Source organism: Larkinella fluvii, assembly GCF_051857545.1.
GTDB lineage: Bacteria > Bacteroidota > Bacteroidia > Cytophagales > Spirosomataceae > Larkinella.
The window spans coordinates 459,209-516,879 of the sequence record NZ_JBPZHB010000002.1; the positions used below are offsets into that span (position 1 = coordinate 459,209).

Sequence of the window (57,671 nt, forward strand, 5' to 3'; positions counted from 1 at the left end):
CCGCTGGGGTACGTTCCCCTCCGCTTCGGTGGGCTGGCGCGTATCGGAAGAGTCTTTCCTGAAAAACAACCGCGTCATTTCGGAACTGAAACTCAAAGCCAGCTACGGGATTTCGGGAAACAATGCCTTTACCAGCAACTACCCGTCACTGGGGCTGTTGGGCCCGGACAATTACGTGTTGGGCAACGCACTGGCCAACGGTCTGGCGGTCAGCTCCATCGGGAACGACAACCTGACGTGGGAGAAAAGCCGGCAAACCGACATCGGGCTTGAACTGGGCGTGCTCAGTAACCGCATTTTCCTGACGGTGGATTACTACAAACGCATCACGACCGATTTGTTGCTGGCCGTGCAGGTTCCGACCCTGACCGGTTTTTCATCGGCCGTCAGAAACATTGGTAAAGTCGAGAACAAAGGGCTTGAAGTGGCCTTGAACACCCGGAACCTGACGGGCGCCTTTAGCTGGACGACGGATCTGAATTTCTCGTTTAACCGCAATACCGTGTTGGCACTGGGACCCACCGGCGACCCCATCCGCAGCGGTACGGGGGTTGGTGAGTCGAACATCACCATGATTGGCCAACCGCTGGGCAGCTTCTTCGGCTATCGGCAAATCGGCGTATTCCGCGACCGGGCCGACCTGGATTCGTATCCCCACTTTGCCGATTCGCAGCCGGGCGATGTCAAATTCGAAGACGTGAACGGCGACGGAAAAGTGGATGCCAACGACCGGACGCTGATTGGCAATAACCAGCCGGATTTCATTTACGGCATGACCAATACATTCAGTTTCAAAGGGTTCGATCTGGGCATCGTGGTTCAGGGCGTTCAGGGCTCGACCATTTTGAACCTGTCACGCCGGTTTTATGAAAACCTCGAAGGAAATGCCAACTCACTGACCACGGCACTCAACCGCTGGCGGTCACCCGAGCAACCCGGCGATGGCACCACGCCCCGCGCCAACACGCGTACGACGGGAAACAACAACGCCATTTCGTCGCGCTGGGTTGAAGATGCCAGTTATTTCCGCATCCGGAACATTACGCTGGGCTACAACATTCCGAAAACGCTGATTCAGCGTGTGAAGGTGCAAAGTCTGCGGTTGTATGGCGGGGTGCAGAACGCCCTGACGATCTCGAAATACCTGGGCTACAATCCGGAGGTAAGCGGGTATGAAGGTCCGCTGACCGGTGGAGTCGACTACGGCAGTTACCCGCTGGCCCGTACCTACACAATTGGCGTAAATATTGGTCTTTAATCTCACTCTTCCATGAAACGGAACTATTTGTATATCACCTTTTTGAGCCTTGTGTTGACAAGCTGTAAGGATGAATTCCTAGCCTTGTCGCCCATTTCACAGGCCAGCACGGCGACGTTCTACCGAACCGGTTCCGACCTGCTGAATGCCTTGAACGGAGCCTACGGGGCTTTGCAGTCCGGCGGTCAGTATGGTCAGTATTACGTGGTGGCGGAAATACCGTCCGACGATACCCGTCCCGTATTATCCGGTTCGGTAACGGATCAGGACGAGTTTGATAAATTTTACATGCGAACCACCAATCCCTTCGTGGCCACCCGCTGGAGCGACGGCTACCGGGGCATCTACCGCTGCAACGCCATCATCGACCGGAGCGCGGGGGTGACCATGAACGAAGACCAGAAAAAACGCATCGTGGGCGAAGCGAAATTTTTGCGGGCGTTGATGTATTTCAACCTCGTCCGGGTTTTTGGCGATGTTCCGCTGGTGGTTCAGGAAGTGGTCGACCCGCAGGAAGGCTATAATTACGGACGCACACCGGTTGCGGACGTGTATGCGCAGATCATTCAGGATTTAACGGATGCGGAAGGGGTTCTGGACGTTAGTTATACCGGAGCCAATGTGGGCCGGGCCACGCGCGGAGCGGCCAAATCGTTGTTGGGAAAAGTATATCTGACCCAACGGCGGTATGCCGAAGCCGCGGCCAAACTGAAAGAAGTGATCGACGCCGGAACCTACGATTTGCTGCCCAGTTACGCCAGTGTTTTCCAGGCATCCGCCAAGAATCATAAAGAATCAATTTTTGATGTCCAGTACAAAAAAGGCAGCATCGGCGAGGGAAGCGGTTTTGCCAATACCTATGCGCCCGAAAACTCGGGCAACGCGGTGATTCAGTTTGGGGGTGGGGGCAACAACCAGCCCACGGCCGACATGATCGCGGCTTATGAACCCGGTGATTTGCGGAAAGATGTATCGCTGGCGACCAGTTACACCAATGCCAGTGGGGTGCGGGTAGACTATAATTTTGTTCGCAAATACCGTGATGCGCCCGTTATTTCCGGCGATTCGGAAGACAACTGGCCGGTTTTGCGCTATGCCGATGTCTTGCTGATGTATGCCGAAGCGCTGAATGAAACCGGCAATACGGCCCAGGCGTTGCCCTTCCTGAACCGCATCCGGCAACGCGCCGGACTGGCCGCCAAAACCGCCACCGATGCCGGAACACAAGCCGCCATGCGGTTGGCCCTGGAGCAGGAACGGCGGATTGAGCTGGCATTCGAAGGCCACCGCTGGTTCGACCTGGTGCGCACGGGCCGGGCGTTGCCGGTGCTGCGAGCCAAGGCGGCCGCCATCGGCATCCAGACCAATCTGACTGAAAATAACCTGGTGTTTGCCATTCCGCAGAGCCAGATCGACATCAACCCGACAAAAATTACCCAGAATCCGGGGTATTGAATCGGGTAGGAAGGGACCGGTAAAAGCAAACGGAATCAGGTTCGGTGACAGCGTGTTCGACTGGAAGACGCGTTGTCACCGAACCTGATTCCGTTTACATTTTGGTTCGTTTAACCGCGTATTTTCCGACTTCTTCGCCATCATCCCGAATCATGCGCAGGGTAAGCTCTTTCGAATTGGCGTGTAGTTTCATCAACGTTCGGTTGCCTTCCAGTGGCCCTCCGCCGATAATGATGGGATAAGGGTGGTTTGCATCAGGCTGATGAACGCCATACCGGTGCGTATGACCCGAAATCACCAGATCGGCTTTGCCCTTTGCAAACAGGGGAGCAAACAGTTCGCGGTTGTGGAGCGGCCCATGCCAGTCGCCGGAATGAAACGGCGGAATGTGGATCAGGATTACCCGAAACGGGGCTTTTTTAAACGCTTCCGTTTCGATTTCTTTTTCCAGCCAAAGGCGTTCCTTCACCCGATACGCGTCATAAGCCGCCAAACCGCTGTATTCCCAGTTGTCATCAGTTTTGTCTTCGCCCGAATCCATCACCACAAACCGCACCGGCCCCTGCGTAAAGGCGTAGTAATAGTTCTCGGTCGGATAGGCAAAATAATCGGGAATATTTCGGGAAAAAGCCCCCCGGGTTTCGTGGTTTCCCTGCGTGAGAATGAACGGAATTTCGCGCGCAAAAAGATCGACACACGGATTCAGCAGATGATCGAATACCTGCTTTTCAGTGTTGACATTATCGAAACAATCGCCGTTGAAAACGATGAAATCAAAATCCTTTCGGTTGCCGGTGTAACCGTGTCGGTACAGCAGTTGCGGGATGGTCTGCGGACGGTCGTGGATATCGTTAAAAATAACCAGCTTTACTTCCTCGTCGTTCAGTCCCGGCGTTTTGAAGCTATAAACCGGGCTTTTGATGGGTTCGGCGTAGGTGACTTTGGCCGGCTGAAAATCCAGAATTTCGGACGACACGATCCGGTATTTATACAGTGTGCCGGGTTTCAGCCCATTGAGCGTAATCTTGTTGATTTTGTTGTTCGCTTCAACGTGGCCGTTGCGATACCGGTATTCTTTTAGACTCAGGCTGTTGCCCGCGCCATATTCGACCCAGCTCAGGCTGTTGTTTTGGGTTACCCACATCACGGTTGCCTCCGAAGGGCCGACATTTTGTAGATAAGGACCGGTTACAAAAGCGTTTTTTTTACTGTCAGCCGGTGAAACCGCCCCGCGTGCCGTGGGCGAAAGCGCACCCAGTGCACCCATTTTTGAGGCTTTTTCGAGAAACGATCGTCGGTTAATGGACATACTTCAGGGGTTGGTTTTGACCGGCTTCCGGACAACAGGATTCATTCAGCCCGTTCCGCAAGCCGGTTCGATCGATCAATACAGCGGATTCTGGACTAGTTTAGCATTTTTGCGGATTTCGGCCACCGGAATGGGAGAGAAATAGGCTTTCGGGTTAAACGCCCGCGTGGCCACCTGTACCACTTTATACTGGTAGGTGAGCGTGGTTCGGTCGGGGTTCAGTTTGCCCAGAATCTCGATACCGGTTGCGTGTTTGTTGAACGTCTGCTCGGCAATCACCCAGCGTCTGACGTCGAAAAACCGGTGTCCCTCGAAGGCCAGTTCGTACTTGCGTTCATACCGGTACAGATCCAGCAGTGCTGCACCCGCAAGGGAAGCGCCAACGGCGGGCATACCGGCGCGTTTGCGCACCATCGTCAGGTAAGTCCGCGCTTCGGCTTCCTCACCCAGCCGCAGACAGGCTTCGGCGTAATTCAGCAGTATTTCGGCATATCGGAACATAATCCAGGGTTGATCTCCCCGAAAAAACTGGCCATCGACATTCTTGTCCAGAAACTTCCGGGTATAATACCCGGTCGTGGTGGCATTCCAGTTTTCAACCGGGCTGTTGCGCGTATCAACCCCCGGCACCACCTCCACCTTGCCCGTTGCGCTGTTCCAGCGTTCCACATTGGCCGTCTGAATAACGCCATTCGGGTCGGACGCGGCAGCGTCGGCGGGCCGTTTTCGCCAGATGGCGCCGTTGTAGAGAATGGATGCGTAAAAACGCGGATCGCGGTTGGCATACGGCTGAGCCGCCTGCGCCGGATTGGCCCAGCTAAATGCGCTGCCGTCTTTCAGTTGATAACCGCTGACAAATTCCTCCAGTGGCACGTTTCCACCCCAGTTGTGGTAGCCGTTGGGGCCGTTCCAGAGATCGACGGAGGTGCCGCTCAACTGTTTGTTGTGCAATTTGGCAAACAGAATTTCCGGATTGTGATTATCCAGAAACACCCGCGAATAGTTTTCGGCGGACGAATCGGTTGGCGTATACAGCCGGTGTGGACCCGGTTTGTCGATCAGCGCTTTGGCTGCGGCTTTGGCCGCCTGCCACCGTTGGGTTTGATTGGCGTCGGTGTAACCGATCAGGGCGTTGGTATTCCCCGGTTTGTTGTACAGATCGCTGGCGGCATAAAGCAGCAATCGTGATTTCAGAGCCATAGCGGCAAACTTCGTGGCCCGGCCCGTGTTCTCGCTGTTGTAGGTTTCGGGCAGTTGCGCGATGGCCTGGTCGCAATCGGCAACAATTGCCGCCACGCAGTCGGCAAAAGAACTGCGCGCAATCAGCATTCCTTCCTTGTCATTGAGATCAAAATTTTCTTTGAACAGCGGCACACCGCCCCAGTAGCTAACCAGATTGAAATAATAATAGGCCCGCAGAAAGAACACTTCGCCCGTTAGCCGTTTGCGCAGGGTTTCGTCTTTGAACGGAACGCCGGCAATCTGTTCCATAAAAATATTGCAGTTGCGGATGTTCTTGTAATAATCGTTCCAGCGGCCAAATTGCGTCAGCGAACCCATGTTTTCGGGAGTCAAGGTGCCTTTGACAATCACGTCGGTGCCTTTATCCCGGATGTACATGCCCTCGTCCGTAACGGCGGTATGCATCACCTTCCAGTCGTCGCGGAACGGGTCCCAGATGCGGGCGTAGAAGTCGTTGACGAGGGCTTCAACCAGGGCGGGATCTTTCCATACGTCGGCATCGCTGATGGCGTCGAGCGGTTTTCGTTCCAGGAAATCCTCCTGACACGACATCGTTCCTGACAGCATCAGGATCAAAAAAGAAGCGGTTATGGTTCTGGTTAGTTTTTTCATGGCAGAGTTCATTAAAAGCTCAGGCTAACGCCGGCGTTCAGGATTTTGATTTGCGGGTAATACTGCCCCGATCCATTGGGCACTTCCGGATCGAACAGCTTGACTTTATCGATCGTCAGCAGGTTTTGCCCGCTCACGTAGAACCGCAGATTCTGCACCTTTAGCTTTTGGGTAAAGGTTGCCGGAATGGTGTAGCCAATTTGCAGCGTTTTCAGCCGGAGGTAGTTCGTGTTGTAGAGCCAGTAGGTATTTTGCTGCGTGATCCAGTACTCCCGGTTGTCGAACACCCGCGGAACCGTAGCACTCGGATTCTCTTTCGTCCAGCGGTTTTCGACGTATTCGCGCGGGAAGTTTCCAATCAATCCCGATTCCGTCCGGACATACTGGTTCGCATCGCCGGCGCCCTGCCAGAGCATGTTCAGATCGAAACCGCCATACTGAACACCCAGGTTCAGGCCGTAGGTCAGGTTGGGGAACTCCGACTGGTTGACCCGGATCTGATCCAGAGCGTCGATTTTTCCATCGCTGTTGACATCCCGAAAAATTACATCGCCCGGCCGCGCTCCCGAAACCCGTGGGGTGCTGTTAACCTGATCGATGTCTTTGAAGACGCCAATGGCATCGTAATATAGTTTCGATCCGATGGTGGAGCCGGTATAGCGTTGGTAGTCTGGTACATTGGGAGATTCGTCCCAGAAAAGGATTTTGTTGCGGGAATACGAAACCGTTCCGGCCAAGTCGAATTTTACTTTCCCGAAGGTTTTCCGGTAGCTGATCTGCGCATCGAAGCCCCGGTTTCGCACCTTTCCCAGGTTTTCGTCGGGCAACACCATACCGGTATAATCCGGAACGGAGGCCGTGCGGGGAATCAGGATGTTCGACCGTTTGGTATTGAAATAATCCGCTTCAACTGTGAGCGCACCGTTCAGAAAATGACTTTCCAGGCCGAAATTAAAGGTGTTGGCCACTTCCCAGGTGATGTTCGGGTTGGGAATCCGAACCGGATAAATGGCCGAATTCAAGCTCAGGTTGTTGCCGAAAATGGCCCCGGGAATGGTGCCGGAGTCGAAACCGTAGATGCTGAGGTACTGGTAACTGGACACTTTGTCGTTCCCCATCTGCCCCCACGAACCCCGCATTTTCAGGAAACTGACGGTGTTGACGTTATTTTTCCAGAATCCTTCATTGGAAATGACCCAACCCGCCGAAAAACCCGGGAAAAACCCGAATCGCCGGTCGCTCGGAAAGTTTTGCGAGCCGTCATACCGCCAGTTGAAATCAAACAGGTATTTGTCGTTGTACTGGTACGAAACCCGGCCGAAGTAATTCCGGCGGGCAGCTTCAAAGGCTTTTCCACTCACTTCCCGCTCGTCCTGTCCACCGGCAAACAGTTGATCGACAATCGGTGAAATGAAGAATTTCCGAAGACCGTAAAAATCGTTGCCTTTCTGTTCGTTCTGCTCATAGGCCACGAACGTGCTCAGGTTGTGCAGTCCGAAAGCGCGGTTGTAATTGATTTTGGCGTTGAATGTCACCTGCTGTTCGTGTACGAAGGTCTCCGTCAACTGCGGTTTGACCACACCCCGCTCGGCGCCGTTCAAAATCGGATTGTTCTGGCTGTCGAAACCGCCAAAGGTGTAAAGCGTCCACGGTTTTATGAAGTTTTTCTTGTGGGTCAGTTCTTTGCTGGCGGCCAGGTTTCCATCCACCGACAAGCCATCCACACCCGGTATTTTGATGTTGAAACCGAAGATGATATTTCCGAGGTTGATGTCGTGCCTGTTGTAACCGCTGGTGTTGGTCGAGGTCACCACCGGGTTGTTCCCCTGTTCAATATCGGGACCGGGCAAACCGTTGGGCCAGACAGCGGTTTCGGTGGGCCGTCCGCGCAGCAAAAACCGGAAAATCGAACTGGCACTAACGGGCGGATAATTCTTGTTGCTGTGCCGTCCCTGCACATCGAACGTCAGACGGACATACTCGTTCACATCCGCGTCGAGGTTGATCCGCAGGTTCTGCTGTTTGTAATTGGTGGCGCTGTTGCGGTAGACCGCATCTTCGAAAAGCGTTCCCAACGACACAAAATAGCGCACCTTGTCGCTTCCTCCGCGGAGGGAAAGGTTCTGGCGGTTTTGCAGCGACGTAGGTTTAATCACTGCATCGACCCAGTTGGTGTTGGGGTGTGTCCACGGAGAGGAACCGTCGCGAAATTTGGTGATGTCGTCCGCTGTAAACCGGGGTTGTCCACCGGCGTATTCCTGGATTTCATTGACCAACTGGGCGTATAAAGCCGCATCGGCCATTTCGGGCAGGCGGGTGGGCGACACAAAACCCTGGTTGAAACTGTAATCGATGGTGGGTTTGCCGGTTTTACCCCGTTTGGTTTTCACCAGAATAACTCCGTTGGCCGCCCGCGACCCGTAGATGGAAGCCGAGGCATCTTTCAGCACCGACACGCTTTCAATGTCGTTGGGATCGAGTTTGTCCAGACCGCCCAGCAAACTCGGAATGCCGTCGACGACAATCAGCGGGGAGTTATCACCCAGTGTGCTGCGGCCCCGGATAAACAGATCGGACCCTTCTGAACCCGGTTCTCCCGACCGGTTAACGGCAATTACACCGGCCACCCGACCCGCCAGCGTGTTGGTGACGTGGGTTGTGGGGGCCTGCTTCAGGTTTTTACCGTCTACCATTGAAATGGCACCGGTAACGTTCACTTTCTTCTGCGTGCCGTAGCCCACTACCACAATCTCATTCAGCGATTTGGTGTCGGGTTGCAACGTCACGTGAATGATCGACTGGTTCCCGATGGTGATTTCCTGGCTGGTGAAACCCACAAAGGAAAAAACCAGTACGGCTTTGCGATCCGGAACCGTCAGGCGGTATTGACCCTCCGCATCGGTGGTGGTTCCCCGGGTGGTGCCTTTCAGCACGACGCTGACGCCGGGCAGCACCTCATTGTTTTCGCCGGTTACTTTACCGGAAATGGTTTCTTCAACGGGTACGGAAATTTTCTGCGAAATTTGGGCATACTCATTTCCTTCCGGCGAAGCGGATGGGTTGTTCAACCCGGCCGGGTCGGTTTCCCGGTTCAGGATGATATACCCACCGGCCACCGAATACTGAATTCGGAGTGGCCGCAACAACTTCTCCAATACCTCGCTGAGTCGCTGGTTATGAGCGGCTACGCTCACTTTGTGATCCCGAATCAGGGCCGGCACGTACGAAAACCGCACCCGGGCCGATTTTTCCAACTGATTCAGAACAACTCGTAATTCCCGCCGGTCCGCTTCGACCGTGACGGGGCGGTTCAGCATCTCCTGCGCCAGTCCGGTACGGCCATACGCCATGCCGGCAAGCAGCAGAACCAACAGAGTAGGGACACCGGTAACTTTCATAATCAGCGCAAAAAAGTTGCGTGTTGTCGTCGTTTTTTTCATAATTTACCATCGCTTTTGAATGAGAAAAAAGCAAAACTCTCCCTGGCCCCTCAGTGAGGGGCAATCATTACGCTACTAATGAGGGAGTTACTGAAGTCGGTAATGCTGGACACATTACCGGCTTTTTTTGTGAAGAACGTCTACGTTTTTTGCATAGATTCAGGGTTAAGATGGGAAGAGGCTAGTCACATCCTGGTCCGGTAATGACAATCTGGGTGTCGTAGACCTGGTAGGTGGCCCCGATGGTGCGGCAGACGATGTCGAGCTTCGTAAAAAACGGCTCATTACTCATCGGCACCGTCAGATAGCAGTTGTGCAGGGCGGTTTTGTCGTAGACAATCGGCAAACCGTAGGTTCTCTCCAGCAGGGCGAAAACGCTTGAAATCGGAGTATTATCAAACTGAAATTCGTTGATCGGGAGATCCTTTTGCAGGGGCGCCGGATTCTCGACTACCGACCGGGTCAGGCGGTTTTCTTTCTCCAGAAAAGTGGCCTGCTGGTTGGGTGTGAGCAGGATCTGTTCTTCACTGCGGGCTTTTTTATCAGCCTCCCGCATCCGGTAAACCGCCACCTGCCCGGATCGGACCCGCACTGACACTTTGGCGTCGGCCGAACGAACCGTAAAGCTCGTCCCCACGACGCGGGTCACCAGGCCGTCGGTGTAAACCAGAAACGGGCGTTTCGGATTTTTGGTGACTTCAAAAAAAGCTTCGCCCGTCAGAAAAACCTCGCGGGCCGTTTCCCGGTCAAACCGGGTCGAGTAGCTGATGCGGCTGTTTTCGGACAACGTGACGCGGCTACCGTCGGGTAAAGTCACCACAAACGGCGTCACTTTCGGATTCACGACTTCCCGAAGTGGCTGTTCCGATGCGCGGGTCAATTGTTCGTAGGAGTAGGTTGCCGGGGCCAACACCTGCCGCCAGACACCCCACCCCAGCCCCGCCAGCAACACGACTGCGGCTGCGGCTTTCCACCAGCCAAGCCGGTAGAACGGGCGATGGGCGGGTTCATCGACAACCACCTCGGTGCTTTTCATCACCCGGTGAATTTCCTGATTCAGCTCCTGTTCCGACAGGGAAGGCGGCTGGTTCTGCCAACTCAGGATCACCTCGCGGGCCTGTTCCAACTCGGCTTTTTTATCGGGATAAGCCGCCGTGAGTTTCCGCCAGAAGCTCACCTGATCCGGTGAACCCGAGCGAACCCATTGCTGGAACTTTTCATCAAACAGAAAATCTTCGAGGTTATAGTCCTTGTACTCCTTCATGGCAAAGCACTGATTTGGCGGCTTTCTATGAGGATAGTCTAAAAAGACCTTCGAGATAATCAAAAAAGTTGAAAAAAAATTAAGGAAACTGGAAGACGCCTGAGGATGAGGGAGAAGCGAGGGAATGTGTTCAAAAAACCGCCCAGAAAATAAACAGCAGATGCCAGTTTTCCCGGAACTGTTTGAGGGTTTGATAGAGCAAGTTGGCCACCGCCGGTCGGGAAATGCTGAGCAGATCCGCAACTTGTTCGTTGGAAAGGTTTTCGTAGAATTTCAAATGCAGGATTTCGCGCTGCCGTTTCGACAACCGCCCAATCAGGTGCTGTACCCGGAATTGTTTTTCGCGGGTGGTTTCGTCCTGAATGATCAGGTTTTCGGCGTAATCGTCGGCTTCCGGTTCGCCTTCCTCCCAATCGGGTAGACTGGCCAATTGTCCGGCTTTATGTTTTTCCTTAAAGATCTGATTGCGAAGGGCCTTGAAGAGGTACAGTTTCAGATTTTCGGTTTCGTTCAAAAACGTTCGCCGTTCCCATAAATTCACCAGCAGATCGTGCAGACAGTCTTTGAGCTGATCCCGGTCTTTCAGAAATTTGGTGCCGTATTCGTACAGGGGCTGATAGTAGGTACGCAACAAAGCCTCAAAGGCGCTCCGGTCTCCTTCACGAAAAGCTTGCCATAAGTGAGTCTCCTGATCGGTCACGAGCTTGAAAGATGATGGGTCGGCAAATCTACCCTCAGCCCAAATAAAGAAAAAGTTTTCGGGTTATTGTAACAATTTCTTCACATTTCCTGTGCCTTCGTGATTATTTCTTAACACTTCCCGGCTTTCATTTCCCGGAGGAATCCGTAGAAATAGGGCCCTGGCGTGGTGGAGAATCCTGAAAAACCATTGAAAAATAAAAAGCGCTCAACTAGATATGAACCGTCGCTATTTTCTGAAGACAACCGCCGTGGCCGGTTTGGGCGGACTGACATTTAGTCAGGCGATAAGAAAACCGCTGGAGGTTCCGGTTCGGGCTTTGACGAGAGGCCCCGGTTTTCACTGGTTCGGCTATTACGACAAACGGCAATTCGATCCGTCAAACCGCTATGTGCTGGGCATGAAAGTCGGTTTCGAAGGGCGTTCGCCGGTGGGCGATGATGTCATCAAAATTGGCCTGATCGATTTGCAGAAAAACGATTCCTGGACGGAACTGGGCGAAAGCCGGGCGTGGGGCTGGCAGCAGGGCTGCATGTTGCAGTGGGTGCCGGGTTCGGCGTCGGAAGTGATCTGGAACGACCGTGTGGGCAATCAGTATGTCAGCCACATTGTCGATGTATTCACCCGCAAAAAACGGACGTTGCCGGTGGCGGTGTATGCCCTGAGTCCGGATGGGAATTGGGCCATTGGCACGGAGTTTAGCCGGATTCAGGATCTGCGACCCGGTTACGGTTATGCCGGAATTCGCGATCCGTATTACGATGTCAAGGCACCCAGAGAAATCGGTCTGTATCGGATGGATTTAAAAACCGGGGCAACCCAACTGCTTCTGTCGCTGGCCGACGCGGCTTCTATTCCGCACAACGGTGCATCGGTGGAGGATAATTTTCACTGGTTCAATCACTTACTGGTCAATACGGACGGAACCCGGCTGACTTTCCTGCACCGCTGGCGGGCCAAACGCGAAGACCGGCAGGTGATGGCCCGGACCAACTTCGTCACCCGGATGTTTACGATGAATCCCGACGGCACCGACCGCTTCATCATCGATCCCTCCGGTTTTACCTCGCATTTCATCTGGCGCGATCCGACCACCATCTGTGCCTTTACGAAACCGGAAGGCCAGCCGCAGTCGTTCTATTTGCTGGGTGATAAAACCGGAAAAATAGAGCCGATCAAATCCGACAAAATGCCCGTCAACGGCCATCAGACGTATGTGCCGGGGCGGAATAACGAATGGCTGTTGAACGACAACTACGCCAATGCCAAAAGCCGGAATCAGACGCCCTACCTCTATCACCTGCCCACCGACCGGCGGATCGACCTCGGGCATTTTCCGGCGGGAGAGAGCTATGTGGCCGAGTGGCGTTGCGATCTGCACCCCCGCACGAGCAACGACGGCAATTTCGTCTGCATCGACTCCACCCACGGCGGCAATGGACGGCAATTGTATCTGCTGGATTTGCGGGCGGTTTGGAAGGGATAGAAAGGAATGTAAAATGACAAATGATGAACGCCAAATGTAAAAGTGGTGTGCGTTAGCTCCTAACTTTTACATTTGGCGTTCATCATTTGTCATTTTACATTCCCTTTTTTTACACGGTAAACGAAAGCCCCCGGCATGTCTATCGTAGCGATCGTCCAGATTAGCGGATAATGGCCTTGATCACAACCGGCTGGTGGTCGGACGGATATCGTTGGTCTTTGGCGTCGGTTAAAACGCCGTATTTCAGCACATCGATGCCTTTTTTGACGAAAATATAGTCGATGCGGTTTTTCATCGGCGCGTCGAACTTGAAACTGTTGAAGGTTCCGACGGGGCCGTAGGGCGGCTGGGCTGTGGCCTTGTACGAATCGCTCAGGATCGTTTCAATGGCTTTCACCTGCTCGGTTTCGGGCGTCGAGTTCAGATCCCCCACCAGCACGACGGGTTCGTCTTTCGCGATTTCCTTTATTTTCTGCACCATCAGTTTGCCGGATTCCTGCCGGGCTTTCACGCCCTGGTGGTCGAAGTGAACGCTGAAAAAGTAGAACTTCTTTTTCGTGGTTTTATCCCGAAACTGCGCCCACGAACAAATGCGGTTGCAGCAGGTGGCATCCCAGCCTTTGCCGGGTTTGTCGGGCGTTTCGCTCAGCCAGAAATTGCCGGATTTCAGGATTTCGAAGCGGTCCTTTTTGTAGAAAATGGCCGAATGTTCCCCCGCCTGTTGCCCATCGTCACGACCAGCCCCAAAAAAGGCAAATTCGGGGAGTTCAGCAATCCCGTCCAATTGATCCCGCAGGGCTTCTTGGGTGCCAAAAATATCAAATTCGTGGAAACGGATCAGGGCTTTGACCTCTTCCTTCCGGTTGGGCCAGGCGTTGATGCCGTCATTTTTGGTGTTGTAGCGGATGTTGTACGTAGCAATGGTAATCGGCGTGTCTTTCTGGGAAAAACCGTCTTGAATGATTAAAAAGGTGCAAAGCAGGAGTAGGATTGTTGGTTTCATGTTTTGAAGTTAGATATGAAATTGTTTCGCAGAGTTTAGCGGAGTAAATCAGAGTTTATCAGAGAAAAAAAGCAATTTCTTCCTCTGATAAACTCTGATTTACTCCGCTAAACTCTGCGAAATAACTCTTTTTTCTCTATTACCACCCCGGATTCTGCCCGATTTCCGGGTTCAGCAGCCGGTCGTTTTCCGGGATGGGGTAGAGGTAATATTTATCGTTCCACTTCCGTGGAATGTTGCTCAGCCACGTCAGTTCGCCCGAGGTGTCGTTCGACAACCGCTGCGGATTCGGCACGCCATTGACGGTTTCGGCGACGTTGATGTAGGTGATGCCCGCCAGTTGCGTCGCCGGTTTCACTTTGTAGAACACCACGTCGTTCTTGCCGTCTTCGTTCAAATCCATCGGTTTGTCGAGGGCCGGGACATAAAAACCGTTCCAGACCTGTTCCATCAACTCCCCGCGTTTCCAGCGAATCAGATCCGGGAAACGGAAACCTTCCAGCGCCAGTTCGATGCCCCGTTCGCGCCGGATTTCCAGCAGCGAGGGGTCCGAAATGCCGGGAAAATAGTTGGCTTGCAGATAGGGATCGGCCGCGGTTGGTTTGGCCGTTAAACCGCCCGTAATACCGGCCCGCTTCCGCAACGCACCCATCGTTTTGGTCCAGTCAGCATCCGTAAAGGTACCGAGTTCCGCTTTGGCTTCGGCATAATTGAGCAAAATTTCGGCATACCGCATGATCGAAATCGAATTATCGTTTCGGGTTCCGCCGTCGGCATAGGTGTCGTCGAGCGTCCATTTGATCGGCATGTACCCGGTGTAGGTGTACGAGAAAACCGGTGGCGCGGGTTCCACCGCTCCGCCATTGACGCGGGTGTAGTTGCCCGACCGGATGGTTTGCGGCAATCGTTTGTCACGCCCTTTCACTTCCTCCATAAACGTCAGGGTTTTATACCCCGCTTTGCTGGTAAACGGCGTTCCGTCGAGGTTCAGATACGTATTGACAAAGGTCCGGGTCAGGCTGACGCGCGCGCCGTAGGTCGCACTGGTCCACCACCAGTTGGCATCGTTGAAAACGCTTAACGCCGGATCGACGACGGCTGATAACATGATTTCATTCGTTACGGGCGTCTTGTTGATGAACAATTGCCGGTACGATTTGTCAGTGCCACCGGCTTCGTTCAGCGAAAAACCGCCGTCTTTCATCACCGCTTCGGAAGCCGCAACGGATTCCGTCAGCCACTTTTCGGCGGTGCTTTCGAGTTTATACGACGTCTGGTATTTCCGGAACGTGCCTTCGAACAGACAGATTCGGGATTTATAGCCGTTGGCGACGGATTTGGTAATAAGCGTCCGCGAGTTATCGGAAGTCGTGCGGATGTTTTGCGTCGCGTAATTCAAATCGGCCAGCACGGAATCCATCACCATCACGCGCGAATCCCGGCCTTTGTACAAATCCTGATCCGTCACACCCATCGCCTTGTTAATCCAGGGCACATCCCCAAACCGCTTCACTTTATCGAAATAAAACAAGGCCCGGAAAAACCGCGCTAGCCCGATGTAATGCCGCCGGACGTCGGCTGGAATGGCGGGATTGGTCGCGTTTTCGATGAAGTAATTGATGTTCCGCAGAGCCGTCCACGACCAGCCGGAACTCTGGCGAGGACCGTAAGCCCCGTCGCGAATCAAGTCCGGCACCTGCGTCCGGGCCGCAAAATCGGCCATTTCGTCGCTCCGAATGATGTCGTTGGCTGTTGGCAGGTTATCGTAAAACGAATTGGCGTATAACTCCAGTCCTCGTTCACTGCTGAAAACGGAGTTTTTAGAGGCCGTGGATTCCGGAATCTGCTCCAGTTCGCTGCATCCGGCAAAAAGCAGACCGGCCAGAAGAAGTCCTATATGTTGTAATTTCATGGTGTTGCTGGTTGTAAGATTAAAAAGTAACGGACAGGCCCATCGTGAAACTCTTCAGAATCGGGTAATTGTGGCCGTTTCCACTTGTTCCGCTGGTCAACACGCGATCCGATTCCGTCGCACTTTCCACGTCCAGATCTTTCGTGCGTTTGTAGAGCGCGGCCCACGTCAGGACATTTTCGGCCGACACAAACACCCGGGCGCTACTCATCCCGGCTTTGCTGATGAGCAGTTTCGGCAGGCTGTAGCCCAGTTGAACGTTTTTCAGCCGCAGGTAAGCCAGGCTCTGGAGGTATTTGGTTTGCTCCTGGCGCAGTTCTCCCGCGCCGTTCTGGGCTACGTAACCCCGGGGCCGGGGCAAGTAGGCATTCGGGTTAGCTTCCGACCACATGTTGTCGAGGTGCCAGGTCGGAATCCGGTTGTAGGGGCGGTTGTAGGCTCCCCAGAACGTGCCGGCTTCTGCGCCCGGCCACCAGTCCTGTTTGCCAACGCCCTGAAAGAAAGCCGAGAAGAAGAAATTGTTCCAGTCGGCATTCAGCATAATCCCGTAGGTGTAGCGGGGCGTCGAGTTACCGATGATGGTTTTATCACCCGGTTTGTCCACGGTATTGTCGCCCGGATCGATCACGCCGTCGCCGTTGATGTCCCGGAATTTGATGTCGCCCGGCAGCAACTGGTTGGTGTTGGAAGCTTTGAACAGCGTCTGCTTGGCGGAGTTTTTGATGTCGTCGGCGGAGGTGAAAAATCCTTCGGTCGTATAACCCCAGATTTCGCCCACGGTCTGCCCGGCGTAGTAATCCGTCAGCCGTCTGTTGGGGTTGTTATACTTGTCGATCTTCGCCGTATAATCGGCCATCGTCAGCCGGACTTCGTAGCCGAACGGTTTGCCACCCACGTTGGCTTTATCCCGCCAGGCCAGAACCGCTTCCCAGCCTTTGGTGGTCAGGTCGGCGTAGTTTCCTTTCGGCACGTCGGTTCCAAAAACGGCGGGCAGCGTCATGCCAACCGTAAACATATCCGTCGTTTTCCGGACGTAAGCATCCGCCGTTAGCGTCAGGCGGTTGTTCAACATGCCCAGATCCAGACCCAGATCGGCGGTGGTGGACGTTTCCCAGGTCAGCCCGTCGGGGATCACGCTCGGCTGACCGGTTTTCTGGGGCCGCACGCCGTTCAGAATCCGCCCCGACTGCGAAATGGAGAATTTTTCCTGAAAAGCATAAGAAGCGATCGTCCCATTGCCCAATGAACCGTATGACCCTCTGATTTTCAAGTCAGAAATCAGTTTCGGCGACACTTTCCAGAAAGGCTCGTTGGCCACGCGCCAGCCCGCCGAAACCGAGGGGAAGAAGGCATACCGCTGCCCCGACGGAAACTTGGACGATCCGTCGTATCGGCCATTCACCTCCAGCAGATAGCGGTCTTTGTAGGAATAATTCAGCCGGTAAAAACCGCCGACAATCGCCCATTTTTCCATGCCCCCGGCAGTGGTGATGGCCTGCCCCAGGGCCAGGTTGATGTCCTGGGCATCTTCATAAATCAACCCGTTCCGAACGGCTTCCAGCCGGCGGAAGTTCGAGGTTTCGTAGTTGTAACCCACCAGTGCTTTTACGTAGTGGTTCGCGTTGATTTTGGGTTCGTATTCGGCGTAGAGGTTGGTCGCGGTATAGAGCGTTTCCCGGAAAATATTCTGGAGGTCGTTGGTATTCACGCCAACGTACTCGATCACACCCGGTTTGCGGCTATACGGCACCGGAACACGGGTGCGGTATTCGTTATCATCGGTGTTCTGAAATGTGAAGTTCCCATTCACCCGAAATTGGTTGTCGAAGAAGTTGGTGGCAAAGTCGGCGGTGTTCCGAAACACGCGCTTGTCCATGTCGATGCCGTTTTTGCCGTACCAGAAATCGCCGACCGTATAAGCCGCTGAATACGAAAGCGTTCCGTCCGGGTTGAACATCGGTGACATGTTGTGGCCTTCGTCCGAAATGTTCCGCCAGATGCTGCCGCCTTCACCGACGTTCAGCGGGTTGTGGTATTTCATAGACGAAAAATCGGCGTTGTTCGACACTTTCAGCCACGGAAACACCTGAATCGATCCTTTGGCGCGTAAGCTAATGATTTTGTAATCATCGGAATTGTAGCGGAACAAACCCTCCTGGTTGTAATACCGCCCGGTTACGTAGAAGTCGGCCTTGCCGCTGCTTCCCGATACCGACAGGTTGTGCTCCGTGGCGCTGTTCTGCTTCTTATACAGCTCTTTATACCAGTCGGTGCTGTGGTAATAGACGTACTCGCCCGTGGCCGGATCGACTTCGGTTCGGGGCAGACTCGGATCGTTGTTGCGCCGTTCGAGTTCTGCCAGATAGGCCTGCGAAAACCGTACGGTTTTGTTGACGTTCTGGGGTGTTTGCGAGTAGTCGTTCCAGGCCGACCAGCTCTCGTTGAACATTTTGGCAAACGTGTAACCGTTCGTTACGAAATCCGGCACGCTCGTCGGGCTTTTGATCGAGTGGTTCAGCGAGTAGGTCACGCTGGTGCGGTCTTTGGTCGGGCTTTTGGTCGTAATCAGCACCACACCAAACGCACCCCGGGCACCGTAGATGGCCGCCGAAGCCGCGTCTTTCAGCACCGAAACCGTGGCAACGTCGTTCGGATTCAGCCGGCTCGGGTCGCCTTCTACCCCGTCGATCAGCACCAGCGCATTGCCGCCCTGTCCAATGGAGGTGGTTCCCCGGATGTTATAGGACGGCGATTGGGTTGGTTTGCCATCGCCCATCTTCAGGTTCAGGTTCGGAATGGTGCCCTGCAAACCCTGCGTCAGGTTGGGCAGCGACCGGTTTTCGAGCACTTCGCTCGTCACTTGATCGACGGCACCGGTGAGGTTCACTTTTTTCTGTGTTCCGTAGCCCACCACCACGATTTCGTTCAGCGTTTTGGTGTCCGGTTTCAGCGAAACGTTCAGGCTGGTACGGTTGCCCACTGCTACTTCCTGCGACTCGTAGCCCACAAAACTGAACACGAGCACCGCGTCGGTATTCGGAACGACCAGGCGGTAGGAACCGTCGGCACCGGTCGTAGTTCCTTTGGTCGTTCCTTTCAGCACGACGCTGACACCCGGTATTCCCTCGCCTTTTTCGCCTTCCGTTACGCGTCCTTCGATATTGACATCAGCGGGAGCCGGTTTTTCCACCGTTTTCCGGTCCGACACCGGTCGGTTTTGCCCGCCATAGGCGAGTGTCGTCTGGCTATAACCCGAAGCCAGACAACCGGTCAGCAGCAGGGTCAGAAGACCGGTTTTTCGTATGCGTTTTTTCATAAAATGGATAGATAAAAAATTGGTTAGTTTGTTTTTGCAACGGTTGGGTGTTAGGATGAAATCAAAGGAACAGAGCCCGGTACCTCATCGGCGATCGGGATTACTGCACTGATAATCAGACACCGAAATTGTGTGATTAAAAAAAGGCTTTCTTAGATTATTTTACTCTATGCAATCACATGATTTGATAATAAGATTACCATATGGTCTACACTTGTGCTCAAAGTGGATGCCTTTTAGAAGGGTTTAGTAGCAGGAATGGTAAACTAGTACATTAGTTTACGGCCGTAATTCAATTACGGCATCTTCTGTTCGGATAATTGAGCCTTTGAGACCTCCAGGTCGACGGTTTCAATTCGGCTGCGAAGAAAGGGAATAATTGAATTTTACTGATACTGAAGCGGGTTAACAAATTGTGATTTTCATCCTATAAATAGTCAAGAAAAAATCATGTAGACACGATCGATCGGCTAATTAACTGAGATGCTTGCAGTTGCTTCACGTCAGAAACCATAATGATTATACGGACTCGTTGATTTTCGGGAAATCTGTTCATGTGGATGGGTCATCCCTCCGGGATTTTAGCCTCACCTGGATCTTTACCCCCGGTTCAAACCGGGGGCTACAACATGATTCATCCCTACGGGATTGTTGGTTTTTTGCGCGGCATGGATTTCTACAACATGGGTCATCCCTCCGGGATTTGTTTGGCTCGGGGTTTGCCTTTTTGGGCGGGTTGGAATCCATTGCTACGAAATGGTCATCCTTACGGAATTCGGTTTTGCCTTATTAGGCAGGTTTGGAATCACCGCTACAACAAGATTCATGGCTGCGAAATGATCAAATTTAAAAATCCCGGAGGGATGACTCATGTTGTAGCCCCCGGTTCAAACCGGGGGTGAAAATGAATAAAGGGGGGCTGAAATCCCGGAGGGATGACTCATGTTGTAGCCCCCGGTTTGAACCGGGGGGAGCATCATTGCCGGTTTTTCGAGTCGATGACAATGGTCACCGGGCCGTCGTTGACTAGGGCGACTTTCATGTCCGCGCCGAATTCGCCGGTTTCGATCGGTTTTCCTAACTCGGCCGACAGTTGCTGAATCATCTGTTCATAAAGGGGAATGGCCACTTCGGGCCGGGCGGCATCGATGAAGGAGGGGCGGTTGCCTTTTTTGGTACTGGCGTGGAGCGTAAATTGGCTGATGAGCAGAATCGAACCGTCGACGGTTTTCAGGTCCAGGTTCATTTTGTCGTCGGCATCACTGAAAATCCGCATACCGACGATTTTTTTGCTCAGCCAGTCGAGGTCTTCGCGGGTGTCGGCGTGGGTGATGCCCAGCAGAATGAGAAAACCGGTACCGATCCGGCCTTTTATGTGTCCGTCGATGGTGACGGAGGCTTCTGAAACGCGTTGGATGACTGCAATCACAGGGACGAATGGTTTACGGTTTACGGTTTTCCGTTTACGGTGGCTGACGCGTTACACTACGTGCGACAGCAAGCACGCGTCACCCACCGTAAACGGAAAACCGTAAACCGGATATTTTTAAATACTCAGCACCAAACTGGCAATCAGAAAATAAACGCCGATGCCGATGAGGTCATTGACGGTGGTGATGAACGGACCGGATGCGATGGCGGGATTGATCCCGAACCGGTTGAGCGCGATGGGCGTGATGGTGCCCATGAACGACGCCAGCAAAACCACCGCCAGCAGGGCCAGCGATACGACCGGCACCAGACGTGGTTCACCGATCAGCATACAATAGGAACCCGCTAACGAACCGATAATCAGGCCGTTGATCAGGGCGACCAGCACCATTTTCGCCAGCCGCTGCCCCACGGTCGCGCTTAGGCCGGACTTTTCGGCCAGGCTCTGCACAATCAGCGATGCGGTTTGAATACCGACGTTGCCACCGGTGGAGCCAATAATGGGAATGAAAGCCGCCAGAGCCGCGATTTTGCTCAACTGGACATTGAATGTATTGATCACCGTAGCCGCCATCAGGCTCCCGACGGCTCCGGCAATCAGCCACGGCAGCCGGGCACCGACGAGTTTCCAGATCGTATCATCCTCTTCTTCAACGTCCCCCGTAATCCCGGTAATAGCCTGAATATCAAGCTCCGCCTGTTCGGTGATCACATCCACCACGTCGTCAATCGTGATCTGACCCAGCAGCCGTCCCTGCACATTCACTACCGGCACCGCGTCCAGGTCATAGCGTTGCATCACTTCAGCCACTTCCTGAACCGGTCGGTAGGTTTCGACAAAAATGACGTCCTCTTCGTAAATATCGGCGATTTTGGCGTTTTTTCGCGCCAGTACAATTTTCTTCAACGAAACCCGGCCCAGCAGTTTATCGGCATCGTCGATGACATAGACCGAGTAGACATTCTCCACATTCTCAGCCTGTTGCCGGATTTCTTCGATACACTGATTGACCGTCGTGTTGATGTTGACCTTGATCAGCTCCTTCTGCATCAAACCGCCGGCCACATCCTCGTCGTAGTGGAGCAGATCGAGAATAAACCGGGCCTGTTCGCGGTCGCTCAGGAGCGCGATCACTTCTTCGCGGGTTTGGATGGGCTGCTCGTTCAGCAAGTCGACGGCGTCATCGGAATCCATCTCGTCGACATACTGCGCCAGTTCTTCCGACGTGAAACTTTGCAGAAATTCCCGTCGATCGATGACTTCCAGGTTCGTTAAGATCTCGGAACCAACTTTTTTATCGAGCAAGGCCAGCAGATACCGGGCCATCTCGGTATCCAGTTCGTAAAGAATTCCGGAAATATCGGCAGGATACAGTTCTTCCATTTCCGCCCGCAACGTTTCGTCGTCATGGGCTTCAATAGCCGTCTGAATGTGCTCTACGTATTCTTTGGTAAGCTCGAAAGTCATGGATGGAAATGATGAATGATGAACGATGGATGATGAATGGAGTGGCTTATGACACTGCCTGGGCGGTTAATCCATCGTTCATCATTCATCATTCATCATTAGCAAGGTAAGTTGAACAAACTCCGGCACGCCCAACTGTTCGGCGCGTTTATCCAGTAAAGGATGAGACAACATGGACTCCGGAGGGTTTAACGGTTTCAGGGCATTTCGCAGTGTTTTTCGCCGGTTGTTGAAGCCTTGTTTAACGACCTGAACAAATTTTTTCTCGTCACAAGGCAAGGCAACGACGGTGTTGCGCCGAAGACTGATGACGCCCGACTGCACTTTCGGCGGGGGCGAAAAGACGCTGGCATCCACCGTAAATTCATACCGAATGTCGTAGTAAGCCTGCAACAAAACGCTCAGAATCCCGTAGTCCTTATTGCCCGGTGGGGAAGCAATGCGCTGAGCCACTTCCTGTTGCAGCATACACACCACTTCCTGCACCTGCTGGCGATGGTCTAAAACCTTGAATAAAATCTGCGACGAAATGTTATACGGGAAGTTCCCGATGATGGCAACGGGTTCCTGAAACAGAACCGATAAATCTTTTTTAAGAAAATCACCGTCCAGAATCCGGCCGCGCAACATGGGGAAATGGGCGGTAAGGTAGGCGATGGATTCGGTGTCGATCTCGATGACGTGCGTTGTGAACGGCAGGTCGGGGCCGAGCAGATATTGCGTTAGCACGCCCATGCCGGGGCCGATTTCGAGCACGGTTTTGTAGCCATTGTGGCCGGAAAGAAGCCCTGCGATGCGTTCGGCAATGCTGAGGTCTTTCAGAAAATGTTGCCCCAGGTGTTTTTTAGCGCGAACGGCATCACCCCGGAAGGACTGTTCCCGGTCTGACGTGGCTCGCTTTGAAGGTTTTCCGTAAGATCGCACAGGCATGATTTGCTAATTTTGATCTTGCAAAGGTACACCGACCGTTGATGGAACCGTATAAAATTCGTGGCATTTCCTGAGGGAATTGGTTAATTTTACCGCTTTCGGAGTAATACGTCATTTATTCATGCACAGAGGTGTTATTCATTACGATGAGTTGACGGAATGTGGGCTGTTCAAGGATGCAAGTGGTCAGATTCATATTTTTCGCAAGGATGATCCGGTCTACCGGCATGTCTGGACGTATGAAATCGCCGAAAAACCGCCGGTAGGGGTTGTAATGCCCGTTATTCAGCCTGATCGCCGGCCATTGGGGCCACCGCTGCCGGTTGCAAAACCGCTGGAAGCCATGCCCCGGGCGAGTTCGGCGGGGTTGCCGCCCGCCCGGGTGGGTCTGCTCAACTGGATCGGGATGGCGTTGTCCGGACTGGCCTTGCTATTGTTGATCAACATCGGAGGAGAGCCGCGCAAAGACGGCGTGGGCAGCAATCCGAAACTGATCGACTCCATGTGGGCCGTTATGGCGGGGGTGCTGTTGCTGATCGAACTAATTTATTTCAGTGTGGGCGCGGCTCGCTGGCGCATACGTACGAATTACTGGGGTATCGTCGTTTGTACAGTATTTGCCAGCCTGTTAATGAGGGGTTGCGATCACTATGAAGCCGACAAACTCGCTGACGTTTATACCATTGTGTTGGCGATTTTATTACTGATCGTTTATTTATTGCCTAAACAAAAAAACGGGTAACAACCTCGGTCTATAACCGTTTAGAGAGGAAGTAACCGGTCGGGAACCGGTTTCAAACCAGATACCATACGACGTGCACAAACGAATGAATCAATCACCTCTGCGGGCCACCAGCCTGTTTTTTCTGGTACTCCTCCTGTTCTTCCAAAGCTGCGGCCGGAAAGAAAAAAAGACCGAAAAACCGCCCGAAGCCAAACCCGCCGGTATCAGCAACATTCTGTTTTTTATGGAAACGTCGGCCAGTATGGGCGGGTATCTGAAAGGGGAAACGAATTTTAAAGTTGCAGTATCCGAGGTCGTTACAAAACTGAACCAGATTGCGCCGGTGGAAGTCTGGACCATTGCCGGAAAGCCCAAGCCCGTTGTGGAGGGCTATAATCAGTTTGTGGTCAATCTGGCTACCACGCCCTTAGCCACCGAGCGGAGTTCGGAATTGCACAAAATTTTTAAGGAAGTCGGGGAGAAGGCGAAGGGCAACACCGTAGCCCTGCTGGTGTCGGATTGCATTCTGTCGTTTCCGGATGCCGAAATTCGGAAAAACCCGGAAATCAACCGACAAAATGCCGAAAGCGTCCTGAAAAGTCAGATCAACGACCAGTTTGCCAGCCTGAAAAAGCAGGGCATCAGTGCCACGGTTTTGGCCTATAGCTCCGGTTTCAACGGAACTTATTACGATTACCAGAATAACAAACACAAGCTGACGGGCGAATCCCGGCCGTTTTACATTTGGATCATTGGCAAACAGGAGCTGGTCGGCGATTTGAACCGGAAACTGAGCGAACTGATGATTACTAAACCCGCCAAGCAACTGGATTTTGGAGCCAGCGGGGCGTTAAAACAGTTCGACCTGTTCTTTTCGTTGAATAAAAAAGGCGAGTGGCGCGCCGAAAAAGCGGGCCTGGCCGAACTGACGGTCAAACCGGCGGCTCCGGCTGAATTTGCGGTGGGCGTCAACCTGAACGGATTGCCGGCGTATGCACAGGCGGAAGATTTCATCCGGAAAAATCTGGTCGTAACCGCTCCCAATGCCACGGTAAAGCTGATCAACGTTCAGAAAAAAGAAAAAGTAGCTACCAATCGACTGAAAGAGCGGGAACTGAAACTGCTCAACCAGAACTCCCACGTGCTGACGTTCCGGGTCGAAAACCTCTATGACGAAAAGGCCGATGTGATCCTTAAATTGCCGGTGCGGTTTGATGACTGGTATGCCGGTGGCTGGTCGACCATGGATGACCGGACTTCCACCAGCCGGTTTAATAAAACCTTTGCGCTGGTTCACCTGATGAATGGCGTCAAGGAAGCCTACCAATCGTCGAACAATGATTTTCTGGTGCTGAATTTAAAATTGGAAAAGTAAGGAAAAATGCCCTTACTTGTGCGACAACACACAAATACTAACTTTCATCCCCATGTTTGTAACCCTGTATGAACTCTGGCTGGGCCAGAACAATGACCCTATTTACGCCGACGAAATTTTTACGCCTGTTGGTCTTCTTACCCTCTTGTTCTCGCTGGGCCTGGCGGCCTTGTTTTACCTGATTCTGGGACGCTGGAAGTCCATTTTTTACCGCACCTCTCACTGGGTCATCATGTTGGTGATTGCCGGTATTTTCGGATTTGGGTATGCGGTCTGGTTCGCCCTCGACGCCACCGGTGCCGAGGATACCGACAGTTACATGCAGGGATTTGGGGGCGTAAACTTATTGTACGCGCTAATTTACTTTTTCGTTTTTTCGTTACTTCTTAAGCGGTTCTCCATTTTTGCGAAGAGAACCCCCTTTTGACCGGGAGTGAGTTGATTTTTCTGATTCAACGGATACAAGTCAGGAATTGTACTTCCATTAAAATCAGTTCAATCACAAAAATTAGCTCAATTCGGGTTCAGACCTTTTTTCTATGAAACTATTTCTTTTTGGTATTGGTGGTACGGGCGCCCGCGTCCTTCGCTCGCTGACCATGTTACTGGCCGCCGGGTCCAAAACCCCCGCCGACCTGACCATTATCCCGATTCTGCTCGACATGGACATGCAGAACGGAGACACCGAACGGGCGTTGCGGGAAGTGGAACTCTACCGCGCCATCCGCCGGACGGCGTATAAAGATACCGCTGCCAGTCAGGGAAGCCAGACCGAACGGCGGACTTTTTTTGCCACCCCTTTGCAACCGCTCGGGACGCTTCAGGCCGAAAATGCGCAGGAGAAAATCGGCGATTCGGTGTTGCCCAAACTGACCGATCACGAGGGGACTTTTGAAGAGTTTTTGAGTGTCAGCAGCATGGACGACATCGACCGCGAACTGCTCAAACTGCTCTATGACAACTCGGCCCGGCCCACGAGTGCGGAGTTGAAACTGAATCTGTCGGTGGGTTTCAAAGGAAATCCGAACATCGGCAGTGTGGTGTTCAACGCGCTGGAAGACTCGGCGGTGTATAAATATTTCACCGGAGCCTTCAACGACCAGACCGACCGGATTTTTGTCATTAGCTCCATTTTTGGCGGTACGGGTTCGGCCGGTTTTCCGCAACTGGTCAAGTTGCTACAGCATCCGAGTCAGAAAATCCAGATCCGCAATGCCAAAAAAGGGGCGGTGACGGTGATGCCGTATTTCGCGCTGGAAGAAAACAGCCAGAGTGCCATCGACCAGAACCGGTTTTTGTCTAAAACCAAGGCTGCGCTTTCGTATTACCAGACGCAGGTAAATCTCGATGCGCTCTATTACATCGGCGACCGGCCCGGCAGCAAGCTCTACCCCAACGTGGAGGGTGGCTCGAAGCAGACCAACAACGCCCATGTCGTGGAGATGCTGGCGGCTGCGGCCATTCTGGATTTTGCCAATAAACCGGAAGCCGAATTCAGCGACGCCAAGCGGTATTTTGAATACGGCCTGAAACGCAACGACCGGACGCTCGATCTGCCTCATTTTCACGACCAGACCTACAACGGCATCCTTGAACCCCTCATCCGGTTTGCCTACGCGACAAAGTTCTTCACCGACTTTGTGCCGACCAACCTGGGCGAAGCATTTGCCAAAAACCTGGCCCTTTCCCAGAACCTGCGCACCAACACGTTTTATACGTCGCTGGAGAATTTCATGACCCACCACTTCAAAACCTGGCTCAACGAAATGGCGCAGAACGACCGGGCGTTTTATCCGTTCGATATGCTGAACGATTTCAATGCCATGGTGCGCTCGAAGCGGATCGAAACCGGTTTCTTCGACAAAGGACTCAGTGAAAAATTTCTCCGGGACCAAGCCGGGAAAATCGAAAATACGTTCCAGACGCCTTTCCCGGAACCGGAAAAACGGTTTATGCAATTGCTGATTGAAATCGCGGAGAAAGCCCGCGAAAAACTCGGCCCGCTCAACCGGCAACTGTCGGATGCTAATGTATAGTAGTGAGTTGTTACACAGGGTTGATCAGAGGACATCAGAGTTAATCAGGGAAAAGTTTTTCATGAAACACTCTGATTAACTCTGATAACCCCTGATCAACCCTGTGTAAAAACCCCTTCTTTGATCTCTCGAACCTCATGCCACATATTCTCAGAATTGATAATGACCCCAACGTCAGCCAGCAGAACCACCAGGATTGGACGGGTTCACACACGGGCTTGACGGGCAACCGCATTGAACACATTCCCGACACGCTTTCCGGGGCCGCTGGTGGTGCTGCCGGAGCCGCTGCCAAAGCCGGTACGTCAATTCCGTCGCCCTTTGCGCGGTTGTATCTGTTCGATACGGCTTTCCGGATGATTAAAAACAACCAGCTTCCGCGTGAACTGTCGTTGTATCACGTGCTGGTTTCGCACGCCCTCGACATGTTGGAACTGCTGTTTCAGGCCGGGAATAGTGCCGATCTGACGTACCGGGTGTGGAACCGCGCCGAGCGGCTGGATGCCCTGCGGAAAAAAGCGAATCCCTCGACCACCGTCCGCCATGCGCACCAGATTCTGGCCAAAGCCCTGGAACTGGATTTTCGCAACGAGTTGGGGACCCTTCAACAGTTTACGCTGATCTATTACAAAGGCGCGCTGCTGGGTGGAACGTCGCCCTTGTCGCTGGTTTTTACGTCGCCCAACTGGGAGCAGGAACGCCAGAACAAGTTCATCGATCCGCCGAAAAGCACGACGGGCCGGATGCTGTTTCAGAATGAATATGTGCCTTTGCAGGACCGGGATACGGCTTTTGTGACTTACCTGCGACGGCTCTATGATCAGTATAAAGATTTGCTGCCATCGAAAGGCGGTTTTTCCGAATTTCTTTACAAGGCATTTTTCGACAACACCACCCAGCTTCCGGTCGAAGCGAACACGACGCTATCGAACTTCGAACCGATTCAGATTGGTGGCGAAGGCAACTCGACTTTGCAGGTGCTGCCGGGCCTGGCCTTGTATAAGGTACGCGAAAACGATGTGCTGGACGACATTGAGGAAAACAGCGATTTCGTCATGCAGCCCACGGTTTCGTATTACCAGCAGGAAAGCCGCAACGGAGCGCCGACCAACGTTCGGAAACCGCTGGCACTGGCATCGCGGATGGATGTGGCCGGGCGGTATGTGAAAAATACCAACTGGAACCCGCAGACTGTCATCATGCGCTCGCTGCTGAACAACCTCAGCGAAGGCGGTTTGCTCGCCGAACGGTATTTGCCGGGCGTCGACAATGTACGGTATCCGTTCCTGACAACCGACGATTTTTTGGAAGATTTTCTGATTCAGGTACCCTTTAAAATCAACAATAAGCGGTTTTTTACCGGAACCATCGGCGAATGTGAGTTTTTGCTGCCCGTTCGGAAAGAGTATTTTAACTTCTTCCGAATCGACGATCTGCAAAAGCAGTTCGCCTTTTCGGTGGAACACCGGGGAACTGATAAAATCATAACCGCCATCCTTCGCATTCCGATTCGGAACAACCGGACGATTGAATTCCGGAAAGAATACAATTTGGCCCGACCGGAAACCGTGATCGACTTCCGGGCTGGTCTGGCGTTTTTCCCATTCTACCGCGTTACGGTTCCCGATTTGCAGTCCATGAACCAGTATTATGTGATGCTGGCCGATGTGAGCGATCCTAACATTGGTTTTCGGGCGCACAACTCGGTGCATTTCTACGAGTTACCGAATATTATTGCGGGAAAACCGCTCAACGTTCCGGCTCCTGAAGCCCGTTCACCGAAAGTCGATCCCTTGCCAGCCTCGTATTATTACAAAGTTCCGCAGGCATTCGACGTCATGGAAATCCGGCTGGAGCGGGGCGGTATTCCGTACCGGGGGCTGGTGTTGCCGCAGTTTACGACCATCTCGGAAAAAGGCTACAAGAACTTTACGTTTGCCATCGACTTCGGAACGTCCAATACGCACATCGCCTATACCGATGCTGCGATGGGCGATGTGGAGCCGAAAGCCCTAACGGTGAGCGATCAGAACACGTCGCTCAACAAGGACGAGCTGCAAATGGTGCTGTTCAACAAACCGTATGAAGGCTACGAAGCGCAGACGGTGTACGACAAATACGAAAAACGGGTCAGCTTTGGCGGCCTTGTGCAGCTCGATCAACTGGTTCGGCGTGAGTTTATTCCGGCCATCATCGGCAAGGAATTTGGCTCGCCGTTTGCATTCCCGCTTCGGACTACGGTGTATGAGAAAAGCGGTTTTACCGACAGCGGTAACAATCTGTTTTCCAAAGTCAACCTGGGCTTCAACATCGATCTGGAAGAGGGTAGCACGGGCGTCAATCACTACGTAACGAACCTGAAATGGCTGTTTGAAAACCAGCCGGGCGATACCTTAAACCGCCCCCGGGTTCGGGCCTTTTTCGAAACGCTGTTTCTGTTAATCCGGAACAAAGTGATTCTGAATCAAGGCAATGTGCAGCAGACGAGCATCGTGTGGCTGGCTCCTTCGAGCATGCGGGCCGTCACGGAAGATAATCTGGTCCATGAGTGGGAACAGGCCGCCCGGAATGTCTTTGGCACCACGAGTAACTTCCGGGTCAAACCGGTACCGGAGTCACTTGCTCCGTATTTTTACCTTGTCAAAAACGGCGTCAAGTCCTTTGCCGACACCGTCAACGTGGACATCGGTGGCGGAACGGCCGACATCATGCTGTTCATGAAACAGCAGGGGCGGTATCTGAATACGTCGTTCCGGTTTGCCGGTTACGACATCTGGGGGGGCGGTTTGGACGAACAGGGCCACCCGTCGCACCGGAAAGATAGCGGTTTTGTCAAAAATTACCTGGCCTACCGCCGAACGCTGAATCAAACCCCCGCCCGGGAAGATTCGATTCTCGATACGTTCCTGAACAAACCGGAGCTGACCGCCGAGGATATTGTTAGTTTGCTGTTCAAGTACGACAGTCACTTCAAGTTTACGCAGTCGATTCAGGACGGGAAACCGGCCTTGCGGATCGTACTCTACCTGCACTACAGCTCGATTGTCTATCACCTGGTTCAATTGCTGGAGTCGCACAACCTGGCGTTACCGCGCTACCTGACGTTTACGGGCCGGGGTAGTCAGTATCTGGCGATGCTCGGGTCGCGTTCGCGCCTGATTCAGTTTACCAAGATGCTGTTCAAGGCGTATTCCAAACAGTCGGTGCCGTCGGATTTTGAGGTGATTCTGTCCGACAATCCGAAGGAAACAACAGCCAACGGAGCGGTTTTATACGAAAATGCCGGTGGCGAAAAAGCGCAATATGAAAACCGGGAAACGACCTGTTACTGGGGCAACGAACCCGCAACCGCCGACGAAGCAGGGCAGGAGCAGGCAAACCCCTTTGCCTTTGAATACCGCCGGACGAAAATTGGGGAAGTCAGCCCGCAGCAGGCTTTTCACCACTCGGTTTTACACAACATGCAGCGGTTTCTGGAATTGACGTTGCACGACCGCGACATTGCTTATTTCCTGAGCGAATACAACATTCAGACCCCCGAGCGGTATGTCGATTACCTCGTCGGCGCGGACATTACGCGGGGGGGACGGCTCTACGACAGCTACATGCTGGCGCGGATGGGTTTTGAACAACGGCCGAATGATGCCCTGGGCGAAACCTACTTTTTTCTGCCGCTCAAACACGCGTTGTATGAGCTGTCGAAGTACATTGCCGAATCGTAATCCTCAACTAAACTTTCTTTTCAAAGGATGATCTGTCAAACTACCCGCTGGATTTTGTTGCTTGGCGTGTTGCTTCTAAACAGACCGGCTTTTGCCCAAAACGATGCGGAATACCGCCGAAAACTCGATCAGGCGGCTTTTCTGATGACCAAAGCGACGGTTGAGTTTCTGGCGACGGATGCCCAGACCTTTCCGAACGTCAAGTCGAAACAATGTGCCTGTGACTCCTATGAGGGGTTAAAGGAATTCATTGCCCAAAACGACCTCGTCGGGGCGGATAAACTGACCGATGACGCCAAAAAAAGAGCGGCTCAGAACATCGCGCAGATCAACCAGCCCCGCACAGCTCTGGAAGGCGTCAAAGATTTTCTGGTTCAGAAAGTAGCCACCGGAGACCGGATAACCCGGCAGACGCTGCCGGGTTATCCGGCTTTTCAAACCACCCTGGACGGCATCATTACCAGCGCTTTAGGCGCGGGGCCTGCCGTTGTAGCTCCCCCGCAGCAAGTTGCTGCTACGGAAGAAAATGCGCCCGTCAATCCGGCGGAAAGTGCTGAAAAAACACCGGTAACCACCCCATCACCCACTCAATCAAACTGGAATGCTATGGATAGTTTTGCGCTTATTTTATCAATACTGAGTCTCGTTGCCGTCGCTTTTCTGGCGTATCTCGTCATAAAAAACCAGAAGCCGCAGCAGTCGGCCCGTGATGTGCAGTTTGACTCCCAATTGGCGAAACTGTCTGACCGGATCAGTAAACTTGAAGTACGCAAGAACCAGACGAATGAAAATTTTCAGTTGAATGCACAACTGGAAGCCCTCGAAAGAGCCGTCCGGTTATTGGAACAAAACCGGGCTGAAAAACCGGCTGCTCCGGCCGTTAAAGTGCCGCTTGAAGTGGTAGCACCGGTTCAGGAAGTGCCAGTTGAGCCGGAAACAGCGCGTCCGTCCAATCGTTTTCGCACCCCGACCCTGCCCTCAAAACCCACGGCTCTCTACGCCCGGACGGCGGATTTGGGCGACGGTTTCAGTGCCGGAGGCTTGTTGACCACCCCCGAACGCGATACGGTTTTTGATATTAGCCTGCAAGGTGATACGCAGGCTACTTACCAGGTTTCGGAAAATGCGGATGCCCAACGGCTGGCACTGAGCGATCCGTATTCGTACCTCAACGATGCCTGTGAGTACCTGACGCAGCCCAATCCGAATAGCCGGATTCGGACGGAACAGCTGGGTCGGTTGACGCTTCAGGGCGACAAATGGAAGATTACAGAAAAAGCAAAAATTAGATTTATTTAGTAATTTAACGTGAACTATGAGATGATGCCCTTGCCTAACAGTTGTTTAAGTGCCAGAGGCACGTAATGTTAATAGTAAATCGATATTTTAAGAACTCCAGGCGTGCCGGAGGTACGCAACTAAGCCTTTATCGCGTACCTCCGGCACGCCTGGAGTTCTTAAAATACCGATTTACTATTAACATCTGACCCCTCCGGGGTCAATAATCTCATAGCTCACGTTAATTTAATACCCAGCCCGGATTATTTGGTAACAAGATAGTATTTACTTTCACTATTCTGGTAGCCGCTTGCCTTGTAACCGGTCTTCGCTACAATGAACAGGGATTTACGGAGATCATGACACTCGAAGAATTACGGGATCGAATTAAAAATGAAGTTGTTCTGTATGAGGGCGAACTGGCTGACTGGCAATGGCGACAGAAAGGGCTCGTGGCGGAGGCCAATGAATTGGGAATTACGGATTTTACCCGCCTGGTCAACGACATCAGCCGTCAGGTAAACCGTGATTTCGGGAAGATTCTGGATCTGAAAAAGAAGATGGTCGCGGTGGCCCTGCAACGCCACAACCAGTTGTCGGAAACGGATATTAACCAGTTTGTCGCCGAAGCCGAACGGGTTCAGTTGTCGCGGGCTTTTGTAACTGAACAGTGGATTCCGGCTATTCTGGAAGCCCTTCCGGCTGCGTCCGCAAGCGAGGATCCCGTTTCGCCGGCGGGTCCGGTTGCTTCGCAAGCAAACCCGCAAAGTCCGCCTATCCCGGCACCGGTTGTTGAAAAAGTGGAGTCGGTTCGGCGGAAAATCAAGAGTATTCTGGACGATTACGACAAGCATATTCAGGCACAAAGTCTGAAATTTCTGTTCAAAGCCGTTGATTATGACGAAGCGGCACTGGCCGAGGAAATCCGGCTGTATCTGTCGGAGCATTATTACGCATCGGTGAACCCGCCCCGAGGCAATACGCTGAAGGAAAAACTGATTTCGACCGACTGGCGGCACCTGAGCTGGTGGGAAAAGGAGCAAGCCAAACCACAACCGGCGGACTATGTGAAAACCCAGACCGGGTATACCACAACCCCTGCTCCGGCGGGGGTGAATCCGGCAAACCGGTTTCCAGCGGGTGGCGGGCCATTACCCGGAAACCCGCAGGCGATTCTGCCACCCCCGGTCGTGACGCCGGAACCACCTAAAAAAAGCAGCTTTTCGGATGCCGCTCTGATTGGCCTGGCCATTTTATCGGCTTTGGTGCTGATCTGGGTCGTATTACGGATGACGCGGGGCGAAGAACCGGAGCCGGAACCGACTCGGAAAAGCTCAAAAAAACAGACGAGCCAGCGACTGGAGGCTTCTCCCTACCCAAAGGTATTTCTAACGTGATAAAGATCAGGAAATCCTGAAAGACTTCCCAAGCCTGATAGAAACTAGATACCGAATGATCAGAAAAATAAACAGACACGGTGTCAGACTGTTGTCTGAATGAACGTTGAAACCGATCGCGTAAAAAATTATGAAGATTATTTGACTTTTCGTAACTTTTGAAGGTCTAAAAAGAATGGCTTTCCTCGTTTACTAACTGAAGCATGAAATGATCGATACCATTCGTCAGAAAATACAGGAGGTTTTTGGCCCTTACGACCGGCACGTCCCAGCCCACGTGATCAACCGGCTGTTTGTTGCCATTCCGTCCGATGAAACCACATTGACGCAGGAAATTATGGGGTACCTGCTTGAACATAATTATGAAGCCCTCGAAACGCCCAAAGGTCAATCGCTTCGGGAACAGCTTATTTCGACCGACTGGCGGCAAAAAGAAGCAAAAACGTGGTTGGTTGAGCCCCAGCAATCCGTGGCTGCCCTAACCGGCGATGTGTCGGTTCACCCCATATCCACGCCATTCAGCCAGTCCAATAAAGTATTGATTGCGCTGGTGATCGTTTTTGTGAGCATCTTGCTGTGGCTTTGGAAAGGGAAATTAACCGAAATCGACAGCGGAGCCGGTCGCGACGAAGTCGCTGAACTGGAACAAACCCGGAGCAGCGGTGCTGTCCAGGTCAAACAGACCATTCGCCAGCCCAATGTGGGCAAAGCCGCAAAGAAAGTCGTGCTGCTGCCCGCTGAGTCCGTTGTAAAAGACAACAATCCTCTTCTTACGCCCACCGATCTCAGTCCGACTCCCGTTTCCGCTGCTTCAGGAACGGTCGAACCGGCAACGGCTGTTCAAACGAAACCGTATGATTCGGTCGACAATCGAGTAGGCGATTTTGGGTTACGGGCTGCCCGCAAGGGAGGAAAATGGGGCTATGTCGATCAAAAGGATAAGTGGCACATCGACCCGGTGTATGACGACGTGACCCCTTTCCTGAACGGAAAGGCAACGGTAGTTCTGGATGGTCAGCAAATTGTGGTTGACCGGGACGGAGGGCGTATTCGGGACGAAAACTAACGCGGACCGGCTCCGGCGCTCACCGTCAGGTTCTGAAACTGCGTGCCGTCGGTCGTCGAAACAAAGCCGATGCCGTTGCCCTGATACTGCCGGAACTGGTACGGACTGGTCGGTATTTCCCGCCCGTTGAGGTAAAAATGAATCTGCTCCCCTTTTTTACGAACCGTCAGCGTATTCTTCGTCGTTGAGAGCGGGATGCCCGCCGGAACATAATCCCCCCGCATATAAATGGTGTAGCTCAATCCGTTGATCACGTATTTGACGGACACCTGGTTTTTGTTGTTGATCCGAAAATGGCAATAATTTAACGAGTCTTTTACGCCAATCAGCAAGCCTGCATCGGGGATGATGCCGCTGGGTCCGGCCAGATCGACCTGGACCATGAAGGTGTCCAGTTTGTTCAGATTGAGGGCCGTCGGAATCGATACGTAGCTAAAGGCCGAAGTCGGTGAATCATCAGCCTGTTTGTAAATGTGGTAGGCATTCTGGGACATGTCGTACCCGTAAGCCCCCCGTCGGCCGATGAGCCAGCGGTTCCGGTTATCGGTGAATTTTTCCGTAAACAACCGGTTGGAAGCGGATGCCGCATTCTTTGCCTTGATTTTCACGTGTACCCACGAACCGGACGCCGAATAGACCCCAACCTGCGCCTGGCTTTCTCCCAGCAGACTGAACAGAACTCCTAAAATGAGTGCGAAACGCATCATACTGTAGTCGTTAAAATTTGTAGTGGAACACCGCAACCGGATACCCGGATTGGTAACCAGGTTTCAGACTGACCTTCGGTTCGGTGGTTCTGGTTCGCTGCTTCTGGTTGCGCACGCCTTTGATCAACGTGGCCACAATGTCCGTAATCCAGATGGCTCCCGACAGGCGGGTGGCAATCATATACCGGTGGTGGTGGTCGTTAGCACTGTCGTAAAACGGTTGTGCGGCTGTGCGGTTGCGTTGCTGTTCATACAGCGCATAGTCGTCGCGCGACTTTTTGCGTTCCATAAAACCGTAGAGCATCAGGCCGTAGCAAGTAGCTGTAATGCCCAGCCGGTGGCCAATGACGGGTTTGGGCGATTGAACAAAAATATTGCCAACTCCGGGGGCAACCACCGAGAGCAAGGCGAATTCGGGGCCGCCGGGCCGGTATTTCTTTTTCGGAAGATCGATGGGCGTTTGTGTTACAGACTCGGTCGGTTTTCGCACGGCCCCCGGAATCACTTTGACCAGCAGGGTTGCCCGAATATTCTCATCCAGCTCGAATCCGTTTTCCAGGGCTCTCCAGACGATGCGCCGGTTGGTACCCGGCGAAACATCCTGCCCCCAATCGCCGGAAATAAACTGCGGAGCAGGGTTCAGGACGCCGTTAATCTGACTGCGAAGGCGGAAATATACGGAATCGGCGGGTTGGTTTCCGGTAATGTCGTACAGGATTTCGACCGACGACTCTTCAATGACGTTGACGCGGATATTGGTTACAGCAACCTGACTAACAGCAGGTAACGCAGACATCACCAGAAAGAAAGCAATCCATCGTTTCAACCAGAGAAGAGCGTATTGCTGATGCATAGCGGAGAAGAAGGCTAATTGGTGACAGTAACCAGGCGCGAAACGGAAAGCTTATCGTCGCATTGGTTCGCAAGAACCATCGTAACGTTGTAGGTGCCGGGTTTCTCGTAAAAAACCGTGAACTGATTCCCGGAACGATTGCGCCCATCGCCCAAATCCCAGCCTACCGCTCCAATATCGCCTTTCTTATTTTCCAGAAAAAAAGTAACTTCCAGTTTGGCGGCCGTGAAACCGATGGTTCCTTCGGGTTTTTCACAGATCGGAAAATTTTTCTGATCCAGGTCAAACGGTTCGCAGGCGGCACAGCACAGGCTGATCAGAACCAGCGCAATAAAGACTTTTATCATGGTCGTTCAATAGGCTTGCGAAACTAATCAAATTAACAGAAATGCCCTTCCAAAATAATGCCATTCCGATAAGCAAACAAACGTTTATCACATTGCCGGTATTTTTTTGTAAATTTATTCTGTAATGTTGCCGTCTTTCAGGGAAGGCCGTCCGCCTGGAAACCAAGTTTCGAACCGGGGCCGTCCGCCTGAAATACGCCGAATTCCAAACACCCACACATTGATAATGTCCTGGACTGCGAAAACAAAAAATGAGCTGGTCGCCGAGATTCGGCGGTTGAGCAAGGAAGTCGATATACGAAACTCACTGGACGGAAGTTCACAACTGCCGCATGCGTCGGTTTTCGACGTCAGCAAAACGGTTGATCAATTGAATCTCATTGGGTTAACGATTGAGAAAGACGGTACGGTGACATTTTGTAACCAGTATACCCTGCGGATTACGGCCTGGCAACCGACCGATGTCATCGGAAAAAACTTTTTCGAGATTTTTATTCCGGCGGGCGAGCGGGTGCAGATGCAGCGGGATTTCGACGATGCCATTGCGCGCGGGGGCGTGGTGGAGCAGAAAGAAATCAACCTCCTGGCCAAGAGCGGTGCCGTGCGAAATGTTCAGTTGAATTCGTTCATTATCAACACCGTAGCCGATCATACAGCGGTTCCGTCATACACCTTCATTGGCGAAGATGTCACCAATAAAAAGCGCGTTGCTTCGGCCCTGTCGTATTCAAATTCGCAGTTGCAGGATCTGGTGGATAATACCAGTGACCTGATTCAACTGGTGACGCTCGACGGCAAATTTATGTTTGTCAACCGGGCGTGGCGCGAGGTGCTGGAATACAGTTCCGACGAAATTGCCTCGCTGACTTTGCAGGATGTCCTGCACCCCGATTATGCCGAAAGTACGCTGATGCGGCTGCAACGGGTGCGGGACGGGGAGAAATTTCCGTATTTCGAGACGGTTTTTCAGAGTAAGAAAGGCAAAACCGTCTTTGTGTCGGGCAGCGTCAACTGCCGCTACGATCAGGGAAAACCGACCGCGTACCGGTGCATTCTGCACAACATTACGAGCCGCATCCGCGCGGAAAAAGCCCAGAAACTCTACTACAGCATTGCCAACTGGACGCTCAACGCGCCGAATCTGGACGAGTTGTACCAAAATATCCACGATGAACTGAGCAACATCATCGATGCCCGGAATTTTTTTATTGCGCTGTATGACCAGAGCAAGAGCTTCCTGTATTTCCCGTATTACGTCGATGAATATTTTACGGGAATGCGGTTTACGAAACGGAGGCTGGGCAACGGCCTGACCGAATACGCCATCCGCGCCAATCGCCCGCTGTTTCTCTACGAGCAGGATATTCAGCAACTCGCAGACACGCAGAACCTCTACCTCTATGGACAGATTCCGAAAGCCATGCTTTGCGTTCCGCTCCGGATTGGCGACCGGATTACGGGGATAATCGGTGTGAAAGCTTACGACAAAGCCGATACGTACAACATCCGCGATCTGGAATTGCTCGAATTTATTTCGGGACAGGTGGCACTGGCCATTGCCCGGAAGCAGGACGAAGCCGCCATCAACAAGCAAACCGCCCGGTTGAATGCGATTTTCGACAGCAGTTCCCACCTGATCTGGTCGGTCAATAAAAGCTTCCAGTTGACGTCCTTCAACCGGAATTATACGCGGCTGATCGAAAACCAGTTGGGCGAAATTCCACAATTGAACGTGACGACCGAAAAGCTGGGCTGGCGAATCATCGGGGCCGAAAACCGGCGGTTGCTGGAAGAAAAATATAGGCTGGCGTTCCGGGGACTGCCACAAACGGTCGAACTGCATTACCAGACCACCAAAAGTGAAGCCTGGCTGGAGGTGCATTTGAATCCAATTCTGCTGTCGGGGGGCGTCATCGAGGAGGTTTCAGGGATTGCCCGCGACATCACCGCCCGGAAACGGACGGAACTGGAACTGCGCGGCAGCGAAGAAAAATTCCGGGGTATTTTCGTCAACCTGCAGGACATTTATTGCCGCGTCGACCGCGAAGGACTCGTCACGATGATCAGCCCGTCGGTCTTGAAACGAACCGGCTACCCACCCGAAGAAGTTCTGGGTCAGCCGATTACCAACTTCATCGATAAGCAGGATATTCGCCGGGCGCTCGTGCGATTGATTCGGAACAAGAGTCTGCGAAACTTCGAGGCCACGCTGCACCGGAAGGATGGGACAATCCGGCAGATCATGCTCAACATGTTGACGCTCAACGATAAGAATGGCCGGGTGGACGAAGTGGCCGCCCTGGCCCGCGACATCACCGAACTGAAGCGCAACGCTCAGGAACTGATGAAAGCCAAAGACGAAGCCGAGCGGTCGCTGAAGGTGAAGGAGCGGTTTTTGGCCAACATGAGCCACGAAATCCGGACGCCGATGAACGGGGTAATCGGCATGATCGACCTGCTGAACGATACGCCCCTGGATCAGGATCAGAAGGATTATGTGCAAACGATCAAGAAGTCCTCGGAAACGCTGCTGAACATTCTGAACGATATTCTGGATTTGTCGAAAATCGAAGCCGGGAAAATGGTTTTGCACGAAGCACCCATTTTGTTCCGGGAGGTTTTTGACAAACTGGTGTCGCTTTTTGGGCAGCAGGCCAGCGTGAAAGGGAACAAACTGAGTTACCATCTGGACGACAAACTGCCCCGGTTTGTGATAGCCGACCAAACGCGGTTGTTGCAGATACTGTCTAATCTGACCTCAAATGCCATTAAGTTTACCGAAAACGGTGCGGTGACGGTCGAGGCTTCACTGGTCAGTAAGAAGGGTAAATTTAACCGGATCAAGGTGGAGGTGAAGGATTCGGGCATCGGGATTGCAAAAGACGATTTAGGCCTTCTGTTCAATTCATTCAGCCAGGTCGAAATGTCGTCGCGCAAATCCTTCGGCGGAACGGGCCTTGGTCTGGCCATTTCGAAGGAGTTGGCGGCTCTGATGAAAGGAACGATCGGCGTTGAATCGGTAACCGGGAAGGGGAGTAACTTCTGGTTTACCATTGAGTTGAAAGAAACCCTGATCAGCCCCACGAACCAGAAGTCCGATCAGGCCGAAATTTCGTTGCAGAATGTGTTCATCGACCATCATCCGTACTTGTTGCTGGTCGATGATAATGCCGTGAACCGAAAGGTGGCGACCGAGATTTTGAAAAAATCGGGCTGCCAGGTCGAAACCGCATCGAGTGGACAGGAAGCCATTGATAAAGTGACGGTGGCGATGGCCGAAAACGGCAAACCGTATGAGCTGATTTTCATGGATATTCAGATGCCGGATATGGACGGGGTGGAAACGACGGTGAAACTGCGCAGTCTGTTCGGTACGCAGTTGCCGCCAGTGATTGCCATGACGGCTTATTCGATGCGCGAAGACCGGGATCGGTTTCTGAGCCAGGGCCTCGATGACTACATCGCCAAACCGATTCGGGCCCAAAGCCTGATTTCCAAAGTGAAGGAAACCGTAGATGCCCGCAAGGATTTCAGGGAAGCGGCCCAGATGCGCTCCAAACAACTGGAAACCATTCGCGAACTGGAGATGCCGATGGTCGACACCGAAATTATTGGTCAACTGGAGCAGGTGGGTGGCTGGGATCTGGTGACGTCGATTTACGAAGATTTCGAAATTGAAGCCACCACCCTGGTACAGGAATCGCTCGATGCCTTTGCCATTGGCGATATTCCGACCGTCAAAAGCCATCTGCACACGCTCAAAGGCAGTGCCGGAACCATTGGAGTCGCCCGCATTGCGCAGGTCGCCCGGGAAGCCGAAGGCAAACTAAAGGTGAGTGACAGCAGCACCCTGGCGGATGATTTGCACCTGCTCGATAAAGAATTCAAACTGTTTTTAAGCGAATATAAAAATACACTCGAAAAGCTGGTCGCCGAAAAAGCCGGCTAAATGATAAACTCATGTCTTCTCGTCAACTCATTTCTTCCGGCACACCCTGGGAGCCGGTGGTCGGTTACAGCCGTGCCGTTCGTGTCGGCAATCTAATCGAAATTTCGGGTACCACCGCCATGGACGGCGACCACTTGATTGGTCGCGATAACATTTACGAACAAACCCAGTTTATACTGCAAAAAATCAGCAAGGTGCTGGCGGAGGCTGGTGCAACGCTCAACGACGTTGTGCGTACACGGATGTACGTTACCGACATTTCAAAATGGGAAGATGTGGGACGGGCTCATGGTGAGGTCTTTAAAGATATTCGGCCCGCAACTTCCATGGTGGAAGTGAGTGCTTTAATCGATCCTGAATTGTTGATCGAGATTGAAGTAACGGCGTTTTTGAACCCTGGAAGTTGACTTAATTCCAAATTGAAAATCATTTTTCAGAACCCATTCCATCTTAGTTGTTAATGCTGTATTTTTGTTTCGGTTGCACATAATAATCTCTTAATCAGTGGTTTACCCACCAAAAGGTAAGTACTATTAACCAATGACACCCGAACTAAAACAAACAAGCGAAGAAATTATCTCTACCGAACTGATTATCAAGAAAGCAGTTGAAGTTATTTGTGGAAAATGGCGGCTGATCATCATCCATCTGCTCCGCGAGAAAACCCTGCGATACGGAGAAATTAAGCGAGGGGTTCCCGGAATCAGTGAGAAAGTGCTGGTTCATGAATTGAAACAACTGGTCGAACTGGGAATGGTCGACAAGCAGTCATTTGGCGAAGTTCCGCCCCGGGTGGAGTACAGTCTTAATGAAAAAGGGCGTACGGTTTTGCCCGTTATCGATCTCCTCCGCGAAGTGGGTCAGGCCTTTATTTGAATTTTTACTCCGGACGCAGAAACACCTGTTTTTGCGTCCGGAATCAAATATTTCTCAGAAATGAGCGAGTTTATAGCCCAGCGTTAGCGTCACGTATCCGATAAAACCGGTAATCCCGCTGTCGTTGAAAACGCCCCCTACGGGTAATCCGTAGCGGACATCGACTTCAAGCCGTTTCAGGAGTGTAAGGCCCGCGCCAAATTCAGCCCCAAAATTGAATGTTTTTACCTGTAGAATGCCAGCCTGATCCGGATTGGTCAGATCGACCTGGTCGGATATTTCTGAAAGAGTAAAGCCCGGCAAACTGGCGCTGGCTTCAACCTGCCCCGATGCGGTTCGGGCTGCTTCGGCCTTCAAAGTGAACAGAAAAGTAGGGCCACCGTAGAAACGCCATTTGCCTTCATTCCCTTGTTTGCCAATAAACAGGGGAACATTCAACGAAGTAAGAGTGGGTTCGGTAGTGGTATTTAACCGGGCGTAAAGGGTTCCGGGCCGAATATTGGGCAGGTTGACGCCAAACTCCTTTGCTGCGGCCACATCGATGCGGTCGATGGGGGCTTTTTGTTTCAGCGCAAGCGACGAATAACTGATTTCGGCCTGCAGGAAAAACCGGTCGTAGTGTTTGCGCGCCCACACGCTCCCGAAATACCCGACGCCAATGCCGTTGTTGGAATTTCGGATCCGGGGAAGTTCCAGACCCGGCGAGAGCGTTTGGGCCGGAATGACCGTATACCCGTGTGTAAAAGTGCCTCCCCCCCTGATTCCCAACTCCATACCGCCCTGAGCTTGTGCTTTGCTGGCCATCAGAAAGACAAGGCAAGCGACCCTAATTAGTTTCATCCCGAATAAAGCCGTTACGGTTTTGGTGCTCCATTGCGCCACACCCTGCCACAAGAACGGAAAACTCTGCCAAGTCGTAAATAGATTTTAAAATAATTTGTCGACAATTGATTACTAACTGATACATTTAGCGTCTAAAATAGGATCGCGAGGCTTGGCAGACAAACAGTTCCGCCCTGTTCGCAGTTGTTCTATTCAAACCCAATTCATTGTTAATCAAACACACAAAATCCATGGGACTGCTCAGTTTTTTCAAAGGTGTAGGGGAAAAAGTTTTCGGTAAAGAACACGAAGCACCGGCTGCCGAACCGGCCAAGGCTGCGGAAGTAGAGCCGCTCAAAGCGAGCGCGTTGCTCAATCACGTCAAGCAACTTGGTTTGTCGTACAAGAAGTTGACGGTGAAAACCGCCGGCGATACGGTGGTGCTGGAAGGCGAAGTGGCTACGCAGGAAGATGCCGAAAAACTGGCATTGGCCGTTGGAAACGTCGAAGGCGTTCATCAGGTCGATAACCGCCTGGTGGTGGAAGCCCCGGAACCGGAAGGTCAGTACCACACCGTTGAGTCGGGCGATACCCTGTCGGCGATTTCCAAGAAAGTATACGGCGATGCCATGAAATACGGTATTATTTTCGAAGCCAACAAGCCGATGCTGAAAAGCCCGGATCTGATTTATCCGGGCCAGGTGCTGCGGATTCCGCGGTTGTAGGGTCTCTGAGTTCCACTAAAAAGCCGTTTGCAGACATCTGTAAACGGCTTTTTAGTGGAACTCAAAAAAACAATCAGCTCACTCCGCTTTAAAATGTGGGTTTTCAATAATTCCGAACACGTTGCCAAACGGGTCTTTCACACTGGCGACTTTAATGTCACCACCCACTTCCTCAATACCCGAATGCACGCTGGCACCGTGGCTGATCAGGTGTTCCCAGGCCTTTTCGATGTCAGGAACGCCCCAGTACGTAATCGTGCTGCCATCGGCGGGTTTGGCCGTCGGATCGAGCCCGAGTTCGTAGCCGCCCACGGAAAAACCGATGTAAAATGGTTCGTCAAAATACGGATCAATGCCCAGGATGGTTGAGTACCAGTTTTTCGCGTTGAATAAATCAGGTGCCGCGTAAATTATAGTCCGTAGGCCCAGAAAAGCGGATGCCATAAAAAACAGATCAGTTGCCCAACTGGCAGGAGCCGGATGGAAATGAAATGGAAAAATAAGAAAAAAGATTAAATACCGTCCATAGAATTTCTTTTCCGGTTTATACCCATTCCGGGAAATGGACAATTCCATCCGTTTCGGGAGCAGGATACCCACTTCCGATCCTCGCCCGGCAAGGTATTTGCTGGACACTTACTGTACTGGTTTAACTGACTTTACCAACCAATTGTTGGGATTCGACCAACATCCTTCATTGATTTTTGGAGGAATCTTGCCAATTTTACAAATAACCATCGAGATGAAAGGTTGTTTTACTAAACAAACGTACCATCGCTACAAAAAACTGACCTGACCCGTTCGTATGTCCAAGAAGAATCAATCCTCGTCGAGTCAAAAACCCCTCATTCGGCCTACACCCAATGGGGGAACCAAGCCCACATCCAGACCGGTAACGGCGGTTACGCGCCCCGCGGCTTCCTTGACTAAACCGGCGTTCCCAACCCTCTCGGAACCACTGGCGCCCCGGTCCATTCAATGGCCCTGGGCTTTGCTGGTGGCAGTCGCCGGATTCGCCCTCTACGCCAACACATTCAACCACGGGCTGGCACTGGACGACATTGCGGCCATTACCCAGAACCTGTTCGTTCAGAAAGGCATTGAAGGCATTCCGGATCTGCTCAAAACCGAGTTCTGGCATTTTAGTAACATTTCACTCGGCTATTACCGCCCGCTGGCACTCATCACCTTCGCGCTGGAGAAAGAATATTTTAATGGCGATCCGCACATCAGCCACATGATCAACGGAGGAATCTACGCCCTGACCGGTTTGTTTCTGGTGGTGCTTTTGCAGAAATGGTTGCCGGGCCGCACCGTCCTGACCACCCTGATTGCGTTGCTCTTCATGGCACATCCGCTTCATACCGAGGTGGTGGCCAATATCAAAAGCCGCGATGAAATGCTGAGTTTCCTGTTCATCACGCTGGTCATGCTGACCTACTGGAAATACCTGGAAACCCAGCAAAAAGGCTGGATTGTCTTTTCGGCCTTCTGGATGTATCTGACGTATCTCTCGAAAGAATCGTCGTTGGTGGGGTTGGGGCTGATCGTGATCATGCAGTATACCTTTGCCAAACGGAATTTTTTCCAGTCACTCATCAGCATCTGGCCGTATCTCGTGGTGACGGCCCTGTTTTTCTGGCAGAAAAAGACCATGATCGGCACCCTGAGCGGGAATCCACCGGTCGATTGGGCCAACTATCCGTATGCGCTCGAAAACACGAAGTTCCTGACCACCTTCAAATTCTTTGCGCAGTACGCGCGGCTGCTCATTTTTCCGCTCCATTTGTCCTACGACTACTCGTATAACGTCATTCCTTCCGGCAAACTGAGCGATTGGGAAACCCTACTGGGGCTGTTTTCCTTTGGTGGATTGGTTTGGCTGGCCTGGAAAGGGTTCTGGCAACGGTCACTTTGGGGCTTTGGTCTGACGTGGATGTTCATCACCATGACTCCCGGTTTGGGCTTCGTGCTCTTCCGGGGTGGTATTCTGGCCGAACGCTTTTTGTATTCCCCGATTCTGGGCTTCGTCATTGCCGCCGTTGCCGGGCTGGATCTGTTGCTGGCCAAACGGCTGGACCTGTCCGACAGTGCGCCGGTGCTGAAGCGATACGGTATTTTGATTGGATTGTGTGTGGTGGTTGGCGGGTTGTTCAGCTTCCGGACGGTAGTTCGCAATGAAGACTGGAAGGATAACTTCACGCTTTTCAACAGCGGCCTGGAATATGCTTCCAACAGTTGCCAGGTCAACCGGCATGTGGCCAATGAGTGGATCAACAAGTGTGCAGAAGAAAAAGACCCGAAGCAAAAGCGGTTTTATTTCAACAAAGCCATTTACCACCTGCAACGGTCGACGGAGATTTACCCCGGTTTCGGTGAAGCCTTTTTCTCGATTGCCTATTCATACCAGAAACTGATTCCAAACCGGGATTCGGCGGTTTATTTCTACAAACAGGCGATTCGGGCCTCCTCCAATTACGCACCGGCCTACAACAACCTCGGGGTGATTTACCAGAACGAACGTCGCTATCACCTCGCTTCGTACTTCTACAACATGTCGATGATGGTCAACCCGGCCTATCAGGATGGTCGTAACAACTGGGAAGGTCTGAAAAAACAGCTTGGATTGGATGTGAAGATTTTACCCGACAGCCTGAAACATGAAGCCGTGTTGCCTGGTGCTCCCACACCAACGGCGGTTCCCGCCCTGCGGTTTCCGGTGAGGTAAAAGTTTACGGTATTCGGTTTACAGTTTACGGGGGCTGAAGCACGTTTGTAAACATGCTTCAGCCCCCGTAAACTGTAAACCGAATACCGTAAACCTATTTCGCGTAGGCCACCGACCGCATTTCCCGGATGACCGTGATTTTGATCTGACCGGGATACTGCATTTCCTTCTCAATTTTCTGCGAAATATCGAACGAGAGCGTGTTGGCTTTTTCGTCGGTAACATTCTCCGCATCCACCATCACCCGCAGTTCGCGACCCGCCTGAATGGCGTAACACTTGATGACGCCCTGGAAATTCATCGCCAGTTCTTCGAGTTCTTTCAGCCGTCGGATATACGACTCCATCATCTCGCGCCGTGCGCCCGGCCGGGACCCTGATACAGCATCACACACCTGCACAATGGGCGAAATCAGGGTGGTCATCTCGATCTCGTCGTGGTGAGCCCCAATCGCGTTACACACTTCCGGGTGTTCCTTGTATTTCTTGGCCAGTTCCATTCCCAAAACCGCGTGCGGCAGTTCGGCTTCTTCGGGCCAGACTTTCCCAATGTCGTGCAGCAATCCGGCGCGTTTGGCTAATTTGGCATTTAGGCCCAGTTCGGCCGCCATCGTGGCGCAGAGTTTGGCGACCTCGCGGGAGTGCTGCAGCAGGTTCTGACCGTAGCTGGAGCGGAAGCGCATCCGGCCGATCATCTTGATCAGTTCGGGGTGCAGACCATGAATTCCGAGGTCGATCACCGTTCGTTCGCCAATTTCGACAATCTCATCTTCGATGTTCTTGCGGGTTTTGGCCACGATTTCCTCAATCCGGGCGGGGTGAATCCGGCCATCCTGAACGAGACGGTGGAGTGATAAGCGGGCAATTTCGCGCCGAACGGGGTCGAAACCGGAAATGATGATGGCTTCCGGCGTGTCGTCGACGATGATTTCAACACCCGTAGCCGCTTCCAGCGCCCGGATGTTTCGCCCTTCGCGACCAATCACTTTCCCTTTGATGTCGTCGCTTTCGATGTTGAACACCGACACGCAGTTTTCGATGGCGTGTTCCGTGGCCGTCCGCTGAATGGTTTCGATCACCACCTTTTTGGCTTCTTTCGTTGCCGTCAGTTTGGCTTCTTCCACCACACTTTTGATGTAGGACGATGCGCGCGAATCGGCTTCGGCTTTCAGGGCATCCACGAGTTGTTCGCGGGCCTGTTCGGCGGTAAGGTTGGCAATTTTCTCCAGGGCTTCGACCTGTTGCAGGCGCATGCGTTCGGCTTCTTCCCGGCGTTTGCCGATGGCTTCCTGTTGCTGGGCCAGTTGTTGTTTCTGCTGGTCGAGTTCTGCTTCCTTGCGTTTGCTCTGGTCGGCTTGTTGCTGCAGCTGCTGCTCGCGTTGTTTGAGCTTGTTTTCGTTGGTAATCAGAATGTTCTTCTTCCGGTTGGTGTCTTCTTCAAACTCCGCTTTTAATTTGAGATACTTTTCCCGTGCTTCGAGAATGCGGTCTTTCTTGATATTTTCAGCCGTCAATTCGGCGTTTTTGATGATCTCTGCCGATCGGGTTTCGGCATCCTTCTCACGCTGGGCAAACAGGCGGCCTAGAAGCCTTCTGCCAATGTAGATGCCCACTGCGATCGAGATTATATCCGACAGGAGCATCACCCAGAAATCAATTTTATTCATGTCCGTAGACGTTTGTGTGAAAAATATAGTTTTCACAGACAACTACAGTGCCGAAGAAATGAAGCAAGCCGACTGTTCAGGCAGTCAGCGTTGGAAGTACGGGAAGAAGGCGGTTTTCGCGTTCGGTTTTCTACTTATTAGTTAAGTAGTTAACGTCGAGTCAATTAACTCGTCTAAACGGGTTATCCGTTGTGTTATCTTTTCTTGCAGCGCCAGTTTTTCACTGCGAGCGTTTAGCCATCGTACGGTATTCATGACGGCAATTACCGCCAGAATATCCATGTCATCGCGCTTTTTTTTCTTATTCTTCTCCCCTAAAAAGCGTTCATTGACGAGACGTCCGGCTTCCCGGGCGGTTTCTTCGTCTTCTGGAAGAACGCTAAGCGGGTAGTTCCGGCCTGCAATTCGGATATTTATTGACAATAACTCTTCCATCCGTACAGCTTGTCCATCCGGTGCCAAAAACGCATCAGGCGTTTCCAACCTTCCGGCAAGTGATTTATGACAAGTCACTCAAATAGGCAATACAACGATCCAATTCTTCGATGTAAACCGTGAGCTGTTGCTTCAATTCGGCAGTAGTCCCTGCGTCATTGTGTTTGTTATTTACAATCTTAGGAATATTTGTTGGTTTAGAAAACTCTTTTGATGAATTATTCACCATTTTTTCCAATTGCCTCAGTTGATTTTGATGTTTTGCTACCTCATTGGTCAATTTGGCCTTTTCACGCTCCAGGGCGCTGTTCTCCTGCTCCAGTTCGCTAATCCGTTGCCGACCCGCTTTGACCAGTTCGACCAGGCGATTCGCCTTGTCCTCGAAGGAGTCCAGTTGCGATAAAACCGACGACGTATTGCTCATGGTTGCGTTGAAATTTCCGGGCTAAAGTACCAGTTGGAACGGATTCCTTTCTGATTCAGAAAGGAATCACCCATCGAATCTTATTTTCTGATCACGGCCCCCAGTTCCCGCTCGAAAGCCGACATCAGCCGGTTCATCGTTTTGTCGATGACCGCATCGTTCAGCGTTTGCCCGGCATCCTGCAGGATAAAACTGACCGAATACGATTTTTTGCCGCGCTCCAGGTTTTCACCCTCGTACACATCGAACACGTTTAGGTCCCGAAGCAGCTTCCGTTCGGTTTGGTACGCCAGCCGACTGATTTGCGCGTAGGTGATGCCGGTATCCAGCACCAGCGACAAATCGCGCCGAACTTCCGGGAACCGCGACACTTCTTCGAAAACCACTTTGGCGTTGTATAACTTCAACAGGTATTGCCAGTCGAAGTCCGCGTAGAAAACCGGGGTGTTTTTCAGTTCAACCCGTCTTGTTAAACCGGCCTTTACCAGACCCAACGAGACCAGCGGTTTTTTGTTAACCAGCAAGGTCAAGCCATACTGGAAGATAGCCGGGTCAGCAGGTTGGTTATCAGTTGCTTTAACCCGAAACGAAGTTAAAACTTTTTGTACAACACCCGCAAGGTCGTGATAGTTTAAAGCCGTTTCGCCGGAATGTTGGTTTCCGGTGAGCCAGCTTTCCGGTTGCAGACGCCCGGCCATCCAGATTCCCAGGCGGGGGCGTTCCAAAAAACGCTCGCCGTCACGGCTGTACGTCTTGCCAAACTCGAAAATTTTCAGGTCTTTCTGTCGCCGGTTGATGTTGTATACCAACGTTTCCAAACCGGAAAACAGCAAGGTCTGACGCATCACCGAGAGTTCTTCACTCAACGGGTTCAACAACTGCACATCCGCATTTGGCAAACTCGCCCGAATGGCTTCGTGGTAGGCCGGGCGGGTCAGCGAGTTGCTCAGGGTTTCGTAAAAACCGTTGGCCGCCAGAAGCTGGCTGGCGCGTTCCTGCAACTGATCGGGATCAGTTTCGGGAAACTCCGACAGGAAATCCGAGGAGAGGTGGTCCGAAAGCGGGACATTGCCGAGTCCGTAAATCCGCAGAATTTCTTCGATCACATCGACTTCCCGCTCCACATCGACGCGGTAGGGCGGCACCAGCGCCGTGAAGCCCAGGTCGGTCTGGTCACTGATCTGAATATCCAGACTTTCCAGAATCCGCTTGATTTCGGCCCGGTCGATTGGAATCCCGATGAGCCGGTCCACGTTCTTATACCGGATCGCAACCGTGCGGTCCGAAACCGGGGTAGGATAGAGGTCGATGATTTCCGAACTGATGGTTCCGCTGGCCACTTCCTGAATCAGCAGGGCGGCCCGTTTGAGCGCAAAAACCGGCATGTTCGGGTCGGTGCCGCGTTCGAAGCGGAACGACGCATCGGTTTTCAGGCCGTGGTACTGAGAGGTTTTCCGAATCCAGGCCGGACTGAAATAGGCCGATTCCAGAAAAATCCGGGTTGTTTGCGCTTTCACGCCCGATTGCTGACCGCCAAAGACACCGGCAATACACATCGGTTCGCTGGCGTTGCAGATCATCAGGTCGTTGGCCGACAGCTTCCGTTCAATCCCGTCGAGGGTCACAAACGGCGTGCCTTCGGCCACGGTTTTAACAATCACCTGATTGCCCGTAATCTGGTCGGCGTCAAAGGCGTGCAGCGGCTGGCCCAGCTCATGACAGACGTAATTCGTTACATCGACAATGTTATTGATCGGGTTCAGTCCAATGGCCCGTAGCCGCTGTTTCAGCCAGTCGGGCGACTCGCCAACGGTCAACCCGTCGATGGTCAACCCGGCGTAGCGGGGAGCGCCTTCCGGGCTTTCGACCGAAACAGAAATCGGCAGATTCTGATTGTCAATTTTGAACGCATCGACCGAAGGCCACTGAACCGGCCGCTGCAACACGGCTTTCAGGTCGCGGGCCACACCGAGGTGCGAGGCTGCGTCGGCGCGGTTGGGCGTCAACCCAATTTCAATCTGGTAGTCGGCTTCCAGTCCAAAATAACGGACAGCGGGCGTTCCATTTGGCAGGTCCGTATCCAGCACCATCACCCCGGCGTGGGAGATGCCCAGCCCGATTTCATCTTCTGCGCAAATCATGCCTTCGGAAGCGGCACCCCGAATCTTCGCTTTTTTGATCGTAAACGGCTCTCCGCTGACCGGGTACAGGGTGGCTCCCACGAGTGCTACGACCACTTTCTGCCCGGCCCGCACGTTGGGCGCCCCGCAGACGATGTGCAATGGCGCTCCCTGACCGGCATCAACCGTCGTCAGGCTCAGTTTATCGGCTTCGGGGTGTTTTTCGCAGGTCAGCACTTCACCGATCACGACCCCTTCCAAACCGCCCGGAACAGACTCTATTTTCTCGACACTTTCAACTTCTAAGCCCGTATCAGTCAGGATTTTACCAACGTTTTCCGGGCTTTCACTCAGGCTAATCAGTTGATTGAGCCATTTATAGGAAATCTTCATACAGCAACTAAAAATGAATGACAAAGATAACGAGTCTTGAACCTTGATTCAGCGGATTGGCCTGATTAAATGATGAATGATGGATGATGAACGTTGAATTGCTTCATAACAACCCATTCATCGTTCATCATCCATCATTTCATTTCAACATATTTCTCCCCCGCCCGAACCGCTACCGGAAGGCTATTTTCGGCTGGGGGCAGTGGACAGGCATACTCGTGGTTGTAGGCGCAATACGGATTATAGGCTTCATTAAAATCGATCACCAGGCGGTTTTCCTTCACATCGTCGGGACTAAAATCCAGGTAGCGACCACCGCCGTAGGTTTCTTTCCCACTCGTTTGGTCTTTGAAGAGAACCGACAGCGTGTTGTCGTGTTTGAGCACCAGCAGACGGCACAACTCGTCGTTGATCGTAAAAACCGCATGGGCGTATTTTTCGTAGACTTCCTCACTGCCATCGGTCAGCGGAACCACCAGTTTCTTTTTATCGGCAAAAGGCTCCAGCCGGGCCGCAACGCGGTAGGCCGGATCGGGGTTGAAATAGACCAGACTTTTGAATTTGGTTTTGTCGGTAAATGGTGACTCGCTGCTCGTTCGAAAGAATTCTTCTTTGTCTTTTCGCTTCTGGAGCACTTCCAGACGATAGGATTCCGGGTTGGTCACCGATGGCGTGTCGGTATTCCCGGCGTCGAAAAAAGAATAGTAAATGATCGCCAGCACAATCAGGAACAGACCCACCAGAAAAAAACGATTCCGAAGCATAACAGGATGGTTTTGAGCCGTGAAATTACAGATTCATGACGGGTTTTTGCAGGAAAATTGCATTCGTTTTACGGGATAAACCGTCGGCGTGGATCGCTTTTGTGTGGTATCCAGTCGTACTGACCGGAAAATAGGGTGTAGGGCGAATGGTTTTGCGGTTTTGGTCAAAAGGCTTGTTTTGTTAAAATTTTGCCGAATTTCTCAGTAGTTTACCGCCAAATTGACGCGAGTAAAGGTAAAGTATGGCTCAACTTTTATTTTTGGATACGTTTGAATCCGATTCCGGAAATCTGACGGTGATTGAAAAAATTATGCCGGGATCGATCAAACGCGTTTTTTATATCTACGAAACCGAAGACACGCTGCGGATTGGTCGGCGGTATCACCAGGCCTGGCACGCCATTCTGTGCCTGAACGGGAGTTGCCGGATTCAGACGCAGAGCGGCTCGCAGTCAACCGGTTTTGTGCTGGATGATCCCCGGAAATGCCTGCTCCTGGAGCCGGAAGACTGGCATCAGATTGGAGACCTGACAACTGGTGCTTTTCTGCTGGTGATCTCCAATGAATATGACGACCCCGCCGATTTTGATACCGGTATGTGAAAAGGAATTCTTCTCCTCCACATCCTGTTAGCCGTATTGAGTGCATTATCCAAGATTAAGCGTATTATGTTTACCGGAATCATTGAAGCGACCGGCGAGGTGACCGACATCACCGCCGAGGGTACCAACCTCACTTTCCATCTGCAATCCCGAATTGCCCCCGAATTGAAAGTTGACCAGAGTCTGAGCCACAACGGTGTCTGCCTGACGGTGACGTCGGTGAGCGGAGACGCCTATACGGTTACGGCGGTGGAAGAAACGCTGAAGAAAACCAATCTGGGTCAGGTAAAAACCGGCGATCGGGTCAATCTGGAGCGGTGTATGCCCGCCAACGGTCGGTTCGACGGCCACATTGTTCAGGGCCACGTTGATCAGACGGGAATCGTTACCGGCATTGCCGACCAGAATGGAAGTTGGCTGTTCGATTTTCAATACCGTACCTATTCTAATGATCCCAAAGAAAACAATATTACCGTTGAGAAGGGGTCGATTTGTATCAATGGCGTCAGTTTGACCGTTTTTAATTCGGAACCGGATTCGTTTCGGGTAGCCATCATTCCCTACACCTACGAACACACGACCTTTCGAGACCTGAAGGTGGGCGATGTGGTCAATCTGGAGTTCGACGTGGTGGGGAAATACATAAAAAAAATGATGGGCCTGTATCAATAACCGCCCGGCAAACCGCTAATATTGTGGTTTATCCTAGTGTTTATACCTTGATTTCATGACGAAAATCAGCACCCGTACGACAACCGACCTGCTTACCCATATAGGGATTATGCTCGGATTGGTGGCCGTTCTGTTTTTAGGCTTTTTCTTCCTGTATCTCCCGTTTACTACTCACCACGGTCAGACGATTACGGTTCCGGATCTGAGCCGGATGAATACGTCGGAACTGGAGGATTTTTTAAGTGACCACGACCTCCGGTTCGAAGTGGAAGATTCTACTTACGTGGCCGGTGCCGAGCCGCTGACGGTGGTTTCGCAATATCCCAAACCCGGTTTTAAAGTCAAAGAAGGACGAAAAATCTACATCACCATCACGACCGGAAATCCGCCGATGATCCCCATGCCCAAGCTCGTGGATCAGACGTATGTCAGCGCGCAGTATGCTCTGTCGAGCAACGGTTTACAGATGGGAAAACTGAAGTACGTTCCCGATTTGGCGCAGGGTACGGTTTTGCAGCAACTCTACGAAGGAAAGGAAATCCTGCCGGGTACGCGGATTGCCAAAGGATCAAAAATCGACATTGTGGTGGGCGACGGCCTGGGCAATACTATGTTTGCCATTCCGGACGTTGTAGGTAAACCACGCGACGAAGCCGAAATGTTAATTCGGGGTTCTAATTTGCAGGTTGGCACGATTCTTCCTGTAGAAGATCCTGAAAAAGAAGTCGGCACGGTGGTCCGGCAAAACCCGGCTGCCCGACCCGGTGCGACCATCCGGGTGGGCGATGTGATTGACCTCTGGGTGGTTGGTCCGGTCGAAAATGATGATACGCAGGAAGAATGAAGCACCCTATAGCAAGCAACAGGCGGGTTTTTTGTCATCCATCGGCTGTTGCCGGCTGGTTACGGTTGGTTAGTCATGCATGTAGCCCGGCGGTTCTCTATGGTCTGGTTTTCGCAGTTTGTGTCTGGTTGCCAACCGCTTCCGCGCAGATTCGGGTTGTCCCGATCGAATCCTTTCCCAATGCCCTCACACCCGCCAAACCAGCAACCGCCGGAGCCCGGATTCAGGCGATGAAACTGCCTTTTTTCGACGATTTTGCTACGGCGGTCGACCGGCCTGACCCGGCACTGTGGCAACCCAGCAACGTCTACATCAACAACACGCTGCCCATCAACCACCCTTCGTTGAATGTCGCCACCTTCGACGGATTGAAAGCCAACGGAACACCCTACGATTTTCTGGATCAGGACGCGAATGGGCCTACCGATACGCTGACAGCTAACCCAATCGATCTGGCGGGAACGTCGGCTGCGGATGCGATTTTTCTCAGTTTTTACTGGCAGCGCAAAGGGCTGGGCGAGTTGCCCGATGCCGAGGATTCGCTGCGGCTTCAGTTTCTGAACAATGCGGGAACCTGGGAAACGGTCTGGAAACAGGAAGGGGATACGGCCAATAATAATTTTACGCAGTCGTTCGTCGCCGTCAACCAGGCCCGGTTTCTTCATTCGGCTTTTCAGTTCCGGTTCGAGGCATTTGGCCGGACGTCGGGCGCGTTCGACACCTGGCACCTCGATTACATTTATATGGACAAAGGCCGGTCGGCTACTAATCTGTATATCAAAGACATTGCAACCCGGCAACCGGTTTCGTCGTTTCTGAAACGGTATTCGGCCATGCCGATGAAGCAATACCGGCTGAACCCCGTGGGTGAAACCGCCGATACGATCCGAACAGACATCGTCAATCTGTTCAATAACTTCAACTTTACGACCTATCGAACGGTTATCAAAGACCAGCTAAGCGGTACGGTTTTTCAGCAATACCAGTCACCGTCGGAAGGGATTGCATCGCTGAGTTCGCAGCCGAAAACCATGAAACCACAACCGCTACCCGCCAGTTTTACGGGAGAGAAAGCGTGGTTGCAAACCCAGTTTGCGGTTCAGACCACCGATAAGATTCCCGGCGTTAACCTCCGCCGAAACGACACGATCGCGTCGGTAACGGTTTTGGATAACTACTATGCCTACGACGACGGTACCGCCGAAGCCGCGATTCAGAATACGCAACGGCAAGGGCGGGTGGCCATGCGGTTTTTGCTGAACAAACCGGATGCGGTGTCTGCCCTTCAGGTGTGTTTTGCACCGGTGAAAACGAACCTCACCGGGCAGGTGGCGGTTTTTAGCCTGTATGCCGACGACCGGGGAAGACCGGGTCGGGTACTGTATCAGAAGGCCGCCGTCATCAGTTACGCCAATTCCCGCAGCGGTTTTGTTGAAATTCCGTTCGAGTATAGCGTAGCTGTTACCGACACTTTTTACGTCGGCTGGACACAGGTGAGTGAAGACTATATTGTGGCCATCGGTTTCGACAAAAATAGCCCGTTCGGCAATCAGGTTTTTGAAGGTCGGGGATCGTCCTGGGACCCCAACAATCCGGGCGGGGTGCCGATGATCCGGCCCGTGATGGGAACCGGAAAAGATGCTCCCATCACCGGAATCGACGACGACGTGGAAGCCATAACCCAACTGCTGGTGTTTCCGAATCCCAGTTCCGGTATTTTGATCTGGAAAAACCCGGCCATTCAGCGGATTGAAATCCTCGATCTGAACGGTCGGCTGTTGGTCAATGCCCGTCCGGCAGTTGGGCAAAATCAGCTAAACGTCAGTCAGTTAGCGGACGGTTTTTACCTTGTTCGGCTGTCAGACGGTAAAAAGACCGTGGTCCAGAAATTAATTGTCAGAAAGTAACCCTACTTTTGCCTTTCTGATGAATGACAAAACACGATTGACATGGACATTACCGTACAGGAACTGAAAGAACGATTAGACAAAGGCGAAAAAATCAACCTGATCGACGTTCGCGAAGAATACGAATTTGATGAAGATAATCTGGGCGGGAGACTGTATCCGCTCGGTAGTCTTCCCAGCCAGATCGACGAACTGGAAGACCTGCAAGACGAAGAAATTATTATCCACTGCCGGTCGGGAGCCCGCAGTGCCCGCGCGCAGCAGTTCCTGGAGCAGAACGGTTTTTCCAACGTCCGCAACCTGATCGGGGGCATTCTGGCGTATCGGGAAAATGAGCGGAAATCGCAATAAGCCCAAAAGGAAATTATAAATGTAAAATATTGAATGATAAATTATAAAGGACGGCCAGTTGGGCTTTTTACTTTATCATTCATCATTCGATATTTTACATTTTTCATTAGCAAAAAATAAGATTTCTTCTTCTTCCTCCGCCCCAAACCACTGGTAATTTCCCTGATTTCGGAACCACGTCAACTGGCGTTTGGCATAGCGCCGGGAGTTGCGTTTGAGCAAACGCATCAGTTCGGTCATATCATAATCTCCATCCAAATACCCGAAAACTTCCTTATAACCAACGGTTTGCAAAGCGGTGGAATGTCGATAAGGAAGGAGCGCACGCACTTCATCGATCAAACCGCTGGCGAGCATGGCATCCATCCGGCGGTCGATGCGGTCGTAAAGTTCCGCCCGCGGACGATCCAGGGCGATGAAGACCATTTGAAACGGGCGGGGCGACAACGGACCCGTAACTTCCTGTTTTCGAAAAGACGAATACGGTTTTCCTGAACTCAGGCAGACCTCCAGCGCCCGGATCACGCGCTGTGAATTTTGCAAATCGGCGGTTTCGGCATACGTCGGGTCCAGCAGCCGAAGTTGTTGCCGCAACGGCTCCAGCCCTTCGGTTTCGAGCCGGTTCATGAGTTCCGCACGCAGGGCCGGATCGGCTTGCGGAACATCGTCGAGGCCAAAGCAGACCGCGTTGATGTACAGCCCCGTCCCGCCCGACAAAATCACGACGTCCTTTGTCTGAAACAGTTCATCCAGCACCGCCAGGGCTTCCCGCTCATATTGCCCGGCACTGACCGGGTTCATAATGCTGTGGGAGTCAACGAAATGGTGACGGACGCCCTGCATTTCTCCGGCGGTCGGTTTGGCGGTTCCAATGTTGAGTTCCTGGTACAACTGCCGCGAATCCGCCGAGACGACGTCGGTTTGCAACACCTTCGCCAACCGGACGCACAGGCTGGTTTTTCCGACGGCGGTGGGGCCGGCAACGACAATCAATAATTTATTCGTCATGGAGTAGAAACCAATTCCCTTTTTTAGCGTCTTAAATGAAAGCAGGCCCTGTTTGGTAGAACTGCAAAAGTCTGTACCTTTCGTCAACTATCCAACTCTTCTATGGAGTCTTCGAATACGTTATTCATTCTCATTACGCTGCTGTTGGGCGGTTTTGGCGGTGTCGCGATCTCCAACTGGTGGCGCAAAAAAAAGGCGAATCCGATCACCGACGTTCGCAAGGAGTCCACGATTTTGCTGGACCGGATCGAGAAAGTCTTCAAGGTGGTGATGGCCGAAGGGTATTTTACGGAAATTCTGAGTTATCAGGATGATAAAAAGTTTCTGTATTTCATAAACGACCCCAAAAAAGCGTTAATCATTGCGAAGGCAAAAGTGCTGGTTGGATTTGACTTTGCGAAGATCCGGTTTCGGCAGCCGGAGTCGGGCGAGAAAAAGCTCATCATCGAATCGTTTCCCGAACCGCAGGTGCTGTCGATCGATACCGACTACAAATTTTACGACATCGATCCGGGATATCTGAATCACTTCCGGAGCGAGGATTACACCCGGCTGCTGGACGAATCCAAACAAACGATGCTCGACCGCGCGATGGAGAGTGATTTGCCCCGGATTGCCAACAACCAGATTCAGTTTATGATGTACCAGTTGGCCGAAACGATGGGCTGGCAGCTCGAATTGCCCGAAGCGGAACAGCGCAAACTGACCGAACTGACACAGCAATACGACCAACTGAAAGCCGAACCCAAGGCGTTGCCGGGGGATATTCTGGATGAAGAAAACTAGTATGAAGACACATTTCGCTGAAATAATGATCCGGAAGCAGGTTCACGCGGTGGTCCTGTTTTTATTTTGCCTCACCGCATCCGCCCAATTACCCGACAATGGCATTGCCACGTGCCAGCATACGCGCCTGAATTACTTCGGGTCGCTGGCGAAAACCAGCCGGTCGGCGCGCATCCAATACCCCGGCGATGCGACCATCGACGTAACCTATTACAAACTTGATCTGAACATCACCTATACGCCCAATTACCTGCACGGGGCTGCGACG

47 protein-coding genes (2 of these 47 running past the window's edge) are annotated in these 57,671 nt (G+C 52.4%); 25 read left to right on the plus strand and 22 right to left on the minus strand.

Annotation, left to right across the window (positions count from 1 at the left end):
* Both ACS5NO_RS05970 and ACS5NO_RS05975 read left to right on the plus strand, forming a co-directional pair.
* A protein-coding gene (locus tag ACS5NO_RS05970) for a SusC/RagA family TonB-linked outer membrane protein (protein ID WP_439414282.1) crosses the window boundary here: on the plus strand, positions 1-1,258 show its end. Its footprint begins 2,342 nt before the window's first position; the window shows 1,258 of its 3,600 coding nt (coding positions 2,343-3,600); the start codon falls outside the window, past its left edge; the stop codon is at positions 1,256-1,258.
* A gap of 12 nt (positions 1,259-1,270) precedes the next feature.
* A complete protein-coding gene (locus ACS5NO_RS05975) occupies positions 1,271-2,713 on the plus strand; it encodes a RagB/SusD family nutrient uptake outer membrane protein (RefSeq protein WP_114405554.1) in 1,443 nt (480 codons plus the stop codon).
* Between the two features lie 94 nt (positions 2,714-2,807).
* Here the strand turns inward: ACS5NO_RS05975 and ACS5NO_RS05980 are convergent, their stop codons facing one another.
* The 5 genes from ACS5NO_RS05980 to ACS5NO_RS06000 form a co-directional block, all read right to left on the minus strand.
* Positions 2,808-4,022, minus strand: coding sequence for a purple acid phosphatase family protein (locus ACS5NO_RS05980; RefSeq protein WP_439414283.1), 1,215 nt, complete (start codon positions 4,020-4,022; stop codon positions 2,808-2,810).
* A 75-nt stretch (positions 4,023-4,097) separates the two neighbouring features.
* A complete protein-coding gene (locus tag ACS5NO_RS05985) occupies positions 4,098-5,876 on the minus strand; it encodes a RagB/SusD family nutrient uptake outer membrane protein (RefSeq protein WP_439414284.1) in 1,779 nt (592 codons plus the stop codon).
* Positions 5,877-5,887: 11 nt separating this feature from the next.
* Entirely contained in the window at positions 5,888-9,316 is a 3,429-nt protein-coding gene (locus ACS5NO_RS05990) for a SusC/RagA family TonB-linked outer membrane protein (RefSeq protein ID WP_439414285.1), read from the minus strand.
* 181 nt (positions 9,317-9,497) lie between these two features.
* The gene (locus ACS5NO_RS05995; protein WP_439414286.1) at positions 9,498-10,580 is read right to left on the minus strand and encodes a FecR family protein; all 1,083 of its coding nucleotides are present in this window, start codon (positions 10,578-10,580) and stop codon (positions 9,498-9,500) included.
* 130 nt (positions 10,581-10,710) lie between these two features.
* Positions 10,711-11,280 (minus strand): RNA polymerase sigma factor, encoded by a 570-nt coding sequence (locus ACS5NO_RS06000; RefSeq protein WP_439414287.1) that lies wholly within the window; start codon positions 11,278-11,280, stop codon positions 10,711-10,713.
* Positions 11,281-11,497: 217 nt separating this feature from the next.
* Here ACS5NO_RS06000 and ACS5NO_RS06005 point away from each other — a divergent pair, with 217 nt between their 5' ends.
* Positions 11,498-12,766 carry a hypothetical protein gene (locus ACS5NO_RS06005; RefSeq protein WP_439414288.1) on the plus strand — a complete coding sequence of 423 codons (1,269 nt, stop codon included), beginning with the start codon at positions 11,498-11,500 and terminating at the stop codon, positions 12,764-12,766.
* 160 nt (positions 12,767-12,926) lie between these two features.
* Here ACS5NO_RS06005 and ACS5NO_RS06010 read toward each other — a convergent pair whose 3' ends face one another.
* The 3 genes from ACS5NO_RS06010 to ACS5NO_RS06020 all read right to left on the minus strand — a co-directional run bounded on the left by ACS5NO_RS06010 (position 12,927) and on the right by ACS5NO_RS06020 (position 18,997).
* Positions 12,927-13,769: an endonuclease/exonuclease/phosphatase family protein gene (locus ACS5NO_RS06010; protein ID WP_439414289.1), complete on the minus strand. Its 843-nt coding sequence runs from the start codon at positions 13,767-13,769 to the stop codon at positions 12,927-12,929.
* A gap of 139 nt (positions 13,770-13,908) precedes the next feature.
* The gene (locus ACS5NO_RS06015) at positions 13,909-15,681 is read right to left on the minus strand and encodes a RagB/SusD family nutrient uptake outer membrane protein (RefSeq protein WP_439414290.1); all 1,773 of its coding nucleotides are present in this window, start codon (positions 15,679-15,681) and stop codon (positions 13,909-13,911) included.
* 19 nt (positions 15,682-15,700) lie between these two features.
* On the minus strand, positions 15,701-18,997 hold the full coding sequence (locus ACS5NO_RS06020) for a SusC/RagA family TonB-linked outer membrane protein (protein ID WP_439414291.1): 3,297 nt from the start codon (positions 18,995-18,997) through the stop codon (positions 15,701-15,703).
* Positions 18,998-19,626: 629 nt separating this feature from the next.
* Here ACS5NO_RS06020 and ACS5NO_RS06025 point away from each other — a divergent pair.
* Positions 19,627-19,899 (plus strand): hypothetical protein, encoded by a 273-nt coding sequence (locus ACS5NO_RS06025; protein WP_439414292.1) that lies wholly within the window; start codon positions 19,627-19,629, stop codon positions 19,897-19,899.
* 74 nt (positions 19,900-19,973) lie between these two features.
* On the opposite strand, the gene dtd is transcribed toward ACS5NO_RS06025, so the two are convergent.
* The 3 genes from dtd to rsmA form a co-directional block, all read right to left on the minus strand.
* Entirely contained in the window at positions 19,974-20,426 is a 453-nt protein-coding gene (gene dtd / locus ACS5NO_RS06030; protein WP_439414293.1) for a D-aminoacyl-tRNA deacylase, read from the minus strand.
* Between the two features lie 117 nt (positions 20,427-20,543).
* The gene (gene mgtE, locus ACS5NO_RS06035) at positions 20,544-21,896 is read right to left on the minus strand and encodes a magnesium transporter (RefSeq protein ID WP_114405560.1); all 1,353 of its coding nucleotides are present in this window, start codon (positions 21,894-21,896) and stop codon (positions 20,544-20,546) included.
* Between the two features lie 81 nt (positions 21,897-21,977).
* On the minus strand, positions 21,978-22,826 hold the full coding sequence (rsmA, locus tag ACS5NO_RS06040; protein ID WP_439414294.1) for a 16S rRNA (adenine(1518)-N(6)/adenine(1519)-N(6))-dimethyltransferase RsmA: 849 nt from the start codon (positions 22,824-22,826) through the stop codon (positions 21,978-21,980).
* Between the two features lie 121 nt (positions 22,827-22,947).
* Between rsmA and ACS5NO_RS06045 the strand changes: the two genes are divergently transcribed.
* From ACS5NO_RS06045 to ACS5NO_RS06080, 8 genes are all read left to right on the plus strand, one after another.
* Complete coding sequence (locus ACS5NO_RS06045) at positions 22,948-23,568, plus strand: hypothetical protein (protein ID WP_439414295.1); 621 nt, start codon at positions 22,948-22,950, stop codon at positions 23,566-23,568.
* An 85-nt stretch (positions 23,569-23,653) separates the two neighbouring features.
* Positions 23,654-24,925, plus strand: a complete 1,272-nt coding sequence (locus ACS5NO_RS06050; protein WP_439414296.1) for a hypothetical protein — start codon at positions 23,654-23,656, stop codon at positions 24,923-24,925.
* A 52-nt stretch (positions 24,926-24,977) separates the two neighbouring features.
* Complete coding sequence (locus ACS5NO_RS06055) at positions 24,978-25,352, plus strand: hypothetical protein (RefSeq protein WP_114405564.1); 375 nt, start codon at positions 24,978-24,980, stop codon at positions 25,350-25,352.
* Positions 25,353-25,464: 112 nt separating this feature from the next.
* Positions 25,465-26,961, plus strand: a complete 1,497-nt coding sequence (locus ACS5NO_RS06060) for an FtsZ/tubulin family protein (protein ID WP_439414297.1) — start codon at positions 25,465-25,467, stop codon at positions 26,959-26,961.
* Between the two features lie 137 nt (positions 26,962-27,098).
* A complete protein-coding gene (locus tag ACS5NO_RS06065; protein ID WP_439414298.1) occupies positions 27,099-30,683 on the plus strand; it encodes a hypothetical protein in 3,585 nt (1,194 codons plus the stop codon).
* Positions 30,684-30,710: 27 nt separating this feature from the next.
* Positions 30,711-31,982 carry a hypothetical protein gene (locus ACS5NO_RS06070; protein ID WP_439414299.1) on the plus strand — a complete coding sequence of 424 codons (1,272 nt, stop codon included), beginning with the start codon at positions 30,711-30,713 and terminating at the stop codon, positions 31,980-31,982.
* Positions 31,983-32,320: 338 nt separating this feature from the next.
* Positions 32,321-33,358 carry a hypothetical protein gene (locus tag ACS5NO_RS06075; RefSeq protein WP_439414300.1) on the plus strand — a complete coding sequence of 346 codons (1,038 nt, stop codon included), beginning with the start codon at positions 32,321-32,323 and terminating at the stop codon, positions 33,356-33,358.
* Positions 33,359-33,566: 208 nt separating this feature from the next.
* Positions 33,567-34,424 (plus strand): WG repeat-containing protein, encoded by an 858-nt coding sequence (locus tag ACS5NO_RS06080; RefSeq protein WP_439414301.1) that lies wholly within the window; start codon positions 33,567-33,569, stop codon positions 34,422-34,424.
* On the opposite strand, the gene ACS5NO_RS06085 is transcribed toward ACS5NO_RS06080, so the two are convergent.
* From ACS5NO_RS06085 to ACS5NO_RS06095, 3 genes are read right to left on the minus strand one after another with little or no spacing between them, the layout of a single operon-like run.
* The gene (locus ACS5NO_RS06085; protein WP_439414302.1) at positions 34,421-35,131 is read right to left on the minus strand and encodes a hypothetical protein; all 711 of its coding nucleotides are present in this window, start codon (positions 35,129-35,131) and stop codon (positions 34,421-34,423) included. The genes ACS5NO_RS06080 and ACS5NO_RS06085 overlap by 4 nt on opposite strands.
* A 10-nt stretch (positions 35,132-35,141) precedes the next feature.
* Positions 35,142-35,984 carry a hypothetical protein gene (locus ACS5NO_RS06090; RefSeq protein WP_439414303.1) on the minus strand — a complete coding sequence of 281 codons (843 nt, stop codon included), beginning with the start codon at positions 35,982-35,984 and terminating at the stop codon, positions 35,142-35,144.
* Positions 35,985-35,998: 14 nt separating this feature from the next.
* Complete coding sequence (locus ACS5NO_RS06095) at positions 35,999-36,331, minus strand: PKD domain-containing protein (RefSeq protein ID WP_439414304.1); 333 nt, start codon at positions 36,329-36,331, stop codon at positions 35,999-36,001.
* A gap of 226 nt (positions 36,332-36,557) precedes the next feature.
* On the opposite strand from ACS5NO_RS06095, the gene ACS5NO_RS06100 reads away from it, so the two are divergent.
* The 3 genes from ACS5NO_RS06100 to ACS5NO_RS06110 all read left to right on the plus strand — a co-directional run bounded on the left by ACS5NO_RS06100 (position 36,558) and on the right by ACS5NO_RS06110 (position 41,156).
* Entirely contained in the window at positions 36,558-40,280 is a 3,723-nt protein-coding gene (locus ACS5NO_RS06100; protein ID WP_439414305.1) for a PAS domain S-box protein, read from the plus strand.
* 11 nt (positions 40,281-40,291) lie between these two features.
* Positions 40,292-40,687 carry a RidA family protein gene (locus ACS5NO_RS06105; RefSeq protein WP_439414306.1) on the plus strand — a complete coding sequence of 132 codons (396 nt, stop codon included), beginning with the start codon at positions 40,292-40,294 and terminating at the stop codon, positions 40,685-40,687.
* Between the two features lie 133 nt (positions 40,688-40,820).
* Positions 40,821-41,156: a winged helix-turn-helix transcriptional regulator gene (locus tag ACS5NO_RS06110; protein WP_439414307.1), complete on the plus strand. Its 336-nt coding sequence runs from the start codon at positions 40,821-40,823 to the stop codon at positions 41,154-41,156.
* Between the two features lie 54 nt (positions 41,157-41,210).
* Here ACS5NO_RS06110 and ACS5NO_RS06115 read toward each other — a convergent pair whose 3' ends face one another.
* On the minus strand, positions 41,211-41,996 hold the full coding sequence (locus tag ACS5NO_RS06115; RefSeq protein WP_439414308.1) for an outer membrane beta-barrel protein: 786 nt from the start codon (positions 41,994-41,996) through the stop codon (positions 41,211-41,213).
* 233 nt (positions 41,997-42,229) lie between these two features.
* Between ACS5NO_RS06115 and lysM the strand changes: the two genes are divergently transcribed.
* On the plus strand, positions 42,230-42,703 hold the full coding sequence (lysM, locus tag ACS5NO_RS06120) for a peptidoglycan-binding protein LysM (RefSeq protein ID WP_114405577.1): 474 nt from the start codon (positions 42,230-42,232) through the stop codon (positions 42,701-42,703).
* A 78-nt stretch (positions 42,704-42,781) separates the two neighbouring features.
* On the opposite strand, the gene ACS5NO_RS06125 is transcribed toward lysM, so the two are convergent.
* The gene (locus tag ACS5NO_RS06125) at positions 42,782-43,147 is read right to left on the minus strand and encodes a VOC family protein (RefSeq protein WP_439414309.1); all 366 of its coding nucleotides are present in this window, start codon (positions 43,145-43,147) and stop codon (positions 42,782-42,784) included.
* A 118-nt stretch (positions 43,148-43,265) separates the two neighbouring features.
* On the opposite strand from ACS5NO_RS06125, the gene ACS5NO_RS06130 reads away from it, so the two are divergent.
* Entirely contained in the window at positions 43,266-43,499 is a 234-nt protein-coding gene (locus ACS5NO_RS06130; protein ID WP_439414310.1) for a hypothetical protein, read from the plus strand.
* A 9-nt stretch (positions 43,500-43,508) separates the two neighbouring features.
* Positions 43,509-45,431 carry a tetratricopeptide repeat protein gene (locus ACS5NO_RS06135; protein ID WP_439414311.1) on the plus strand — a complete coding sequence of 641 codons (1,923 nt, stop codon included), beginning with the start codon at positions 43,509-43,511 and terminating at the stop codon, positions 45,429-45,431.
* 94 nt (positions 45,432-45,525) lie between these two features.
* Here ACS5NO_RS06135 and rny read toward each other — a convergent pair whose 3' ends face one another.
* The 5 genes from rny to ACS5NO_RS06160 form a co-directional block, all read right to left on the minus strand.
* Positions 45,526-47,097 (minus strand): ribonuclease Y, encoded by a 1,572-nt coding sequence (gene rny, locus ACS5NO_RS06140; protein ID WP_138989446.1) that lies wholly within the window; start codon positions 47,095-47,097, stop codon positions 45,526-45,528.
* 141 nt (positions 47,098-47,238) lie between these two features.
* Positions 47,239-47,580 (minus strand): cell division protein ZapA, encoded by a 342-nt coding sequence (locus ACS5NO_RS06145; RefSeq protein ID WP_138989445.1) that lies wholly within the window; start codon positions 47,578-47,580, stop codon positions 47,239-47,241.
* 16 nt (positions 47,581-47,596) lie between these two features.
* On the minus strand, positions 47,597-47,956 hold the full coding sequence (locus ACS5NO_RS06150) for a hypothetical protein (RefSeq protein WP_138989444.1): 360 nt from the start codon (positions 47,954-47,956) through the stop codon (positions 47,597-47,599).
* An 80-nt stretch (positions 47,957-48,036) separates the two neighbouring features.
* Entirely contained in the window at positions 48,037-50,469 is a 2,433-nt protein-coding gene (gene pheT, locus ACS5NO_RS06155; RefSeq protein WP_439414312.1) for a phenylalanine--tRNA ligase subunit beta, read from the minus strand.
* 134 nt (positions 50,470-50,603) lie between these two features.
* Entirely contained in the window at positions 50,604-51,233 is a 630-nt protein-coding gene (locus ACS5NO_RS06160; protein WP_439414313.1) for a DUF1684 domain-containing protein, read from the minus strand.
* 242 nt (positions 51,234-51,475) lie between these two features.
* On the opposite strand from ACS5NO_RS06160, the gene ACS5NO_RS06165 reads away from it, so the two are divergent.
* The 5 genes from ACS5NO_RS06165 (at position 51,476) to ACS5NO_RS06185 (ending at position 55,609) form a co-directional block, all read left to right on the plus strand.
* Positions 51,476-51,835: a sugar 3,4-ketoisomerase gene (locus ACS5NO_RS06165; RefSeq protein ID WP_439414314.1), complete on the plus strand. Its 360-nt coding sequence runs from the start codon at positions 51,476-51,478 to the stop codon at positions 51,833-51,835.
* 66 nt (positions 51,836-51,901) lie between these two features.
* Positions 51,902-52,507: a riboflavin synthase gene (locus tag ACS5NO_RS06170; protein ID WP_439414315.1), complete on the plus strand. Its 606-nt coding sequence runs from the start codon at positions 51,902-51,904 to the stop codon at positions 52,505-52,507.
* Between the two features lie 55 nt (positions 52,508-52,562).
* Positions 52,563-53,351, plus strand: a complete 789-nt coding sequence (locus ACS5NO_RS06175; protein ID WP_439414316.1) for a PASTA domain-containing protein — start codon at positions 52,563-52,565, stop codon at positions 53,349-53,351.
* Between the two features lie 128 nt (positions 53,352-53,479).
* Positions 53,480-55,258, plus strand: a complete 1,779-nt coding sequence (locus tag ACS5NO_RS06180) for a T9SS type A sorting domain-containing protein (protein ID WP_439414317.1) — start codon at positions 53,480-53,482, stop codon at positions 55,256-55,258.
* Between the two features lie 42 nt (positions 55,259-55,300).
* Positions 55,301-55,609 carry a rhodanese-like domain-containing protein gene (locus tag ACS5NO_RS06185; protein ID WP_439414318.1) on the plus strand — a complete coding sequence of 103 codons (309 nt, stop codon included), beginning with the start codon at positions 55,301-55,303 and terminating at the stop codon, positions 55,607-55,609.
* A 75-nt stretch (positions 55,610-55,684) separates the two neighbouring features.
* On the opposite strand, the gene miaA is transcribed toward ACS5NO_RS06185, so the two are convergent.
* Positions 55,685-56,617 carry a tRNA (adenosine(37)-N6)-dimethylallyltransferase MiaA gene (miaA, locus tag ACS5NO_RS06190; RefSeq protein ID WP_439414319.1) on the minus strand — a complete coding sequence of 311 codons (933 nt, stop codon included), beginning with the start codon at positions 56,615-56,617 and terminating at the stop codon, positions 55,685-55,687.
* Between the two features lie 102 nt (positions 56,618-56,719).
* On the opposite strand from miaA, the gene ACS5NO_RS06195 reads away from it, so the two are divergent.
* Positions 56,720-57,403: a DUF4230 domain-containing protein gene (locus tag ACS5NO_RS06195; protein ID WP_150881387.1), complete on the plus strand. Its 684-nt coding sequence runs from the start codon at positions 56,720-56,722 to the stop codon at positions 57,401-57,403.
* 1 nt (position 57,404) lies between these two features.
* Positions 57,405-57,671 carry the beginning of a M1 family metallopeptidase gene (locus ACS5NO_RS06200; RefSeq protein ID WP_439414320.1) on the plus strand. It continues 1,752 nt past the right edge of the window, so 267 of the gene's 2,019 nt are visible here — the first part of the coding sequence; its start codon is at positions 57,405-57,407; its stop codon lies beyond the right edge, outside the window.

Coding starts and splice junctions, on each gene's coding strand:
- ACS5NO_RS06025 (WP_439414292.1), top strand. CDS start 19,627: ATGATTCATCCCTACGGGATTGTTGGTTTTTTGCGCGGCATGGATTTC.
- ACS5NO_RS05980 (WP_439414283.1), bottom strand. CDS start 4,022: ATGTCCATTAACCGACGATCGTTTCTCGAAAAAGCCTCAAAAATGGGT.
- ACS5NO_RS06150 (WP_138989444.1), bottom strand. CDS start 47,956: ATGAGCAATACGTCGTCGGTTTTATCGCAACTGGACTCCTTCGAGGAC.
- ACS5NO_RS06100 (WP_439414305.1), top strand. CDS start 36,558: ATGTCCTGGACTGCGAAAACAAAAAATGAGCTGGTCGCCGAGATTCGG.
- ACS5NO_RS06135 (WP_439414311.1), top strand. CDS start 43,509: ATGTCCAAGAAGAATCAATCCTCGTCGAGTCAAAAACCCCTCATTCGG.
- mgtE (WP_114405560.1), bottom strand. CDS start 21,896: ATGACTTTCGAGCTTACCAAAGAATACGTAGAGCACATTCAGACGGCT.
- ACS5NO_RS06165 (WP_439414314.1), top strand. CDS start 51,476: ATGGCTCAACTTTTATTTTTGGATACGTTTGAATCCGATTCCGGAAAT.
- ACS5NO_RS06065 (WP_439414298.1), top strand. CDS start 27,099: ATGCCACATATTCTCAGAATTGATAATGACCCCAACGTCAGCCAGCAG.
- ACS5NO_RS06045 (WP_439414295.1), top strand. CDS start 22,948: ATGCACAGAGGTGTTATTCATTACGATGAGTTGACGGAATGTGGGCTG.
- ACS5NO_RS06110 (WP_439414307.1), top strand. CDS start 40,821: ATGACACCCGAACTAAAACAAACAAGCGAAGAAATTATCTCTACCGAA.
- ACS5NO_RS06060 (WP_439414297.1), top strand. CDS start 25,465: ATGAAACTATTTCTTTTTGGTATTGGTGGTACGGGCGCCCGCGTCCTT.
- ACS5NO_RS06090 (WP_439414303.1), bottom strand. CDS start 35,984: ATGCATCAGCAATACGCTCTTCTCTGGTTGAAACGATGGATTGCTTTC.
- rny (WP_138989446.1), bottom strand. CDS start 47,097: ATGAATAAAATTGATTTCTGGGTGATGCTCCTGTCGGATATAATCTCG.
- pheT (WP_439414312.1), bottom strand. CDS start 50,469: ATGAAGATTTCCTATAAATGGCTCAATCAACTGATTAGCCTGAGTGAA.
- ACS5NO_RS06195 (WP_150881387.1), top strand. CDS start 56,720: ATGGAGTCTTCGAATACGTTATTCATTCTCATTACGCTGCTGTTGGGC.
- miaA (WP_439414319.1), bottom strand. CDS start 56,617: ATGACGAATAAATTATTGATTGTCGTTGCCGGCCCCACCGCCGTCGGA.
- ACS5NO_RS06020 (WP_439414291.1), bottom strand. CDS start 18,997: ATGAAAAAACGCATACGAAAAACCGGTCTTCTGACCCTGCTGCTGACC.
- ACS5NO_RS06170 (WP_439414315.1), top strand. CDS start 51,902: ATGTTTACCGGAATCATTGAAGCGACCGGCGAGGTGACCGACATCACC.
- ACS5NO_RS06075 (WP_439414300.1), top strand. CDS start 32,321: ATGACACTCGAAGAATTACGGGATCGAATTAAAAATGAAGTTGTTCTG.
- ACS5NO_RS06175 (WP_439414316.1), top strand. CDS start 52,563: ATGACGAAAATCAGCACCCGTACGACAACCGACCTGCTTACCCATATA.
- ACS5NO_RS05985 (WP_439414284.1), bottom strand. CDS start 5,876: ATGAAAAAACTAACCAGAACCATAACCGCTTCTTTTTTGATCCTGATG.
- ACS5NO_RS06050 (WP_439414296.1), top strand. CDS start 23,654: ATGAATCAATCACCTCTGCGGGCCACCAGCCTGTTTTTTCTGGTACTC.
- ACS5NO_RS06070 (WP_439414299.1), top strand. CDS start 30,711: ATGATCTGTCAAACTACCCGCTGGATTTTGTTGCTTGGCGTGTTGCTT.
- ACS5NO_RS06015 (WP_439414290.1), bottom strand. CDS start 15,681: ATGAAATTACAACATATAGGACTTCTTCTGGCCGGTCTGCTTTTTGCC.
- lysM (WP_114405577.1), top strand. CDS start 42,230: ATGGGACTGCTCAGTTTTTTCAAAGGTGTAGGGGAAAAAGTTTTCGGT.
- ACS5NO_RS06105 (WP_439414306.1), top strand. CDS start 40,292: ATGTCTTCTCGTCAACTCATTTCTTCCGGCACACCCTGGGAGCCGGTG.
- ACS5NO_RS06115 (WP_439414308.1), bottom strand. CDS start 41,996: ATGAAACTAATTAGGGTCGCTTGCCTTGTCTTTCTGATGGCCAGCAAA.
- ACS5NO_RS05990 (WP_439414285.1), bottom strand. CDS start 9,316: ATGAAAAAAACGACGACAACACGCAACTTTTTTGCGCTGATTATGAAA.
- ACS5NO_RS06160 (WP_439414313.1), bottom strand. CDS start 51,233: ATGCTTCGGAATCGTTTTTTTCTGGTGGGTCTGTTCCTGATTGTGCTG.
- rsmA (WP_439414294.1), bottom strand. CDS start 22,826: ATGCCTGTGCGATCTTACGGAAAACCTTCAAAGCGAGCCACGTCAGAC.
- ACS5NO_RS06005 (WP_439414288.1), top strand. CDS start 11,498: ATGAACCGTCGCTATTTTCTGAAGACAACCGCCGTGGCCGGTTTGGGC.
- ACS5NO_RS06185 (WP_439414318.1), top strand. CDS start 55,301: ATGGACATTACCGTACAGGAACTGAAAGAACGATTAGACAAAGGCGAA.
- ACS5NO_RS06095 (WP_439414304.1), bottom strand. CDS start 36,331: ATGATAAAAGTCTTTATTGCGCTGGTTCTGATCAGCCTGTGCTGTGCC.
- ACS5NO_RS05975 (WP_114405554.1), top strand. CDS start 1,271: ATGAAACGGAACTATTTGTATATCACCTTTTTGAGCCTTGTGTTGACA.
- ACS5NO_RS06085 (WP_439414302.1), bottom strand. CDS start 35,131: ATGATGCGTTTCGCACTCATTTTAGGAGTTCTGTTCAGTCTGCTGGGA.
- ACS5NO_RS06010 (WP_439414289.1), bottom strand. CDS start 13,769: ATGAAACCAACAATCCTACTCCTGCTTTGCACCTTTTTAATCATTCAA.
- ACS5NO_RS06055 (WP_114405564.1), top strand. CDS start 24,978: ATGTTTGTAACCCTGTATGAACTCTGGCTGGGCCAGAACAATGACCCT.
- ACS5NO_RS06080 (WP_439414301.1), top strand. CDS start 33,567: ATGATCGATACCATTCGTCAGAAAATACAGGAGGTTTTTGGCCCTTAC.
- ACS5NO_RS05995 (WP_439414286.1), bottom strand. CDS start 10,580: ATGAAGGAGTACAAGGACTATAACCTCGAAGATTTTCTGTTTGATGAA.
- ACS5NO_RS06130 (WP_439414310.1), top strand. CDS start 43,266: ATGGACAATTCCATCCGTTTCGGGAGCAGGATACCCACTTCCGATCCT.
- ACS5NO_RS06125 (WP_439414309.1), bottom strand. CDS start 43,147: ATGGCATCCGCTTTTCTGGGCCTACGGACTATAATTTACGCGGCACCT.